Genomic DNA, 53,330 nt, shown 5'->3' with positions numbered 1-53,330 from the left:
GATCGGGAATTCGGTCTTGAAGAGATCGATCAGTCGACGGTCAGGCCACATGGTGTGTCTCTCGTTCTTGCCCTCTCCCCTTGTGGGAGAGGGTGGATCGCCGCGATAGCGGCGAGACGGGTGAGGGGTTTGCTTCCGCGGACGCAGACCTCTCAAATTTGACTTTTCTCTCCGCGGATAGAACCCCTCATCCGGCGCTACGCGCCACCTTCTCCCACAAGGGGAGAAGAGAAAGAAACACTGGAGTTGCGCCGGCCGGCCAGAAGCTGCTCGGCCTCGGACGCAATCCGTTCGACGATCTCGGCCGCCGGTGGAATATCATGGATCAGGCCGACGGCTTCTCCGGCAAAGACGGCCGCGATTTCGAAATCACCCGCCATTTTTGCCGCGGCATAGGCTTTGGCGACGTCGTCTGCGCGTTGCATCAGCTCGATCTCGCGGCCGGTCCAGCTCTTGATATGGTCGTTGACCAGCGTTCGTGCAGTGAACGGAGCCGGCCAGAACAGTTTTCGCGACCAGTCGGGAACGACGCCGCGCACAGTGCCATTGCCATCGGCCGTGCGAATGCGCTCCTTGGCCGCGGCGGCGCCATTGGCCTCGACGCTCGCATAGAACCGCGTGCCGATCAGCACGCCGGATGCGCCGAGCATCATCATGGCCGCGAGACCCCGGCCGTCGGCGATGCCGCCGGCCGCGACAACAGGCACCCGCCCGGCGGAAAGATCAACAATGGCTGGCACGATATCGACCGTGGTGCGCGACGCGCCGTGACCGCCCGCCTCAGTCCCCTGCGCGATCAAGATCTCCGCGCCGGCATCGAGCGCCTGTTTCGCCATGTCCTCGCTCTGCACCTGGCAGATCAGCCGCGCGCCGCTCGCTTTGATGCGCGGCGCGAACGGCGCGGGATCGCCGAACGACAGCATGACCGCCTGCGGCCGCGCATCGAGCGCGATGTCGAGAAGCTCGGGCTGTTTTGCCAGGCTCCAGGTGATGAAGCCGATCCCGAAAGGCGCAAAGCCGTTCAGCTCCGCAGCCTCGGCCTGCAGACGGGCACGGTCGCCATAGCCACCGCCCAAGATGCCAAATCCGCCGGCCTCGCTGACGGCGCGGGTCAGCCGGCTGCCGGCGATCGTGTCCATGGGTGCTGACAGGATCGGATGCCTGATCCGGAGAAGCTCCGTCAGCGGCGTGGTGATCGGCATGGGGTCTCCCGCTCTGGACAGGAACATTAGGCGCAACTAGCATTCTGGAAAAATGAATTGTTGCGAACGCTGCCATCACAAAAGCGAAACGACGCCATGGAACTGAGCGATATCCAGACCTTTGCCGCGGTCGCCCGCACCGGCGGCATCACCCGCGCTGCCGAAGAGCTCAACACGGTGCAATCCAACGTCACCCAGCGCATCAAGGCCCTGGAGGCCGAGATCGGCACACCCCTGTTCGAGCGTCACAGCCGCGGCATGGCGCTGACCGGCGCCGGCAAGCGCCTCCTGCCCTACGCACAGCGGATGGCCGCGCTGTCGCGCGAAGCCGTGCTCGCCGCGCGCGACGATGGCGAGCCGAAGGGTCCGCTTTCGATCGGCTCGATGGAGACCACGGCTGCGGTGCGGTTGCCGCCGCTGCTCGCCGATTTCCACCGCCGCTTCCCGGCCGTGCGCCTCAGCCTGCGCACGTCGCCGACCGCCGATCTCGTCGCCGGCGTGCTCGAAGGCACGCTCGATGGCGCCTTCGTCGCCGGCCCGATCGCGCATGCCGATCTCACCGCGACCAGCGCATTCCGCGAAGAGCTGGTGCTGGTCAGCGCGCGGCGCTGGGCCTCGCTCGCCGAGCTGCGCGCCGGTACGCCGGAGTCAGGCCCGACCGCGCTCGTCTTCCGCACCGGCTGCACCTATCGCCAGCGGCTCGAGCAGATTTTGGTCGAGTTCGGCTGGCCCTCGGCCACGCGCTTCGAGCTCGGGACGCTCGACGGCATGATCGGCTGCGTCGCCGCCGACATGGGCGTGACGCTGTTGCCGCGCACCGTGGTCGAGCGCAGCGCGATGACCGGCAGTGTGACGGTGCACGCGCTGAGCCCCTCACATGCCCGCGTCGAGACGCTGTTCATCCAGCGCCGCGCCGGCCATCAATCCAGCGCACTTCAAGGCTTCCTGTCCTGCCTGACCAGGGATGACGAAATCATCGCGGCCTGATCCACCACCGCCGCAGCGCAACGACGGCCCAGATCGCCTCGACAAGACCGAACGGCCAGGCCCCCTGCAGGAAGCCGTAGGCCGAGCCGAGCGCGCAGGAGGCGGCGAACAGCAGCACGAACCAGTGGCTGCGATCCTCAAGGGCATAGCAGACCAGCATCGCCGTCACGGCAAACAGGCCGAATAGTGTCAGTGCATCCATCGTTGAGGGTTCACTCCGCCGCGCGGCGCATGATATGCGCTAGTCCATGCCGGCTCTTATCCTGCCCCTCGTCGATGCTGCAACCCACTGGCCCGAACGCGGCGGGTTGATCGGCCTTGATCTCGGCACCAAGACCATCGGCGTTGCCGTGTCCAATCCTGACCGCCGGTTAGCGACCGGTGTCGAGACCATCCAGCGCAAGCAGTTCAAGCAGGACGCAGCCCGCCTGCTCGCCATCGCCACCGAGCGCAAGGTGGTCGGCTTCGTGCTCGGTCTTCCCATCAACATGGACGGCAGCGAGGGCCCGCGCGCGCAATCCACCCGGGCCTTCGCCCGCAATCTCGCCAACCTGACGACGCTCCCCATTGGCCTCTGGGACGAGCGGCTCTCGACCGCAGCGGTCGAACGCGAGCTGATCGGCATGGATGTCAGCCGTGCCAAGCGCGCCGAGGTTATCGACGAGCACGCTGCGATCTTCATCCTGCAAGGAGCGCTCGACCGCCTCGCAAATCTTCGCGCGACATCGGGGAACGGCTGATCCATGGCCGTGGTGATCGCGGCGCTGCTGCCGGTCTTCATCCTCATCGTGCTCGGCGTGGTGCTCCGGCACAGCCTGATGCGGCTCGACACGCAATGGCACGGGCTGGAGCGGCTGACCTATTTCGTGCTGTTTCCGATGCTGCTGATCCAGACGCTGGTGAAGGCGGACCTCTCAAAAGTGCCCGTCGCCGGCGTCGGCGGCGCGCTGCTGCTGTCGGCGCTGGCGATGTCGCTGCTCTGCCTTGCGCTCCGTCCGGCGCTGGCGCGGCTCGACATCGACGGCCCCGCCTTCACCTCGATCTTCCAGGGCGCGACGCGCTGGCAGACTTATGTCGCGCTCTCCGTCTCCGCCAATCTGTACGGCGATGTCGGGCTGGCGCTGGCCTCGGTCGCGATGGTCGCGATCATTCCGCTGGTCAACGTATTCAGCGTCGCCGTGCTCGCGCATTACGCTTCCCCGGAGAAGCAGTCCGCACGCGCGATCGCCATGACCGTGATCCGCAATCCCCTGATCTGGGCCTGCGTCATTGGTCTCGTCATCAACGTCATTCACCTGCCGCTGCCAAAGATCTGGCACGAGGTCGCCGACGCGCTCGGCCGCTCCTCGCTCGCCATTGGCCTGCTCGTCACCGGCGCCGGCCTCCAGCTCAAGGGCCTGCTCCGTCCGAGCGTGGGCGCGACGATCGGCGTGGCGTTCAAGCTGGCACTGATGCCGGTGCTCGCGCTGGCGCTCGCCACCTGGTTCGGGCTATCCGGCACCAACCTCGCGATCGTCGCGATCTGCGCGGCGGTGCCGACCTCGCCGAGCGCCTATGTGCTCGCGCGACAGATGGGGGGTGACGCGCCACTACTGGCACAGATCATCACGCTGCAAACGATTTTGGCGGCGATCACGATGCCGGTCGCCATCGCGCTGGTGGCGTGAGCGCTAGACGTAGCGCCCCAACGTAAAGGAGAGGAAGGTATTGCAGGCCGAATGAGCCACAATCGTTGTCCATGTGGACTTGCTCGTCCATCGAAGATGACCCAGCACAAGTCCGAAGGCGAAAATAATCGCGCGTCCAAACCAATCGTACTGCGTATGATTTAACGACCACACAGCCGACGTAAGGACGATGGCGCCGACCGGTCCGAGAAAAGACTCCGACCAGCCGCGAAACAGGAAGCCGCGAACCACAAGCTCTTCCATAAGAGGTCCGGCGATACAGGCACCAATGAGCCACACGAGCAATCCGCCGACGCCTCTTACGATGAGCGTGGGGTCGGATCGATATCCGCCCGCTCCCATCTTCGATAGCACGAATCCTTCTATCGACATGAAGATCGTCGTGATGGCGAGAGCTCGGACGATTTCGCCTCCGGCTGGCCAATTCAGAGCGAGATATTCACCGAACTCTCTCCCAGTCATCCGGATCGCAATCCAAAGCACTCCGATCGCCGCGGGCGTTCCCGAAACAAGGAAGACCCCATACCAACGTCCCTGTGACGCTAACGTCTGGAATTCTGCTGGAGTAAAAGCCTTCGGTCCCAGGCTCGCAGCCAGAATGAAATGAAACGCCATCCAGCCTGTCAGGACAAATGCACCGTACGCAAGCAGGGCGACCAGTGTCGTCTCCCAAAAATCCCAGGTTCTGAGCCGCGCGCCCGCCGCCGCACTTTGGAGGTCCGACATATAGGCTCCTCGCGACAGCTTCGCGGCGAATGCGGGCTAAATCTCTACCGAACATACGAAAGAATGATTTTCTCGGCAATCATCGTGGCCCGAAGTTTGAGGCGCACCGCCAACCAACGTCATTGTGAGGAGCTCTTGCGACGAAGCAATCCAGACTGCCTCGACGCAGGGATTCTGGATTGCTTCGCTGCGCTCCCAATGACGGAACGCGGGGTAACCGCCCCTGCGTCAGCCCCCCAACCACATCGTCAGCACCACCGCGGTCATGTTGTTCAGTGCATGCAACATGATGGTGAGCCACAGTGAGTTGGCGCGGTGACGCATGTAGCCGAACCACAGACCGATCGAGAAGACCTCGGCGAGAAAGTAAAAATCGTATTGCAGATGCACCGCCGTCCAAACCAGTGACGACAGGATGATCGCGCCGGGCACGCGCAGGAAGCTTGCCGACCAACCGCGGAACAGGAATCCGCGCGCGAGCACCTCTTCCGACATCGGCGCGGCCACGCTGAACGCGAACAACAGCATCAGCGCCGCGCCCTTGTCGCGGCCCGACTTCAAGAGGTCGGTCATGAAGCCCGGCGTCGCCTCGCGGCCGAGGGATCGCGACACCACCTCCCAGGCCATCACGACCAGGATGAGCCCGACAGCGCCCAGCAAGAACTGCCGCCAGGACGGCCAGCGCAGCGCAAGATAGTCGACAAAAGAGGCCTTCTTGATGCGGATGGCGAGCCACACAGCCACGAGCGTCGCCGGCAGGCCCATGATGACCGACAGCGCCAGCGCCTGCGGCTCGCGGCCGACCGACTGGATCGAAGCCATGTCGAGCGGCACCCCGCGCAGGACATTGAGCAGCAGGATCGCCCCGACCTGCCCGACGAACATCGCGACGAAGACGAGCAGGCCCCACAGCGCCGTGCCCCAGAACTTCCAGACGCGCGACGGCGCAGGTGTCACGATCAGCGGCGGATGGTCGGGATTGAGGGAATCCATCAGAAGGCCTTGGTTAGGAAAACACCGTCATTCCGGGGCGGCCGAAGGACCGAAGCCGGAATCTCGAGATTCCCAGGTGCGCGAGAGCGCACCGTGGCCCGCCCTTCGAGCGCCCCGGAATGACGGAGTAAAAACTCACGCCAGCACCCGCTCGAGCAGCGCGCGCACGTCGCCGCTCTCGAGCTCGACCGCACCGTACATGCTGGCATGATTGGCGGCGAGGCGCGTCGCTGCGAACAGTTCAGCGTTGTGAGGCGAGACGCCATTGAGTGCGGCGGCAGCGGCTAACAGCGCCAGCTTCTCGACCGCGAGCCGCGCGACGCGCTCGCCATCAGGGCGACGAAACGTCTTGCCGATGAAGGCGACCGCCTCGCCGGCCCCCGACAGACCCTTCGTCTCGGCCGCAAGCGATTGCAGCACCGTCATCGCGGCCTCCGGCTCGCGCGAGAGCGCGCGGAGCACGTCGAGGCACATCACGTTACCCGAGCCTTCCCAGATCGCATTGACCGGCGCCTCCCGGTAATGGCGCGCCAGGATGCCGTCCTCGACATAGCCATTGCCGCCGAGGCACTCCATTGCTTCATAGAGAAACGGCGGCGCGCTCTTGCAGGTCCAGTATTTGATCGCCGGCGTCAGCAGCCGCATATAGGCGGCCTCCGTCGCGTCGTGCGGCGTGTGGTCGAAGGCGCGGCAGAGCCGCATCACCAGTGCCGTGCTCGCCTCGACATGCAGCGCCATGTCCGACAGCACGGCCTGCATCAAGGGCTGATCGGCGAGATGCTTCTGGAATACGCTGCGGTGACGGGCATGATGCAGCGCATGCGCAAGCCCTGAGCGCATCAGGCCGACCGACGCAATCGCGCAATCCTGCCGCGTCAACTGCACCATCTGGATGATGGTGCGGATGCCCTTCCCCTCTTCGCCGGCGGCTTCCGCATAAGCGCCGACGAACTCGACTTCCGAGGAGGCATTGGAGCGGTTGCCGAGCTTGTCCTTCAGCCGCTGGAACTGGATCGCATTGACCGATCCGTCAGGCGCAAAGCGCGGCATGAAGAAGCAGGTCAACCCGCTATCTGCCTGCGCCAGGACGAGGAACGCATCGCACATCGGCGCCGACATGAACCATTTGTGGCCGGTGATGCGATAGGCATCTCCGTCGCGCACCGCGCGCGTCATGTTGGCGCGCACGTCGGTGCCGCCCTGCTTCTCGGTCATGCCCATGCCGAGCGTCATGCCGCGCTTGTCCCACCACGGCGTGAAGCTGGGATCATAGCTTCTGGTCGACAGCACCGGCATCACTTTGCCGAGCAGATCCGGCTGCGTCGCCAGCGCCGCGACGGAGGCGCGCGTCATCGTGATCGGACAGAGGTGCCCGGTCTCGACTTGCGCGGCCATGTAGAACTTTGCGGCACGAATGACCTCTGCGGCACCGCCCAGCGGTTTCCCATCCGCCGTCCACGTCGAATTGTGCACGCCGGCGTGCGCGCTATGCGCCATCAGTTCGTGATAGGCGGGATGAAATTCGACTTGGTCGCGGCGATTGCCCTTGGCATCGAAGGCGCGGAGCTTCGGCGAGTTCTCGTTCGCCGCGCGCCCGCGATCGGCCATCGCGGCCGAGCCCCAATGCTTGCCGAAGTCGGACAGCTCCCGCTCCGCCGCGGCGCCGCCATTGGCCTTCAAAGCGTCGACCAGCGGCCGATCCATGGCGAACAGGTCGACGTCTTCGAACGGTGGCGACTGGTTGAAGACCTCGTGGGTCGCGAAGCTCGGCTGGGTCATCTGTTCCTCGGCGCGGAATCAGTTCCGCCGCGGCTGGATCGGGAAATCATAGGCCGCTCCGCCCACCCCCGGCAGGGAAAAATGCCACCACTCCTTCGAATAGTTCACAAAGCCTTGCTTCGCCATCGTAGCCACCAGCCGCTTGCGCCAGGCGCGCTGATCCCCATTGATCGACGGTGCTGCGGTATGCCCTTTCACATCCGTGCAATCATAGCCGGTCCCCATGTCGACGCTACCCTCGGGCAGCCGCGCCCCGACCGGTGCCGTGCAGTCGGCATAGTTTCTTGAGGGGTCGATTCTGGCCGAATTGTCGGCCTTGAGATCGACCAGCGTGAGGTCGAGCGCAGCCCCCGTGGAATGCTGCGAGCGGCTTGCTATGTAGCCGAGGCGAAACAGCTCGGTCTTCGGGATCCTCGGATTGTAGCGCCGATCGGCTGACGTCTCGCGGCCGTCCTGCGACCACTTCACCATGTCGAGCGAGGCGCGCGCCGGCCGGTAGCAGTCAAACATTTTGAGCGACAAGTTCTGCGCCGTCAGCTCCTGCTGCACCGCCTTCAGCCGCATCCCCACATCGCGCTTCACCACGCATTCGCCTGCGTTGTAGCCGGCGAGCGGACGGCCAACGAAATTGTTCGCCGTGGCGTAGCGGATGTCCTGGATGATGGTTGGATCGATATCACGCAGATAGACGAAATCGCCGGGGAGCGACTGCGCGCGGGCGGATGAGATTGAGGCGATCGCGAGAAATGAAATCAAAAATGTCCGGACTAAGTGCATTCGTTCTCCCCTGTCATTCCGGGGCGATGCGAAGCGTCGAACCCGGAATCTCGAGATTCCGGGTCTGGCGCTCGCGCGCCATCCCGGAATGACCGTGCGGGAGACAGATCAGGGGATAACTCGCCTCCCGCCGATTGGCCCTTGCCCACCCCGCCATCCCCGCCTATAGCTCTGCTTTTAATGACATCCAAATCGACCTTCGTCCTCGGCCACCGGCATTTGCTGGGCATCGAGGGCCTTTCCGCGGCCGACATCACCGGCCTCCTCGACCTGTCCGAAGAATATGTCGAGCTCAACCGCCAGGTTGACAAGAAGCGCACCGTCCTGCGCGGACGGACGCAAGTAAACCTCTTCTTCGAAGCCTCGACCCGGACCCAGTCCTCGTTCGAGCTCGCCGGAAAGCGCCTTGGCGCCGACGTCATGAACATGTCGGTCGCCTCCTCGTCCATCAAGAAGGGCGAGACGCTGATCGACACCGCGATGACGCTGAACGCGATGCATCCGGACATCCTGGTGATGCGCCATCACGCCTCCGGCGCCGTGGAACTGCTGGCCCGCAAGGTCGACGGTTCCGTGATCAATGCCGGCGACGGCGCACATGAGCATCCGACGCAGGCGCTGCTCGACGCGCTCACCATCCGCCGCAACAAGGGTCGGATCGAGGGGCTGGTGGTCGCGATCTGCGGCGACGTGCTGCATTCGCGTGTCGCCCGCTCCAACATCATCCTGCTCAACACCATGGGCGCCCGCGTCCGCGTCGTCGGCCCCTCCACGCTGCTGCCGCCCGGCATCGAACGGATGGGCGTCGAGGTCGCGCGCGACATGCGCGAGGGGCTCAACGGCGCTGACATCGTCATGATGCTGCGGCTGCAGCGCGAGCGCATGAACGGCTCCTTCGTGCCGTCGACCTCCGAATATTTCCACTATTTCGGGCTCGACCAGAAGAAGCTAGGCTACGCCAAGCCCGACGCGCTGGTGATGCATCCAGGCCCCATGAACCGCGGCGTCGAGATCGACACCGCGGTCGCCGACGGCGCGCAGTCCCTGATCCGCGAACAGGTGGAGATGGGCGTGGCCGTGCGCATGGCGGTGCTGGAAGCGCTCGCCCGTAACCTGCCGAACGCGTGATGCCCATGCTGACCGACCGCCGCCCGATCCTGCTCGCCAACGCCCGCGTCGTCGATCCCTCCAGGGATTTCGACGGCCCCGGCGACGTCCTGATTGCCGATGGCGTCATCCGCGAGACCCGTCGCGGCATCGGTGCGGCCGGCGTCCCCGAAGGCACCGACGTCGTCAACTGCTCCGGCAAGATCGTGGCGCCCGGCCTGGTCGACATGCGCGCCTTTGTCGGCGAGCCCGGCTTCAGCCATCGCGAGACCTTTGCTTCGGCAAGCCAGGCGGCTGCGACCGGCGGCATCACCACCATCATTTGCCAGCCCGACACCTTGCCGGTGATCGACAATTCCGCGACCGTCGACTTCGTGATGCGCCGCGCCCGCGACACCGCCATCGTCAACATCCAGCCGATGGCGGCGCTCACCAAGGGCATGCACGGCGAGGAGATGACCGAGTTCGGCCTGCTCAAGGCCGCAGGCGCGATTGCATTCAGCGACGGCGACCGCAGCGTGACCAATTCGCAGGTGATGCGCCGCGCGCTGACCTACGCCCGCGATTTCGACGCGCTGATCGTGCACCACACCGAGGACCCCGATCTCGTCGGCGAAGGCGTGATGAACGAGGGCGAGTTCGCCTCGCGGCTCGGCTTGATGGGCATCCCGAAGGCCGCCGAGGCCGTGATCCTCGAACGCGACATGCGCCTCGTCGCGCTGACTGGCGGCCGTTATCACGCCGCCGCGCTGTCGTGTATCGAGTCGCTCGAAATCTTGAAGCGCGCCCGCGACGCAGGCCTCGCCGTCAGCGCCTCGGTCTCGATCAACCATCTGGCGCTGAACGAGAACGATATCGGGCCCTACCGCTCGTTCCTGAAGCTGTCACCGCCGCTCCGCACCGAGGACGATCGCCGCGCGATGGTCGCGGCCGTCGCCTCCGGCCTCGTCGACGTCATCATGTCCGACCACAACCCCCAAGACGTCGAGGTCAAGCGCCTGCCGTTCGCGGAGGCCGCTCCCGGCGCGATCGGCCTCGAGACCATGCTGCCGGCGGGCCTGCGACTGGTCCATAATGACGAGCTGGACCTCAAGACGCTGATCCGGGCGATGTCGACCCGCCCGGCGGAGATTCTGGGTCTGCCCGGCGGAACCCTGCGCAACGGAGCACCGGCCGACGTCATCGTCATCGACCCCGATGTGCCCTGGGTGGTCGATCCCGCCGATCTCAAATCGCCCTGCAAAAACACCCCGTTTGACGAGGCCCGCTTTACAGGTCGCGCTATCAGGACCATCGTCGGCGGACGAACGGTGTTCGAGCATGTCTGACATGCGGAGTTCTCAGCATGGGGCTTGATGCATTCCTGCCGGTGGCCTTCGTCATCGGCTATCTGCTCGGCTCGATTCCATTCGGGCTGGTGCTGACCAGGCTCGCCGGCACGCAGGATCTGCGCTCGATCGGCTCCGGCAATATCGGCGCCACCAACGTGCTGCGTACCGGGCGCAAGGGCCTCGCTGCGGCGACCCTGCTGCTCGACGCGCTCAAGGGCACCGCGGCCGTGGTGATCGCCGGCTATATGGCGGGTCCCCATGCCGCGATGCTGGCGGGTCTCGGCGCCTTCCTCGGCCACCTCTTTCCCGTCTGGCTCAAGTTCCGCGGCGGCAAGGGCGTTGCAGTCTATATCGGCATCATGCTCGGCCTGTTCTGGCCCAGCGCCGTGGTGTTCTGCCTGATCTGGTTGGCGACCGCCTTCACCACCCGCTATTCCTCGCTCTCGGCGCTGGTCGCGGCCTTCATCACGCCGCTGTTCCTGTGGTGGTTCGGCCAACTCGCGCTCGCAGCGCTGGGCGCGGTGCTGACCCTGCTGCTGTTCTACATGCATCGCGAGAACATCAAGCGGTTGCAATCGGGAAAAGAAGGCCGCATCGGTGAGAAGGCGTAAGTCCGGAAAAAGTACGGATATCGCCGCAGGGTTTCCGCATTATATGCCAATTCCTGTTCGCAACTCGGAAGCCCTTCGCGGCCAGTAGTAGCGAACGGGTTCCATGCCTGTCATCCTGACAGCGGACATGGCGTTACGCGGTAGCTCAGAATGAGCGGGAAGATTGACGGCACGCATGACGACGACGGCTCGCAGTGCACTGCGGCAAGTCGGTTGCTCTCTTCGACCAACATCTGGTCCGATTCACCCTCGCCGCCTCCCGCGCCGAAGCCTGTCCCCGCTCCCCCACCTGCTCCCGTATTGCAAGCTCCCGCAGCGGTCGAGCGCGTAACCATTGTTGCGCCCGCGCCGTCGCGTGCCGAACAATGGCCGCCGCGGAAGCTCTCGGTGGCGCTCCAGGGCGGCGGCAGCTTCGCCGCCTTCACCTGGGGCGTGCTGGAACGGCTGCTCGAAGAGCCATCCATTGAATTCGACACCATCAGCGGCGCCAGCGCCGGCGCCATCAACGCGCTGCTCTTGGCCGGCGGCTTGGCCGAAGGCGGCCGCGAAGGCGCACGCAGCCGGCTGAACCGGTTCTGGCTCCGGCTGATGCACGAGGCCTCGTTCCGCTCGCTGATGCTGATCGGCGGTTTCTCGCCGGCGGGAAGTTCGGTCGCGTTCGGGCCGACGCTGCGCTCCGGCCAATTCGATCCATTCGATCTCGATCCGCTGCGCCAGGCGCTATTGCGCGACATCAATTTTGCAGCGCTGCACGACGCGAAATGCCCGAAGCTGCTGATCGCGGCGACGCGGATCCGCGACGGCCAGCAGCAGATTTTTGGCAATGAGGCTCTCACCGCCGACGTCGCGCTGGCCTCGACCTGCCCGCCGCTGGTTCACTGCGCCGTCGAGATCGACGGCGAGGCCTATTGGGATGGCGGCTTTGGCGGCAATCCGCCGCTGATCAAGCTGGCGCAGCAATCGACAACCGCCGATCTGCTGCTGGTCCAGGTCACGCCCACGCGCGACAATTACGTACCGATCACGCTTGCCGCGATCGATCGCCGGCTCGATCAGATCGCCGCCAATGCCGCGCTCAGCGCCGAGATCGCAGCGATCGCGTGGGCGCAGGCCTCCGCGGCACCTTCGCTGCGGCTCTCCAGGATCGCGGCCGAGGACTCCGTTGACGGACTTGCGCAGCGCTCATCGACCGATCTCGGCCGCGGCTTCATTCGCACACTGCACCGGAGCGGCCGCGAGGCCGCCGCACGTTGGCTCGGGCAAGGCGCGAGCGCCGGCGCCTCGCAGCCGGTGCGCACGCTCTCGACCGAGCCCACGCTAGCCTGATTTCGCCAGCGCATTCTCCAGGAACCATGCGGCGGCGAGCGCGCCCGGATCGTTGCCGAAGCGCGCGATCACCTGCACGCCGATCGGCAGGCCACCGACCTTCATCACGGGCACGTTGACGCAAGGATTGCCCATCAGCGTCCACAGCCGGTTGTAGCGGGGCGAACCGGTCGAGGCGAGCTCCTTGGCCGGCGCGGTGCCCGGCGCCGAATAGGTCAGCAGCACGTCGATGCCCTCGAACAATTCGCCGAGTTCGCGACGGCCGCGGCGGGCGATCCGGCGTGCATCGTCGTATTCCTTCGGCGTCAGTCCGACGGTCTCATCGAGGCTGGCGCGCAGCATCGGCGCGATCTCGTCGTGATGCTGATCAAACTCCCAGGCGAGCGCACGATGCGCCTCAAAGTCCTGGATGATCGGATGGATACGCCACGCTTCCTTTACCGCCTCGGACAGATCGATGGTCTGCACGCTGGCACCGGCCTTCTCGGCCGCCTTGATCGCGGCTTGCAAGCCCTCCTCAGCCGCCGGCTCTGCGGCCTCGGCAAATTCCTGCCTGATCACGCCGATGCGCGGCGACTTCGCCGGCGCGATGCCGGAGAATTCAGTGCGGCCGGTCATCGCCAACAGCCCGCGCGCAAGATCCTCCGCACGCGATCCGAACAGGCCGACCGTGTCGAGCGCCCACGAATAGCACTTCACGCCGACTGTCGGCAGCATGCGGAACGACGGTTTGATCGCGGCACCGCCGCAATAAGCGGCCGGCCGGATCACCGAGCCGCCGGTCTGGGTGCCCAGCGCCAGCGGGATCATGCCGGCACCGACGGCTGCGGCCGAGCCCGAGGACGAGCCGCCCGGCGTATGACCGGGATTATGCGGATTGAGCGTCGCCGTCGGATCGCGCGAGGCGAACGCGGTGGTCGTGGTCTTGCCGATGATGGTAGCGCCGGCCCGCCTCAGCATCATCACGACAGGCGCGTCCGAGCGCGGCTGCCAGCCGCGATAGATCTCCGACCCCATCTCGGTCGGAAAATCGGCGGTATCGATGATGTCCTTGATGCCGACCGCGATGCCGCGCAGCGGCCCAGAAGCTTGCGCCTTTGCCGATTTGTCGTACCGGACGAAGGCGCGGACGTCCTTCTCCTTGGCCTCGATCGCCGCATGCGACTGCGCGAGGGCGGCATCAGGCGAAAGCTCCCCGCTCTCGATGCGGCGCTGGAGGTTGGCGAGTGAGATCATGGGAATTCCTACGTGAAGGTGCCGCGGTCGCTGAACGGCAGAGGCAAGCCGTGCTCATCCAGGACGGACTTGTAGTGATTGAGGTACGACCAAAGCCGGTTTCTGAGCTCGTTAGCATTCTCATACGCTTCCGACGAACGGTCGAGAGCCGAACAGGCATCATCTGCCATGCAACAGAGCGAGTGGAGAGTATCGCCCTGGATCAGCATGCCGGGAAAATGCCGTCCCGGGTGTCGCATCACCGCCGCGTTCGTGGTGTCGGCGAAAATCTCGACCAGTGCGACACGCATCCCAATGCCTCAAAAATCAATCCGATTGGTCACCATCCATTTATTCGGGTGTCGCAGCCGGGTCCACCCCTTCCATACGCCCTCAGGTTGTTCCATGCTGCGCCCATAAGGAGACGCCGTGGACGCCATCAATCCCAGTGTGGAGCTGACCGAGCCAGAGCGGATCGAGCGCCTGCGGCTGATCCGCTCCGACAATGTCGGGCCGCGCACTTTCCGCTCGCTGGTCGATCATTTCGGCACGGCACGCGCCGCGCTGGAGCGGCTGCCTGATCTGGCACGCCGTGGTGGTGCGGCGCGATCCGGCCGCATCTGCAGCGCGGACGAGGCGAAGGCCGAGCTCGCCGCGAGCCGCAGGTTCGGCATTGCCTGGCTTGCGCCCGGCGAGGACGGCTATCCGGCACGGCTGGCGATGATCGACGATGCCCCGCCGCTGCTCGCCGTGCGCGGTGACAACGCAACGCTGATGCGTCCGATGATCGCCATCGTCGGCTCGCGCAATGCCTCCGGCGCCGGCTTGAAGTTCGCCGGCCTGCTCGCACGCGAACTCGGCGAAGCCGGCTTCATCATCATCTCGGGGCTCGCCCGTGGCGTCGACCAGGCGGCGCATCGCACCAGCGTCGAAAGCGGCACGGTCGCGGTGCTCGCCGGCGGTCACGACTGCATCTATCCGCCCGAACACGGCGATTTGCTCGCCGCGATCCTCAATCACGCGGGCGCGGCGATCTCGGAGATGCCGCTCGGCCACGAGCCGCGCGCCCGCGACTTCCCTCGCCGCAACCGGCTGATCTCCGGCGCCGCGCTCGGCGTGGTCGTGGTGGAGGCCGCGCACCGCTCGGGATCGCTGATCACCGCACGCATGGCGGCCGAACAGGGCCGCGAGGTGTTCGCGGTCCCCGGCTCGCCGCTCGATCCGCGCGCGGCCGGCACCAACGACCTGATCAAGCAGGGCGCAACGCTCGTCACCGAAGCGTCCGACATCATCAATGCCGTCGCGCCGATCATGGAGCGGCCGCTGATGCATCCGATGAGCGAGCCCGACAGCGAGCCGTTCGAGAACGATCCGCAAGGGCATGATCGCGACCAGATCACGGGCCTGCTCGGCCCTGCTCCCATCTCGATCGACGATCTCGTGCGAATGTCCGGCGCCTCGCCTGCGATCGTGCGCACGGTGCTGCTGGAGCTCGAGCTTGCCGGAAAGCTCGAGCGTCACGGCGGCGGATTGGTGTCGCTGATCTAACCGTTTTGACGCGTTTTCTTGGCGCGAACCGGTCTCCACTTCGCTCGAAAGCGCTACGCATTACGCTGATCGAAGTGGGTGCGCGCCGCCTCGATCTGCACCAGATGCTCCTTCGCCCATTTGCCGAGCGCCTCGACCGGCTGCGACAACCCGCGCCCGAGATCGGTCAGCTCATAGTCCACGCGCGGCGGAATGGTCGGAAAGATCGTGCGCGTGACGAGACCGTCGCGCTCGAGGCCGCGTAGCGTCAGGGTCAGCATCCGCTGCGAGATGCCGTTGATCATGCGCTTCAGCTCATTGAAGCGCTTTGGCCCGTCGCTGAGCATCATGATGACGAACACGCTCCATTTGTCGCCGACGCGGGACAGCACGGATGCCACCCCGCGGCAGTCTGCATGATTGGGATCCGGCATCGGATCTGGCCCTTGGTTTGGCCTTTGATTCTGCCTTTGATTTTGCCTTGGCGCGGCAGGCAAATCGGTGTGCGCAGGTTTCAATAATGTGCTCATGGCTCAAAAAAGTGCGTTCTTGCGGGGCTTTCGACAGTCACTCATGTAGTGCGGGTTACAAATCTATACCATAGGTGACCCCAATGAAACTCCTCCATATCGACTCCAGCGTGCTCGGCCCCCACTCCGTCTCCAGGCAGGTTTCCGCTGCCATCGTCGCGCGCCTGCGCCAGGCGACCCCGTCGCTCGAGCTCGTCTATCGCGACCTGACCCAGACGCCGCTCGCCCATCTGTCCGGCTCGCACCTTGCGGCCGCCCAGGGTGCGCCGGCGCCTGCGGAACTCGCATCCGATCTCGCGGCGAGCGCAGCCGTGCTGAACGAGTTCCTCGAAGCCGACACCGTCGTGATTGGCGCGCCCATGTACAATTTCACGATCCCGAGCCAGCTCAAGGCCTGGATTGATCGCGTGATGGCGGCGGGGAAGACATTCAAATATGGCACGAACGGCCCGGAGGGCCTTGTTGGCGGCAAGCGCGTGATCTTCGCGATTTCGCGCGGCGGCTATTACGGCCCAGGCACGCCGGCCGCCTCGCTCGAACACCTCGAAACCTATTTGCGCGGCGTGTTCGCCTTCATGGGCATCACGAATCCGGAATTCATCGTCGCCGACGGCATTCAGGTCGGTCCGGAGCATCGCGAGAAGGCGCTCGCGGGCGCACTTCAGGCCGCCATCAGCCTGCGCGCAGCTTAAGGCTCGACGACAGCCGCTGCCGGATTCCGGCGGCGGCTGAAAGACCGACAAAGCTAAAACCAGGAGCCCTGGATGCCCAGGATCACGGCAACGAGCGACATGAGCAGGCCGATGCCGGAGAAGATGGCAACCCCGATGAACTCGGATATGTCGGAGTGCTTGGCGGGAACTGCGGAGCGTTCGGTGTAAATACGCGGTGCTGAAATCGGTGAAACAATGCGGGCTGCTTTCGGCATAACGGACTCCTTTTTGAAAACGAGTCTTTTGACCCCCTGCCCGTAGAAGTGTCTTTGCAACGCGCGCGAAGGTTCAACGCGCCACGCAAGGTTCGAGAAATACAGCTCGCAGGATGCGGGAACCGGTCGGCGCAACTGCTTCCTTCAGCGCCGGCCGATTCAATTTTCAGATCACTTGATCAACCGCGATAGATCGGCGCGCCACTCGGCGAGGCCACCGCGCCGCCGTCGACGAAGATCTCCTGTCCCTGGATGTGCCCGGCATCGTCGGAGGCGAGAAACAACACCGTCTTCGAAATGTGATCGGGTTCACCAATCCGGCCGAGCGGCGTCGACAGTCCGATGCGCTTCTCGAACGCCTTCTCCGCTTCGGGCGTCGCGATCGCAGCGCCCCAGATCGGCGTGCGGATCGCGCCGGGCGCGACCACGTTGACGCGGATGCCGCGCGGCGACAGTTCCGACGCCATGATCCGCGCCATCGCCCGCACGCCGGCCTTCGCCGCGCCATAAGCCGAGTAACCGGGAATGCCGAGCACGGAGATCACCGAGCCGTTGAGGATGATCGAGGAATTGTCGTTGAGATAAGGCAGCGCGGACTGCACGGTGAAGAACACGCCGGTGAGATTGGTGCTGATCACCTTCTCGAAGGTCTCAAGCGTTGCCGAGCCGAGCGGTGTGCTGCCGGGGATGCCGGCATTGGCAAAAACGATGTCGAGCTTGCCGAACTTCTCGGTGCCCTTCTTGATCGCAGCTTCCGTCGCGGCAATGTCGGTCGCGTCCGCGGCAAATGCGATCGCATTCGAACCAAGCTCCTTCGCGGCGGCCCCCAGCGTGTCCTTGTTGCGCCCGGTAATGATCACCTTCGCCCCCTCGGCCACGAACAGCTTTGCGGTCGCCAGTCCAATGCCGCTGTTGCCGCCGGTAATCAGCGCCGTCTTGCCTCGAAGCCTCATGCTCGTCTCCAGTGGTTGCATTATGAAACTATGTTGCCGTCTAGGGCATATGGTTTTATGATGCAACCACACAAGCGCGTGATCGGCGCCGAAACCGGGCGAACGCGACAGGACCAGGACGATGGTGAAACGAACGAGCTTTGAGGGCGACGGCTGCCCAATCGCGCGATCGCTGGAGGCGATCGGCGACTGGTGGTCGCTCCTGATCATCCGCGAAGCGCTGTTCGGCCTGCGCCGCTTCGGCGAGTTTCAGAGCAAGCTCGGCATGGCCAAGAACATCCTGTCCGTGCGGCTGCGCTCGATGGTCGACCACGGCATCCTGGCGCTGGCCCCCGCCTCCGACGGCAGCGCCTACCAGGAATATGTGCTGACGCCGAAGGGCCGCGGCGTCTACCCGATCCTGGTGGCGCTCCGGCAATGGAGCGAGGAGTTCGATGAGCACCCCGAGCAGATCGCGACCATCCTGGTGGATCGCGCGAAAGGCCGCCCGGTCAAGAAGCTCGAAATGCGTGCGGAAGACGGTCGCCTGCTTAGCCCGGCCGACACCATGCTGAAGCCGCGGCCAGCGTCGCGGCGGCGGTCGGCGTGACATGTGAGGGACTTGTAGAAAGTACAGACGGCGTCAAAGATGGCTCAACAACCAAAGTGTTGCCGCCATGCCGTTGCTCGCCATCGTCTATTTTTCGATCTCCGGCACCACCGAGAAGCTGGCCCATGCGGTCGCGCGCGGAGCGGATCGCATGGTGGAGGTCGCGCTCTGTCGCATTTTAGGCGACGACATCGTGTCAGGCCGATTCCAGAACGAGAGGTTATTGGAGACGATTGACCGCGCCGGCGCTGTTGCATTTGGGACCCCGACTTACATGGGCGGACCATCTGCTCAGTTCAAAGCCTTCGCAGACGCTTCAAGTGATCGATGGAGCCAGCAGCGATGGGCCAACAAGATCGCAGCGGGATTTACGACCGGCGCCTGCGCAGCTGGCGATCAGCTCCACACTTTGAGCTACCTTACGATCCTGGCTGCTCAGCACGGGATGCTCTGGTGCGGGTTGGATATTCCGGGTGGAGAGGATCCAAGTGGCCGCAATCGCCTGGGCAGCCAGCTTGGCTTGGCGACACATTTGGTCGACAGCGACTTGCCTCAGAGCGACGTCAGCACCGCAGAATATCTCGGCCAGCGATTGGCGAAGTTGGCTGGACGCAACGGCTAGCGCGCCTGTCATTACGGCGGCCCTATTCTCGCCCACCCCTCACGACAGCTTGCGCTTGCTGCGCAGCCGCAGGTGCTCGTCGGCTTCGAGCTTGGTCATTCCTAAGAGATAATGCAGCACATCGAGCTTGTGCCGCTCGGCAAGCTTGCGCAATGCGCCCGCCTGCTCGGCGATGAAGGCCACGGCTTCATCGACCCCGCCCTCCCCCGGTTCCTCGTTACGCGAGCCTCCCCGCACGCCTATTGCGGCGCGCGCCCGTTTCTTCCCTGGCTTTGCCACCAGCCCCACCCGAATCCATGCCCCGCGGAAACATTACGCCCACACCGGCCACAACTCCAAGGTGGTATTTCGCAACTTTCTCGATATGAAACTTTTCCCATTCCGCGGGCTTTCAACACCCTTCGATTTGACAGGACCCGCCTCACCACCCATGTTCGGGACGAAACGGTCGACCCGAATCTAGAAGAAATCGGCCCAAGATTTTCCCGTAAGTTACTGGAACTACATGAATATCGTCATTGTGGAGTCGCCGGCGAAAGCCAAGACGATCAACAAGTATTTGGGCTCGTCCTATGAGGTTCTGGCCTCGTTCGGCCATGTCCGCGACTTGCCGGCAAAGAACGGTTCCGTCGATCCCGAGGCCAATTTCAAGATGATCTGGGAGGTCGACCCCAAGGCGGCCGGTCGGCTCAACGATATCGCCAAATCCTTGAAGGGCGCCGACCGCCTGATTCTGGCGACCGACCCTGATCGCGAGGGCGAAGCCATCTCCTGGCACGTGCTGGAGGTGATGAAAGAGAAGCGCGCGCTGAAGGATCAGAAGATCGAGCGCGTGGTGTTCAACGCCATCACCAAGCAGGCCGTCACGGACGCGATGAAGCATCCGCGCGAGATCGACGGTGCGCTGGTCGACGCCTATATGGCGCGCCGTGCGCTGGACTATCTGGTCGGCTTCACCCTCTCCCCCGTGCTGTGGCGCAAGCTGCCGGGAGCGCGCTCGGCCGGCCGCGTGCAGTCAGTGGCCCTGCGTCTGGTCTGCGACCGCGAGCTCGAGATCGAGAAGTTTGTGCCGCGCGAATATTGGTCGCTGGTCGCGACGCTGCTGACGCCGCGCGGCGATGCCTTCGAGGCGCGCCTCGTCGGTGCCGACGGCAAGAAGATCCAGCGGCTCGACATCGGAACCGGCGCTGAGGCCGAAGACTTCAAGAAGGCCCTGGAGCTTGCGACCTACGCGGTCACGGCGGTCGATGCCAAGCCGGCGCGCCGCAATCCGCAGGCGCCCTTCACGACATCGACCTTGCAGCAGGAAGCCAGCCGCAAATACGGCTTTGCGCCGGCGCACACGATGCGGATCGCGCAGCGCCTCTATGAAGGCATCGACATCGGCGGCGAGACCACCGGACTCATTACTTATATGCGTACCGACGGTGTGCAGATCGCCCCCGAGGCGATCACCCAGGCGCGCAAGGTGATCGGCGAGGATTACGGCAACGCCTACGTGCCGGATGCCCCGCGCCAGTACCAGGCCAAGGCCAAGAACGCCCAGGAAGCGCACGAAGCCATCCGCCCGACCGACATGTCACGCCGCCCCGACAGCATGAGCCGCAAGCTCGATGCCGACCAGGCGCGGCTCTATGAGCTGATCTGGAAGCGCACCATCGCGAGCCAGATGGAATCGGCCGAGCTCGAGCGCACCACCGTCGACATTACGGCGAAGGCCGGCGGCCGCACGCTGGAGCTGCGCGCGACCGGCCAGGTCGTCAAGTTCGACGGTTTCCTGACCCTCTACCAGGAAGGTCGCGACGACGAGGAAGACGAGGATTCCCGCCGCCTGCCCGCGATGAGCCAGGGCGAGGCGATCAAGCGCGACTCGCTCTCCGTCACCCAGCATTTCACCGAGCCGCCGCCGCGCTTCTCGGAAGCCTCGCTCGTCAAGCGCATGGAAGAGCTCGGCATCGGCCGGCCCTCGACCTATGCCTCGATCCTCCAGGTGCTGAAGGACCGCGGCTACGTCAAGCTGGAGAAGAAGCGCCTTCACGGCGAGGACAAGGGCCGCGTCGTGGTCGCGTTCCTCGAAAGCTTCTTCAACCGCTACGTCGAATACGATTTCACGGCCAATCTGGAGGAGCAGCTCGACCGCATCTCCAACAACGAGATTTCCTGGCAGCAGGTGCTGAAGGATTTCTGGACCGGCTTCATCGGCGCCGTCGACGAGATCAAGGATCTGCGCGTCGCGCAGGTCCTGGACGTGCTCGACGAGATGCTGGGGCAGCACATCTATCCGCCGCGCGCGGATGGCGGCGACATCAGGCAGTGCCCGAGCTGCGGCAACGGCCGGCTGAATCTCAAGGCCGGCAAGTTCGGCGCCTTCGTCGGCTGCTCGAACTATCCGGAGTGCCGCTACACCCGTCAGCTCGCCGCCGACAGCGAGACCACCGGCGACCGTTCGCTCGGCCAGGATCCCGAGACCGGTCGCGATGTCTGGGTCAAGGCCGGCCGCTTCGGCCCCTATATCCAGCTCGGCGAGCAGAAAGACTATGAGGAAGGCGAGAAGCCGAAGCGCGCGGGCATCCCGAAGGGCACCTCACCCGGCGATATCGAGCTCGAGCTTGCGCTCAAGCTGCTGTCGCTGCCGCGCGAGATCGGCAAGCATCCGGAGACCGGCCAGCCGATCACCGCCGGCCTCGGCCGCTTCGGGCCGTTCGTGAAGCACGAGAAGACCTATGCCAGCCTGGAAGCCGGCGACGAGGTCTTCGACATCGGCCTCAACCGCGCCGTGACGCTGATTGCCGAGAAGGTTGCGAAGGGCCCGAGCCGCCGCTTCGGTGCCGATCCCGGCAAGGCGCTCGGCGATCATCCGACGCTCGGCACCGTCACCGTGAAGAGCGGCCGTTATGGTGCCTATGTCACCGCAGGCGGCGTCAATGCCACCATCCCGGCCGAGTTCGAGAAGGACTCGGTCACGATTGCACAGGCAATCGCGCTGATCGATGAGCGCGCGGCCAAGGGCGGCGGCAAGAAGCCGAAGAAGGCGGCGAAGCCGGCCAAGGCCAAGAAAACTGCAAAGGCCGCGGATGGCGACGACGCCGCGCCGAAGAAGAAGCCGGCCGCGAAGAAAGCGGCCAAGACCAAATCAGAATCCACCAGCAAGGCGCGCGCGGGCGTGGCGTCGACGGCCAAGACTTCAGCAGTCAAGACGTCGGCGACCAAGTCAGGTGGCGCAGCCAAAGCTCCGGCCAAGAAGAGTGCCGGCACCAATTAGAGGTTAAGTGAAACGCAAGAATGACCGTGGCTTTCCCGACAGGCAAGCCATCGTCGCCTTCATCAAGGCACATCCAGGAAAGGTCGGAACCCGCGACATCGCGCGCGAGTTCGGCCTGAAGAACGCCGACCGCATTGAGCTCAAGCGCCTCCTGCGCGAGCTCGCCGACGACGGCACCATCAAGAAGAAACGCCACACGGTCTCGGAGCCGGACAACCTGCCGCCGACGCTGGTCGCCGACATTACTGGCCGCGACGCCGATGGCGAGCTGATCGCCTCCCCCAGCGAATGGGACGAGGTCGAGAGCGGCGAGCCGCCAAAGATCCTCATCGAGATCCCGCGCCGGCCGAGGCCCGGCACCGCCGCCGGCGTCGGCGACCGCGCGCTGCTGCGGGTCGAGCGCTCGGAGGAGAGCGAAGGCCCGGCCTATCGCGGCCACATCATCAAGGTCTTCGACAAGACCAAGAGTCGCATCCTCGGCGTCTTCCGCAGCCTTCCCGAAGGCGGCGGACGGCTGGTCCCGGTCGACAAGAAATCCGCCGACCGCGAGCTGAACATCGCCGCGGCCGACACGAAGGGCGCGCAGGACGGCGATCTCGTCAGCGTCGACATCGTCCGCACCCGCAGCTTTGGGCTGGCGTCCGGCCGGGTCAAGGAGAAGCTCGGCTCGGTCAAGTCGGAGAAGGCGATCAGCCTGATCGCGATCTACGCGCACGACATCCCCCTGCAATTCTCCTCTGCCGCAGAGCGCGAGGCGGAAGCGGCGGAGCCGGCGAATCTGAAGGGACGTGAAGATTGGCGCGACGTGCCCCTCGTCACCATCGATCCGCCTGACGCCAAGGATCACGACGACGCGGTGCATGCGCAAGCCGATCCCGATCCCAACAACAGAGGCGGCTTCATCGTCGATGTCGCCATTGCGGATGTGAGTTTTTACGTCCGGCCGGGCACCGCGCTCGACCGCGCCGCGCTCGACCGCGGCAACTCGGTCTATTTCCCCGACCGCGTCGTGCCGATGCTGCCCGAGCGCATCTCCAACAATCTCTGCTCGCTGGTGCCGGGCGAACCGCGCGGCGCACTCGCAGTGCGGATGGTGCTCGGCCCCGACGGCCGCAAGCGCTCGCATACGTTCCATCGCATCCTGATGCGCTCGGCGGCCAAGCTCAGCTACGCGCAGGCGCAGGCCGCGATCGACGGACGGCCTGACGACACCACCGGTCCCCTGCTCGATCCGATCCTGAAGCCGCTCTACGCCGCCTATGCCTGCGCCAAGCGCGCGCGCGACGAGCGCGATCCGCTCAATCTCGATCTGCCCGAGCGCAAGATCCTCTTGAAGAGCGACGGCACGGTCGATCGCGTCGTCGTCCCTGAAAGGCTCGATGCGCACAAGCTGATCGAGGAGTTCATGATCCTCGCCAACGTCGCGGCCGCCGAGATGCTGGAGAAGAAATCGCTGCCGCTGATCTACCGCGTGCATGACGAGCCGACGCTGGAGAAGGTCCACGCGCTCTCGGAATTCCTGGAGACGCTCGACGTTCCCTTCACCAAGTCCGGCGCGCTGCGCCCCACCTTGTTCAACCGCGTGCTGGCCCAGCTCGAAGGCCACGACTATTACCCGCTGGTGAGCGAGGTGGTGCTGCGCGCCCAGGCGCAGGCCGAATATTCCTCGGAGAATTACGGTCATTTCGGCCTGAACCTGCGCCGCTACGCGCATTTCACCTCGCCGATCCGCCGTTATGCCGACCTCGTCGTGCACCGTGCACTGGTCCGCGCACTCGGGCTCGGCGAAGGCGCCCTGCCCGACAGCGAAACGCCGGAGACCCTTGGCGAAGTCGCCGCCCATATTTCGCTGACCGAGCGGCGCGCGATGAAGGCCGAGCGCGAGACCGTCGACCGCCTGATCGCTCATCACCTCGCCGACCGCATCGGCGCGAGCTTTCAGGGCCGCGTCTCCGGCGTCACCCGCGCGGGCCTGTTCGTCAAGCTCAGCGAGACCGGCGCCGATGGATTGATCCCGATCCGATCCCTCGGAACGGAATATTTCAACTATGACGAGAGCCGCCACGCTCTCGTCGGCACCCGCAGCCGCACCATGTACCAGCTCGGCGACGTCGTTGACGTCCGTCTGATCGAAGCGGCTCCGATCGCAGGCGCGTTGCGTTTCGAGCTGCTGTCGTCATCCAGCGAGACCGCGCCGCGCGACCGCAGGCAACCCGGTCCGCAGCGCCGCCCTTCGCTCAAGGCCCATCCCGGACGCAGCCCGGAGAGAAAACGCAAGCCGCCAAAGCAAAAGCCTGGCAAGGCGAAGAAGGGCAAAGGAAAAAACAAGGGCAAAGGCAAGAAGGGCAAGGCATGGTGACGATGAGCACGGCCCCAAAGATCTGGACGCGCGAGACAGGCCTCGTCGAGAAGCGCGACGTCTGGGCCGCGATGAAGCGCGGTTTTCGCGGCCGCTGCCCGCGCTGCGGCCAGGGCAAGCTGTTTCGCGCCTTCCTGAAGACGGCGGACAATTGCGCGGTCTGCGACCTCGACTTCACGCCGCATCGCGCCGACGATCTGCCCGCCTATCTCGTGATCGTCATCGTCGGCCACATCGTGGTCCCCTCGATCCTCTGGATCGAGACCAACTACACCACGCCGATCTGGCTCAGCTTCGCCGCCTACCTGCCCTTCACCTTCTTCGCGTCCCTCGGACTATTGCAGCCGGTAAAAGGAGCTGTGGTCGGCTTGCAATGGGCTCTGCGCATGCACGGGTTTGACGAGAACCCGCCGGATGGTATTCCGCCTGTGTAAGCACAATAAGCAAGAACAGTCTTGGTGAGGATATGAGCGATACGGCGCACACAGCCGAAAAGGCAAAAGTCCACGAGGAAAAGGAAGCCGATCACCATCCGTATTTTCGTCCGCGGGATGCGGCGACACTGATCCTGGTCGATCGCAGCGGCGCCGTTCCAAAAGTGCTGGTCGGCAAGCGCCACGACAAGGTGGTGTTCATGCCCGGCAAGTTCGTCTTTCCCGGCGGGCGCGTTGACAAGGACGATTATCGCGTGCCGGTCGCGGCCCCCATCACCGCGGAGCTAGAGGCCAATCTCGCCAAGGGCAGTCCGAAGACGCCGGCCTCGCGCGCCAAATCGCTGGCGATTGCCGCGATCCGCGAGGCCTGCGAGGAAACCGGCCTCTGCCTCGGATGCAAGAGTGAGGGCAAGGCGAAGCTCGAAGGCCCCTGGAAGCCGTTCGCGGATGCAGGCCTTTTGCCTGATCCCTCCAGCCTGTTCCTGATCGCGCGCGCGATCACCCCGCCAGGCCGCGTCAAGCGCTTCGACACGCGCTTCTTCACGGCAGATGCGTCAGCGATCACCCATCATGTCGAGGGCGTGATCCATGCCGATGCGGAGCTGGTCGAGCTGGTCTGGGTCGAGCTCGGCTCAAAGCCGCTCGCCGACCTGCATCCGATGACGCGCAACGTGCTCAACGAGCTCGACATGCGCCTTGCCACCGGCCCGCTTCGCCACGACGCGCCGGTGCCGTTCTTCCATTTCTACGGCGGCAAGATGCAGAAGGATATTTTGAGCTAGGCCGTCATTCCGGGGCGCGCCACTTGGCGCGAGCCCGGAATCCATGTTTCTGCAATCACCGTGGCACGATGGATTCGGCCTCGCCGCTTTCTGAAGAAGTGTCAGGTTCTGAATGTTGACCGGGCCTGATGCCGCGAGATCGCTGCTTCAATTGCTAACCCGTAGCGGAGACCGGTCAGAACTGTATTGGTCCAGACCATCGTCTTCGTCTAGGATGAGTAAGATGTCGAAGTGGGAAACAACGGTTGATGAGTTGATCGTTCTGTTCGGAGATTCGCTGCGAGCGCTAATTCCTGTCGCAGAGCGTGCGCGCATGGCTTGGAAAGAGCCGAACGCTTACGATGACTGGGACCACATTTGCGAGGCAATTTATCGATCAATTGTTATCAGCTCCGTAGAGCACGCCGACGGTTTGCGCGGATTTTTGCCCATGCTGGACTACGATCGACGAACTAGTAGTTATGAAATGAACAGCTTCATCGGCGAAACGAACTCAAAAGGGGAAGCCGCATTTGTTTGTTTTGAAACAGAGACATCGCCTTTTGATCGATGTGTATTCGCCGTTCTTGACGGCAATTTGAGTGTCATTAGCGAGAGGCGAGCGGCAACGGCCGGCACACGTTTTTCCCTTTATTGTCGTCAACCGAACATACGGGATCAAAAGTCCTTCGACAGAATAACGGTATCCATTTAACCCGTTTGTACTGTACCTGAATGTTCCGCTTATGGCTCTACTCGGAGCTCGCGCACTACCTGCTGCTGAATTGCTATTAGGGGCTGGCCAACCAGACATCATCGATTCACGGCGCACGCCTAGCGCGCGGCGTCCGGTGCATCCGCGTCCGGCTCGGTGCCGACATAGTCGCGCGCGGGAAGTTTCAGCGCTTGCCCGAGCTCGTTTGCGAGTTGGTTGGCATCTTCGCGCTTCGTGAAGCTCGACAGCGTGATCGGCTCGGTGCCCTTGCTGCCGCACAGATTGACGTCGTAGGTCGTCAGCTCGGGATCGTAATCGTCGGTGATGCTGATGAAGTGATAGTCGGCAAGATCGCGCTGCTTGCGAATGTTCAGCGGCCCGAACTGCCTGGTGATGACGATCTGGCGCAGCGTCTCGTTGAGCACGACGAAATAGCGGAAGGTGAGCAGGATCACGCCGGGGATACCGATGAGCAGCCCGAGGCCCGTGAATACCAGCACCGGCACGAGATCGTCGGCCAGCCTGCCGAAGCCGGAAAAATCCTGGCGCAGGCCGAGCGCGACATTCCACAACAGATAGCCGCTCGCCGCCAGCAGCGGCAGCGACAGCAGCCGGCCGACCCACGGCATCGGTCGGTCGATCCGGACGATGCCGCCGTCTACGGTCATTGCGCCTGCCATTGAAGTCTCCTCAGGAGGTCATGGCTTGGTCGGGCCTACCGGTGGATTGGTTCGATGGGGGCCCGCTCCCTCCACCGTCATTCCGGGGCGCGCCTCTTAGCGCGAGCCCGGAATCCATACTCACGATCGTGGTTATGGATTGCGGGCTCGCCGCTCCGCGTCGCACCGGAATAACGAGAACGTGCTGAGGACGCATCAAAAAACAAAAGATTCTTCCCGCCTCCACCAATGGCAGAGCTCCCCCGCGTCCCTATGTCTTCCCGAACGACATCAAGAACGGACCAGGGCGCGATGGCACAACGGCAACTCAAGCTTGGCGCATTCATGCGCCCGATCAGCATCCACACCGGCGCCTGGCGCTATCCCGGGGCCTGGCCTGACGCCAATTTCAACTTTGGCCACATCAAGCAGCTGATCCAGAAGCTCGAGGCCGGCAAGTTCGATGCCTTCTTCATGGCGGATCACCTCGCCGTGCTGAACATGCCGGTCAATGCGCTCAAGCGCAGCCACACCGTGACCTCGTTCGAGCCGTTCACGCTGCTGTCTGCCCTCTCCGCGGTCACCGAGCGCATCGGCCTGATCGCAACCGGCTCGACCACGTTCGACGAGCCCTATCACGTCGCCCGCCGCTTCGCCTCGCTCGACCATCTCAGCGGCGGCCGTGCGGGCTGGAACATCGTCACCACCTCGAACCCGGATGCGGCGCTGAATTTCGGTCTCGACGACCACATGGAGCACGCCGAGCGCTACAAGCGCGCCCGCGAATTCTACGACGTCGTCACCGGCCTGTGGGATTCCTTTGCCGACGACGCCTTCGTGCGCGACGTCGAGAGCGGCTTGTTCTTCGAGCCGTCGAAGATGCATGTGCTCGACCACAACGGCAAGTATCTGAGGGTGCGCGGCCCCCTCAACATCGCCCGTCCCGTGCAGGGCTGGCCGGTGATCGTGCAGGCCGGCGCGTCTGAAGACGGCAAGCAGCTCGCGGCCGAGACCGCGGAAGCCGTCTTCACCGGCGGCGGCAGCCTCGCCGATGGGCAAAAGCTCTACGCCGACATCAAGGGCCGCATGGAGAAGATCGGCCGCGATCCCGAACACCTCAAGATCCTCCCCGGTGCCTTCGTCGTGGTCGGCGACAGCGTCGACGAGGCCAAGGAGAAGCGCGCCCTGCTCGACAGCCGCGTGCATTACGACAGCGCCATCGCCTCGCTCTCGGTCATCCTCGGCACCGACGCCTCCGGCTTCGATCCGGACGGCCATCTGCCGGAGATTCCGGAGACCAACGCCAGCAAGAGCGGCCGGCAGCGCATGGTCGATCTTGCCAGGCGCGACAAGCTCACCGTGCGCCAGCTCGCCCAGCGCGTCGGCGGTTACGGCGGGCTGTCCTTCGTCGGCACCGCCAAGACCATCGCCGACCAGATGGAGGAATGGCTGGTCGGGCGCGGCTCGGACGGCTTCAACATCATGTTCCCGTTCCTGCCCGCAGGCCTCGACGATTTCGTCGACAAGGTCGTCCCGGAGCTGCAGCGGCGGGGGATTTTCCGGAAAGAGTATGAAGGGGCCACTTTGAGAGAGAATCTGGGCCTTCCCCGACCGAAAAACCGCTTCTTCGAGGTCTAATGGGCCCGATTTGAGTGGTTTTCCGCCCTAGAGCCCGGATCGGGGCTCTAGGTTATTGTTTTTGACGCGTTTTCTTGACGCGAACCGGTGCCCACTTCGCTCGAAAACGCTTCGAAACCTTGACATCAGGCGGTTTCTGGCTAGGTTGCCGGCCAACGCGGGCCGTTTGGCCGGCTCCAGATTCCCTTCATTCCTGAGGTTCTGAACATGGCCAAAGCGGTCACCATCAAGGTCAAGCTCGTGTCCTCGGCCGACACCGGCTTCTACTACGTCGCCAAGAAGAATTCGCGCACCATGACCGACAAGCTGGTCAAGAAGAAGTACGATCCGGTCGCGCGCAAGCACGTCGAATTCAAGGAAGCCAAGATCAAGTAAGATCGGCGAAGCGTTGAAGAGTTTTGCGGGGCCCTTTCGGGCCCCGTTTTCGTTTGAGTTGAGGCGCCATTCTCTCTCCACACCGTCATTGCGAGCGCAGCGAAACAATTCAGAATCCCACCGCGGCAACAGTCTGGATCGCTTCGCTGCGCTCGCAATGACGGAGTGCGGGTAGAGAGCACTGCCCCTCTCCCGGTCCGATACGCGCGGCAGCCTGGGCGATACGGAGCCATCAGCCTCGCGAAATCCTGGCGTGGTTAGACTGAATGGCCTCGCAGCCTGCAATTGCGGGGTGGATACGACTTTCACCGCTCTAACCATCCATGAATCGCAGAGAGCGCCGGGCCGCGGCGGCCAAACAATCCGGAAAGACCTCGCCGGCTGCGCTCTGCCAGGCGGGCTTTGCGCATTTTCAATCGGGACGAATTGCCGAGGCCGAGCTGTATTGCCGGCAGGCACTGACGCTGGATGAACAGCACCCGGATGCTCTTCACCTGTTGGGCGTGCTTTGCTTTCACGCGCAGCAGCCCGACGCCGCCGTGGAATGGATCGGCCGCGCCGTCCGGCTGGCACCGAAGGCCGAGTATCTCCTCAGCCTCGCCACGGTGCTGGAACGGCAGGGTCGACTTGGGGACGCACGACAACACTACAGCCACGCCTTGAGCCTCAGGCCTGAAGATGCCGGCCTCTGGAATCACCTCGGCAACCTGCTTTGGCAGCTCGGGCACAAGGACGAGGCTGCGCTGCACTTGCAGCAAGCCCTGACACTCAATCCGCACTATTGGGAGGCCGCGCAAAATTGCGGCATGCTGCTGCTCGAGCTCGGCCGGCATGCCGACGCCATAAATTGCTTCGATATCGCCGAGACGCTGAATCCTTCGGCTGCCCTGTATCAGATGCGCGCCGTTTGCCTCTCGGCCGTGAACCGCTTCGAGGACGCGCAGGCCGACTACGAAAAATCCATCGCGCTGGATCCGAGCCTTGCGGAGACGCACAACAATCTCGGCCTGCTGCATTGGCGGTTTGGCCGGCTGGAGCAGGCCTTTGCCTGCTTCGATCGGGCCCTGGCGCTGCGGCCGGATTTTCATGCCGTGCTCAACAACAAGGCCGTGGTCCTGTTGCATCTGCAATTGCTGGATGAAGCATTCGCCACGCTTCACAGGTCGCTCGCGGCCGTTCCCAACGATGCGCAGACGCTGTTCTATCTGGCGACGCTTCAGCTCCTGACCGGCGACTTCGAGCGCGGTTGGCTGGCGCGCGAGGCGCGTTGGCGACTACCATCCGTCGGTCTGGTCGATCGCAACTTTTCGCAAGCCCTTTGGCGTGGCGATCAGCCGCTTAACGGCAAGACCATCCTGCTCCACTCCGATGAGGGGCTGGGTGACGCGATCCAGTTCGCCCGCTACGCGCCCATGGTGGCCGGGCTCGGAGCCAAGGTCATCCTGGAGGTCGAGCCTCCGATCCAGCAGTTGCTGGGCGGCATCACCGGGGTCGCAGAGTGCGTCGGCCGATCGTCCACGCCGGCGTTCGACCTGCACTGCCCTCTCGGCACCCTGCCGTTAGCGTTCAGGACACAGCTCGATACTGTCCCGCTCGCGCAAGGCTACCTCCCCGCGCCGCCAGCGGGGCGCGTGACGGCGTGGGACGACCGGCTTGGTCCTCACGATCGCTTCCGTGTCGGCCTGGTCTGGGCCGGCAATCCCGATCACAAGAACGACCACAACCGCTCGATGGGGCTGAGCACGTTTGCGCCTCTGCTGGACCTCGATGTCCAGTTCGTCTCCTTGCAGAAAGGTGCCCGCGATCAGGACCGCGCCTTCCTCGGCGAACGCCGTGACATCGTCGACCTCACACAACATCTGACGGATTTCAGCGAGACGGCTGCGCTGATCTCATGTCTCGATCTCGTGATCTCGGTCGACACCAGCGCCGCCCACCTCGCCGGCGCGCTCGGCGCTCCGGTCTGGACGATGGTGCCCTTCAACCCGGACTGGCGCTGGCTGCTCAATCGCGGCGACAGTCCGTGGTATCGATCCATGCGGCTGTTCAGGCAACCCAAGCGAGGCGACTGGGCCAGCGTGGTGGTCGACGTTCGCGCCGAGCTTGAGCAGCAGCTCGCCGCGTGGCGGACGAGGCAGGATCAGGCTGCGTTCCTGCCCGTGCGCCGCATTCCTGCTGACCCATGCCTGCTTCCTTGAACGGAGGATCTGGCTGTTTGATCTCTGCAAACAGACAATTGACGAGGCTTGAGCAGCAATGCGCTCGGAGAAATAACGCACCTTTCTCCGAGCGCATCGGCGTCATTTCACAGCCGGGAGACCTGCCACGGCTGAAGGGGTCGGATTGTTGAGGCATTTGGGATGGCCGAAGCCGCCAGCGCTTTGGCCGACGCCGCCTTGACCATTCGGAGCCTGTCCGGTCCCGCCGGTGCCGTCGGCATTCGCCGTGATGTCGAAGATGATATTGTCAGGATGGCCCGCATCGGCGACTCCCTGAACCCCCTGAAACTCGTCGAACCCGAGTGCATTGCGAGTCCGCCACGCCACCATATGATCGGTACACGAGGTGTCGCCGCTGACACCCAGACCACCCACCCTCTGTCCGGCCTTGTAGAGTGCCAGGCCGCCGCCGAATACGTTCACACCACCAATTCGCTTGCCGACCATCGGATCAAGGTTGGTACCGAACGCCAGGCTGTTGACCGGTGCCGGACCGAAGCTTGCTGGCGTGACGCCCCCGAAGAACGATTGATTGCCATAGGCAACGCCAGTGTCCACCGGGTTGCTGTGCTGCAGTCCGTAGAGGCTGCCGCCAGGTTGAACGGCCGAGAACAGATTGGCCGTCGACAATGCAAGGCCGGCTGGGAACAGGCTGCCGCCGGGCGTGGCGTTATGGCCGAGGCTGAAATCATTCGCAGTATTTGCCTTCTGCGCGGAAATCACGCGGCTGCCAAGCCATTGAGCGGTGAATTGGCTGCCGGAGAATGCAACCGCACAAACCGTACCATCGCGGTCGACGATGGTGCCCCACATGTGAAAGCCAAGCCCGCCGTTCAGGCCATTTGCCGGTGTAATAGAACCGACCAGAGCGGTTCGAAGCTGCGATAGATTGGGTAGAGATCCACAGTCCGCCATGGCGGGACCGGCAAGCAGTGCAGCGAGGACAGTCACGGAACATGAAAGCAGGTGTCGCTGAATAAACATTGCCTACTCCTCTGCTAATGAGACGTGATTTGAAATTGCATGGTGGGAGCCCCCATCAATTTTCGTCTCGAAGCGAGAGCGCAGGTTCACGTCGCGTCGGGTGTTTTGTGTGTCAGCACCTCTTACATGTCATGCAATCATGACCTTCGCTTCATGCGAAGTCGAACCCGAATACAGCTTGCAGGGACGTCGTCGTCATTGCGATTGCCGATCGCTTTGACTTTGAATCGTCAGCGACCGGTCATCCTCGCACCTGCATGATCCCCGCCCCGGCTACGCCGTCCGCAGCACCGGCGCCGGCGGCTGTGCCGGCCGGATCAAGGCAAACGCGACCTGGATGATGCCGCCGGCGAGACCCAGCGCGACGCCGATGCGCCAGGCCATGTTGTAGGAGCCGAGCGCGTCATAGATCACCCCTCCACCGTAGGCGCCGAGGAAGCTGCCGATCTGGTGGCTCATGAAGGCGAGGCCCTGGATCATGGCCTGCCAGCGCAGGCCGAACATCTCGGCGACGGCGCCCGCGACCAGCGGGCCGACGCCCATCCAGAGAAAGCCCATGATGGCGCCGAACAAGAGCGTCGAGAACGGCGTTGCCGGCAGCGTGAAATACCAGGCGAGCGCGAGCGAGCGCAGGATGTAGATCGTGCCGAGCAGCGCCAGCTTGTTCCAGCGCTGGCCGGCCCAGCCGAAGAACAGCGAGCCCAGCACGTTGAAGCCGCCGATCATGCCGAGCGTCTGCGCGCTCAGCATCGGATCGAGGCCGCAGATGGCGAGATAGGACGGCAGATGCGTGGTGAGGAACACGAGCTGCATGCCGCAGACGAGATAAGCGCAGGTCATCACCACGAAGGCGGCGTTGCCGAACGCCGCCTTCGTCACCGACGCGGCCGTGGCATCGCCGATGTCATCGGCAGCCGGCTTCGGCAGCGGGATGGCGTCGACGCGGCCGGCATACCAGGCAGCGGGGATCATCAGCAATGACATCACGACGAAGCCGGCAAGCCCGATGCGCCAGCCAAAGCCCTCGTTCAGCATCTGCCCGATCGGTGCGGACAACAACGCACCGAGCGAGCCTGCGCCGGAGACGATGCCGAGCACGGTGGAGCGCACTGTCGCCGGGACCGCGCGCGCCGCCACCGACATCGCGATCGCCGCCGCGGTGCAGGCGAGCGAGGTGCCGATCAGCACGCCCGCGCCGATCATGATGCTGACGAGGCCGCCCGCCGTCGCCATCAGAATGAGACCGACGATATACATCAGCGCGCCGACAATCATGATGGGGCGGAAGCCGTAGCGCACCGTCATTGCGCCGGCGAGCGGCTGCAGGAACCCCCAGGCGAGGTTTTGCACGGCCAGCGCCAGCGTGAAATCCGAGATTGAGAGATGAATGTCATGCGTCAGTGGCTGCATGAAAATGCCGAGACTCTGCCGCAGCCCCATGCTCAGCGTCAGCATGATCGAGGCGCCGATCAGGATCGGCAAGGTCGGGCGCAGGACCTGCAACAGGGGCATTTTTGTTCTCCCTCATGGGCACTCGGCGCGCGCCGGCATCTGCAACATCGGTTGATTTTGGTTACACAGACCTGTGTACTTAGGCTATAGGTAGCGGGCGCTGTCAAGCGAAGAGGATGTTTGTCGCCGCATGGCTCCCCCGCCCGCCCCACAGACGATGAAAGAGCGGATCCTCGAGACCGCCGACAAGCTGTTCTATCTGCAAGGCATTCGCGCCATCGGCGTCGACACCATCGCGGCCGAGATCGGCATCTCCAAGCGCACGCTCTACAACCACTTCCCTTCGAAGGATGCGCTGATCGCGGCGTATCTGGAGCGCCGTTTCGTCCACGCCCGCCCCTCCGACAAGCCGCCGGCCGAGCAGATTCTCGGCACCTTCGATTCGCTGGAGCGGCGCTTTGCGGCCAAGGATTTTCGCGGCTGCCCGTTCGTGAATGCGGTGGCCGAGCTGGGGCCGACCGACCGCGCGGTGAAGAAGATCGCCATCGCCTTCAAGGAAAGCCGCCGCGTCTGGTTTCGCGAGCGGCTGACCGAGCTCGGCGTTGCCGACGCCGACGCGCTCGCAACGCAGCTCGTGCTCCTGGTCGACGGCTCGATCGCGCAGGACCTCGTACGTGACGATCCCGCGATGGCCCGCGCGGCGAAGGAAGCGGCAAAGGTGCTGTTGCGGAACGCGGGCGTGGATGTGGATGGTGGTGCAGCGAAGCCGGTGAAGGGCAAGCGCTCACCGCAATCATAACTGTTATCCCGGACAAGCGCAGCGAAGCGGAGCGCAGATCCGGGATCCATAGCCACAGGAAGTTGTTTGGCAAAGGCTCGGAGTGACCAGCTCGCTCCAAAACCCCTCCCTGGGGTTATGGGTCCCGGCCTTCGCCGGGATGACAGCTGAGTTGGTGGCTTGTAGCCGGGCCTCACGCCGCCTGCGACACCACCCGATTGCGCCCGTCGTGCTTGGCACGATACAGCGCCGTGTCGGCGCGCTTGAGGACGTCGGCCACTGCCTCGCCCTTCTGCTCCAGCGTGGTGAGCCCGATCGAGATCGTAACCTCGATGCGCTTGGTGCCCTTGTGGACGGCGAACGGTTCGCCTGCGATCGAGCGGCGCAGGCGTTCGGCGACCATGCCTGCGACATGCAGATCGGTCTCCGGCATCACGATCACGAACTCCTCGCCGCCGTAACGGCAGGCCAGATCGATGCCGCGGATCGACTTGCGCACGCGCACGGCGAACTCGCGCAAGACGTCGTCGCCGGCGTCGTGGCCGTAATTGTCGTTGATCGACTTGAAATAGTCGATGTCGAGGATCATCAGCGCGAGCGGCTTGCCGCGGGTCGAGGCCTGCTCGGCGAGCGTTGCCAGATGGCTCTCCATGTAGCGGCGATTGTGCAGGCCGGTGAGCGCGTCGGTGATCGCCATCTCGATCGAGTTCTGCACATTGTCGCGCAGATGGTCGGTGTAGCGGCGGCGGCGAATTTGCGTGCGGGCGCGCGCCAGCAGCTCGGTCTTGTCGATCGGGCGCAGCAGATAGTCGTTGACGCCGATCTCGAGGCCGCGCAGCAGCCGCGTGGAATTTTCGGCCTCCGCAATCGCCAGGATCGGCACGTGCCGGGTGCGCTCCAGCGAGCGCGCCTGGCTACAGAGCCGCAAGCCGTCGAAATTGTTCAGGTCGAGCGAGACGATCAGGAGATCGTAATTGCCCTCGGCGGCGTGAAACAGCGCTTCGGTCGGGTTGGGCTCGACGTCGACCGTGTGCTCGGCAGCGAGGATCGTCGCCAGCCGCTCATAGGAGGACTCGCGGTCGTCGACCAGGAGGATGCGGCCGCCCTTGCCGGTATCGGCCACCGCGGTCCGCTCCGGTGCCTGCATGCCGATCTCGAGCGAGGTGATGGCGCGCATGCGCAGCTCATCGGTCATCATCTTCAGCCGCGTCAGCGAGCGCACGCGCGCGATCAGCACGACGTCGGAGACCGGCTTTGTCAGGAAATCATCGGCACCGGCCTCCAGGCCACGGTTGCGGTCGGAGGGACTGTCGAGCGCGGTGACCATCACGACGGGAATGTGGTGCGTCGCCGGGTCGGTCTTCAGCCGGCGGCAGACTTCGAAACCGTCCATGTCGGGCATCATCACGTCGAGCAGGATTATGTCGCATTCGGCGCGGCGGGCCAGCGCCAGCGCCTCGGTGCCGTTCGAGGCGGTCATCACGTCGAAATATTCGGCGGAAAGGCGGGCCTCTAACAGCTTGACGTTGGCAGGAACGTCATCGACCACCAGGATACGCGCGGACACTTTGCACTCACTTCCTATCCGATAAAACGCCGGACCGTCTCAATGAATTTGCCGACCGAGATCGGCTTGGACAAATAGGCCTCGCAGCCGCCCTCGCGGATGCGCTCTTCGTCGCCCTTCATCGCGAACGCCGTGACCGCGACGACGGGAATGGCGCGCAGTTCCGGATCGTCCTTGATCCAGCGCGTCACCTCGAGGCCGGAGACCTGCGGCAATTGGATATCCATCAGCACCAGGTCGGGCCGCATCTTGCGCACGAGGTCGAGCGCCTCGTAGCCGTTGCTGGTGCCGGAGGTCTGGTAACCGTGCGCCTCCAACAGGTCGCGGAAGAGCTTCATGTTGAGCTCGTTGTCTTCCACGATCAGGACGGTCTTAGCCATCCCGCCCTCCTGTTTGGTCCTGAAGACCGGTGCATCTGACGCCTCAGGCGCCGCTTTCCGGCGCTTCGAAAACTGGATTCAAACTAGCCTCAGATTCGCTTGAGTTTCGTTAAGCCCGAGGGGCCACTTTCCGCGACGTGGTTTCCGGTTGCTTGCCTGGGGCCGCAAGACTCAACGCCGAGACTCAGTCCCAAGACTCACGCGCAAGACTCGGGCATAGTCCAAAGTAGACACCGAAAGTTAACGGAAAGGCAAACCGGGCCCGTGAAAAAGCCTGTTCACAACCCCCGCGAAGTCGCTGAAATCGTTGCGATTCAGGCGCTCTCCTTCGTGGCCGGCGAGCCCGAGCGGCTGGGCCTGTTCCTGGCTGAGACAGGGGTCGGCCCGGAGACGCTCCGGAACGCCGCCTCGGACCCCAATTTCCTGCTTAGCGTGCTCGATTTCGTGCTGCGCGATGACGACACCGTGAAGGCTTTTGCCAAGGCCTCGGACCTGCATCCGATCAACGTTGCCGCGGCGCGGCAGGTGCTGGGCGATGCGCTCGGCGACCGGACCTGGGAGCGCGACGTGCCGTGACCACCCCCGATCCGGCCGGGCCCCGCTGCTTCTGCCGGGATTGTCTGGCCGATCTGGACGTCAGCGTACAAGATTTGGGCGGGCGGCGCTGTTCCGCCTGCGGCTCCCCTCGCCTTGTCCGCCACCGTGCGCTCGCTGGGCTCACTATCGCCCATATCGACTGCGACGCTTTCTATGCGACGGTCGAGAAGCGCGACAATCCTGGGATCGCCGACAAGCCCGTCATCATCGGCGGCGGCAAGCGTGGCGTGGTCTCGGCCGCCTGCTACATCGCCCGCACCTATGGTGTCCGCTCGGCGATGCCGATGTATAGGGCGCTCGAAGCCTGCCCGCACGCGACCGTGATCCGGCCCGACATGGCGAAGTATGTCCGAGTCGGGCGCGAGGTGCGGCAGGCCATGCAGGCGCTGACGCCGCTGGTCGAGCCGCTCTCGATCGACGAGGCCTTTCTCGATCTCTCCGGCACCGAGCGTGTGCACCGCATGATCCCGGCAAAGGTGCTGGCGCGCTTTGCCCGCAACATCGAGCGCGACATCGGCATCACCGTGTCGGTCGGCCTGTCCTGCAACAAGTTTTTGGCGAAGATCGCCTCCGATCTCGACAAGCCGCGCGGCTTTGCGGTGCTCGACCAGGAGGAAGCGCGCACCATGCTGGCGGAAAAGCCGGTCGGCTTCATCTTCGGCGTCGGACCTGCGACACAAGAACGGCTGATGCAGCGCGGCTTCCGCCTCATCGCCGACCTGCAAAAGGCCGACGAGATCGAGTTGATGCGGCAGTTTCCGAGCGACGGCCGCCGGCTGTGGCGGCTGGCGCGCGGCATCGACGACCGCCGCGTCGAGGCCGACCGCGGCGCCAAGACGATTTCGAGCGAAACCACCTTCGAGACCGACATCCGCGATTTCGCATCGCTGGAGAAGATCCTGTGGCGGCTCTGCGAGAAGACCTCGTCGCGGCTCAAGAGCAGCGAGCTCGCGGGCTCGACCGTCACGCTGAAGCTGAAGACCGCCGATTTCCGCCAGCGCACCCGCTCGCAGTCGATCGCAGCCCCGACCCAGCTTGCCGCCAAAATCTTCTCGATCTGCCGCGAGATGCTGGCCAAGGAGATCGACGGCACCGCCTTCCGCCTGATGGGCGCCGGCGTCAGCGCGCTGCGCGACGGCTCCCCCGCCGACGACACCGACATGCTCGACCGCCGCGCCGCGCATGCCGAGCGCGCGGTCGACAGCCTGCGCAAGAAATTCGGCAATGCCGCGGTGATCCGCGGCATCGCGTATGACGGGCCGGAGAAGGCGCAGGAGTGATGGCGGCCTGCCCAAGTCAGTCGCGTTCGAAGATCCGCGCTCCCGGGTAGGCGCGCCTGGCATACTGAACGACCAACTGCCGATCCTGTGTCTCCAGAAACGGAGTCCGGATCTGACAAGACCCGACGACGAGGTGCCACAAGCCGTTGAGCTTTCGAATGACGACGTTCATGTGAGCTTCCTCGCAGTGACCCGAGTGGACTCAACTTGTCAGAATCTCCCGCCGCCGCTCAATTGTACTGGCGTAAAGCTCAGCGCATGAAAAGGATTAGCGGGGATATACAAAGGTATGGCTTCGCAGAGGCTCAAGCGATCTTACCGATCTGGAGGCTGGCACCGTGACAGGCGAACGCGATCTCGACGCGCTTCTGAGCAACATGAAGCCGGAGCTCCAGCCCGGCACTTTCGTATTCTGCACGATCCCGCCGAACGCCCCCATTTCCGCAGCACTCAATCCGCTGCTGACGTTCCGCGAGCAGGAAGGGATGGCGCTGGTGATCCGGCGTGAAGACGCCGAAGCGGCAGGATTGTCTTACGCATTCCCCTCCCGCCTGATCACCCTGACCGTCCACTCCGCGCTCGATGCCGTGGGATTTCTAGCGGCGATCACCGCGCGCCTGGCCAAGGCCGGCATCAGCGTGAACGCGGTTTCGGCGTTCCATCACGACCATCTCTTTGTGCCCGTAGATCGAGCCGATGAAGCGATGACCATTCTGCGGGAAATATCAGAGGCGAAGCACCCATAGCTGAGTAGGATGGGTTGAGCCCTTGCGAAACCCATCTCTTCCCGATCACCGCTCTCCGCCAGATTGACGGTGAAGAAGAAGCATCCACCCGGAACGACGTTGCGACGGTACGCGGTCATGGTGCGACGTTATCACGAAAACAAGTGCGATGGGTTTCGCAAGAGCTCAACCCATCCTACGCGCTGGACGACTTTCAAAGGTGATCGAGGCACCAAGTCAAAGCCGGTGCCAGGGCCGCATCAATTCGTAAACGGTACCGAGCTACATTCCGCCTTACGCGAACAAGGAGGATCAGATGTGGTGGATGATTGCTGCGGGCGTGGTCGCTTTTCTAATCATCCTTTATGTAATCGGAAAGCGGGACATTGCTCGTGAGGAGGCTATTGAAGCCAAGGAACAAGGAGCAAGGGACGGGGTGTCAACGCCCAACCTTGCCGCAGAGAAACCCCTTGTAAGCTATCCATCAGATGAATGGACCGAAGAGCAAGAAGTCGTCTTTTATGCCAATACTTTCCACGGTTACTTCACAAATGGTGGCCTCGATACGCTGCTCAGTGTCATAGGGATGAGAGACCTGAGCCTGAACACGATGTGCGAGGCTCTAACGGCCGTCGGCGCACAGCCGATTGTACCATTCTTGAAGCAGGCCAGTCTGGAAAGCGCGCCTCGCGGCGATACTGACGCGTATCTTGGGCGAATGCGCGAGTTAGGAGCAGCAATCGACAAACTGGAACTCAACGTTGGCCAGCTAAGCCAAGCCTACGCCCGGCGCCATGGCATAGACTGGTATGACGCGCATCTCGCTTATCGCCGTGACGGCCATGAGTAGCCCGGCGATGTTTCGGGTATTACGGTGACACCCATTAGCCGGCCGGAAATTACGGTGACAGTGGAAATTACGAAATTACGGTGACAGTGCACTAAATTGACACTCGCCGCTTTCACGGTCATGATGCGGCATGGCTCGTCTTGCTCGTGTCGTCATTCCCGGCCACCCCCACCATGTCACCCAGCGCGGCAACGGTCGCGCCCGCACGTTCTTCGAGGACGGCGACTACGCGCTGTATCGCGACATGCTCGCGGCAAATTGCAAAGCCGCCGGCGTCGAGGTGTGGGCCTGGTGCCTGATGCCCAACCACGTGCACCTCATTCTGGTGCCGTCCGACCCCGACGGGCTGCGTCACGCGCTTGCGCGCGTTCATCGCAGCTATGCCGGCACCATCCAGGCGCGACGCAAGCGTACCGGACATTTCTGGCAGGGCCGCTTCGGTGCCGTCGTGATGGATGAACGGCATCTGGCGGCGGTATTACGGTGACAGTGCACTAAATTGACACTCGCCGCTTTCACGGTCATGATGCGACATGGCTCGTCTTGCTCGTGTCGTCATTCCCGGCCACCCCCACCATGTCACCCAGCGCGGCAACGGTCGCGCCCGCACGTTCTTCGAGGACGGCGACTACGCGCTGTATCGCGACCTGCTCGCGGCAAATTGCAAAGCCGCCGGCGTCGAGGTGTGGGCCTGGTGCCTGATGCCCAACCACGTGCACCTCATTCTGGTGCCGTCCGACCCCGACGGGCTGCGTCACGCGCTTGCGCGCGTTCATCGCAGCTATGCCGGCACCATCCAGGCGCGACGCAAGCGTACCGGACATTTCTGGCAGGGCCGCTTCGGTGCCGTCGTGATGGATGAACGGCATCTGGCGGCGGCGCTGCGCTACGTGTCGCTCAACCCGGTGCGGGCGCGCCTGGTGCAGCGGGCCCAGGATTGGCGCTGGTCGAGCACGCGCGCGCATTTGCGCGGCAAGGATGACGGCGTGACGGCGCTGGCGCCGATCCGCAATCGTTTCCCCGAGTTTTCCGACCTGCTCGCAACCGAACCCGAAGCCGATCTGTTCGACGCACTGCGCTCCGCAGAGAGCATCGGCCGGCCGCTTGGCGACAACCGCTTTCTCGCCCGCATCGAACGCCAGACCGGTCGTGTCTTCAAGCCAGCCAAGCGCGGGCCCAAGCCGTCGGTGGACGAGATGGGTAATTAGTGCACTGTCACCGTAATAACCGCCTCTGGTAAAACGATTTACGCAAATCCTGAAACTGGGTTGCAGGTTGTTTATGACAACGCAGGGAATTATTTTCGGGTCGAGAATACGAACGTTACGGGGGCACTTCGATACACAGATCAATATGGCAATGCGATACCGGCGAACGTCCCGCTTGTGAAACCATCGGGTTCGACGCAGACTGGTGTGCCACCAGAGGTACGGCGCGCGCTAACTCACTTCAACAATACAGATTGATAGACTATGCATCCCTCCTATTTTCAATTGTTGAATTGCGAGGCAGACGCCCCCAAGGGAAGCTTGTCACTTCGTGCTGAGACTTCGGAATGGCTATTCCATATAAAATTCTGGGACGCTATCAATGTCGAACTGGGAAGCAATTTTGGGCAATATGAAGATGATACCTTGTCATTGAGCGATGCGCCTGTCGTTTTGAGAGAGCTTGATAAGCTCAGAGATAATTACCTTAGAGATCCAACGTACTCTCAAAAGGTAGTTTATGGTTGGACCCCAGATGGACGGGATCTAGAGTTTTCCATATCGGGCCCAGAATTGAGAAAAAGCATCGAAGAGTTGAGATCGTTTGTACTTTGGGCAATCGAGCAAAAATCTGACGTATTTTGCCAGCTTTGATCCCGTCGGGACGAGGCTTGGCAGCAACAATTGAGTGCACTGGACTGCACCCCTGAAGTGAGACACGACAATTGCGGTGACGGTACCGGACTATCGCTTCAATTGGCCTGCAATCACGAAGTATCTGGTTCAGCATGAAAATGAGGATCGCTCGTTCGTCAGATTCCGAAAGCCGAGACGTCGTGCGTCGTGGCGACTGGCTGTTGCCGCTGTCGTCGAGGGCCACGATGGCATAGTGCCACTGTTTTGCCCGACGCGTCAAATTGAATTCGCTAAATACGAAACTTGGGTTAGACCTGAATCCGCGATTCCCGCGCAATTTCCGCGCGTTGCCCAATGGGCATCGTCTGCCATCGTTTTTCGAAGACCGCCCCTCGCCTCAGAGGCCGCGCTCCCTGCCCGTCTCAAGCTGGTTTGCTCGACACCGCAATGGCTTGATCGGACGGGCATCGTGTCCTTCCACACCACCGCTTCTACTGTGCATGGGGTTGTTTTTCACTCTTTGCGAGACCATGCGCCGGCGCGGTTCAGAAAGGAGGGCGCGCAGCCCCGCCTATCGCTCCGCTCTTCCTCAGCCTGAGACCGCCCGGGCAGTGCACTCAATCCGCCACCGCAATCGCCTCGATCTCGATCAGCCATTCCGGCGCGGCGAGCGCGGAGACGCCGACGAGGGTCGAGGCCGGCGGCTCCATGCCTTCGAAGAAGACCGAACGGGCTTTGCCGATGATCGGGCGCAGCTCCGGCTTATAGCCGACGACGAAGGTCGTGATCTTGACGATGTTGGCGTAGGTGGCGCCGGCCGCCTTCAGCGCATGGCCGAGGTTCTGCATCACCTGCGTGGTCTGCGCGGCGATATCGCCCTCGCCGACGATCCGCCCCTCCTCGTCCACCGACACCTGGCCGGAGATGTAGATGGTGCGCGCGCCGGAGGCGGTGACGACGTGGGAATAAGCGGGATTGTGATGCAGGCCGCTGGGGCGGAGATGATCGAGCTTGGGCATGAGGCTGGCTCCCGGAGTTTTATGGTTGGGAGGGAGCGTAGCCGGAGACTGTGTCGAGAGCTAGCCTCGCCCCTCAATTGCAGGGCTTGCTGTCCTTGACGTCGAACTTGCCCATCGCACCGGAAATGACGAAGTCGTTGTAGTCGAGCACGAGCTGGCGGGAGACGCCGTTCTCGTAGAGCTCGAACGACATGGCGTAGACCGGCGTCTGCTCGCCTTCCTTCTGCTGGGCCTCGCGATCGAAATAGCTGACGGTGACCGGCCAGCGCTTTTGCGATTTCATGTGCTCGTCCGATGTCGACGGATCGGGCGCAGCGGCGCGGTCGGCCGCGATCGGCTGACCGATCACGGTCAGCGTATTGTAGACCTTCTGGCCGTCGTCGGAGCCGTCATAGACGGAGAGCTCGAGCAGCGACTTGCCGTCCTTGGCGGCCGCAATGATGCGCTGGATCTGCTCGGTCGGGAACACGATCTTGCCGTCCAGGGTGAAATTCTTCGGCGCCGGCAATTTCAGCTTGACGTTGATGTGGTCGCCATCGCGCTCCGCCGAGCCGTCGACGAGGCCGGCCTCGGTCTCGTTCATCCGCGTCTCGATCTTGAAGCGGTAGCTTTTGCCGGTGGCGTCCTCCCAGGAATTGGAGCGGAGGTCACTGAGCGTGATCTTGCCCTCGCCGCTGTCGAGCTCGGAGACCTGGCGGAATTCGGAGGTGTAGCCTTCGCAAGCGCTGCCGGCGAAATTGTAGAGGATGCGGCCGCGCGCGCTGTTGATGGAGTTGGAGCGCGATTTGACCAGGCTCAGATCGTAAAGCGCCTGATGCGGGAGGAACGGACCATTCGCGGCATGGGCACCGGCGCCGAGCGTGGCCGCGGCGAGCGCCATCACACCGAGTGAAGTCCGGAAAAGGTGCACCATGTCTGTTCCCTGGGGACGCGCAGATTCGACACTTTAATGACCGTTCCATTGCGTCGCAACTGCGGCGGTTTCACGTAAAGTTGCGCCTCTCCGTTGAACCTCCTGACCTGCCTTGGGAAAATGCAGTCTGCCGCAGCGTTCGTCCGCCCGATCGGCTTGCTTGCATGTGGCGGCTTGATGGGCGAAACAGGGCGCGCCCGGCGGTCACGAGACGCGCCGGAGCGGATGAGTTTTCAGACATCGAGGTCAGGACATGGCGGGCACGGTCGAGCAGAAACTGGCGGAACAGGGCATCAAGCTGCACGAGGCCCCCACCCCCGTGGCCAATTACGTGCCGTTCGTGCGCACCGGCAATCTGCTGTTCGTCTCGGGCCAGGTCTGCTTCGATCCCGCCGGCAAGCTGATCGCCAAGGGCAAGCTCGGCGCCGGCGTCTCGATCGAGGACGGTGCTGCGGCCGCGCGCGGCTGCGCCGTCAACCTGCTCGCGCAGGTCAAGGCCGCGCTCGGCGACCTCGACAAGGTCGTGCGCGTGGTGCGCCTCGGCGGCTTCATCAACTCGGCGCCCGACTTCCTGGACGGGCCGAAGGTGCTCAACGGCGCCTCCGACCTGATGGTCGCGGCCTTCGGCGACAAGGGCCGCCATGCCCGCACCACCGTCGGCGTCGCCTCGCTGCCCGCGGATGCGGCCGTCGAAGTCGAAGGCGTGTTCGAGGTCGCCTGAGGTCAGCATCGTGCGTGCTCCGGATTGGCTGACAGCGCGGCCGGTCGCCCATCGCGGCCTGCATGACATTTCGCGTGGCATCGTTGAGAACATGCCGGGCGCGGTGCAAGCCGCGATTGCCGGCAATTTCTCGATCGAGGTCGACATCCAGCTCTCGGCTGACGGCGAAGCCATGGTGCACCACGACCACGCCCTCGGCCGCCTCACCGACGCCACCGGCCCGGTGGTCGCGAAGACCGCGGCCGAGCTGAAGGCCATCACGTTCAGGGATACGCCCGAGCGGATGATGTCGCTCGGCGACCTCTGCGCCATGGTCGCCGGCCGCGTGCCGCTGGTGATTGAGGTAAAGAGCCATTTCGACGGCGACCGCAAGCTGGTGAAGCGGATGGCCGAGGTGCTGGCGTCTTATCAGGGACAAGCGGTCGGCATGTCCTTCGATCCCGACCAGGTGCTGGCGCTGCGCGAGCTGCTGCCGTCCCGTCCGCGCGGCATCGTCGCGCAGCGGAGCTATGAGGACGAGTACTGGGCCTACCTGACGCAAGCCCAGCGCGACAGCATGCTGTACCTCCGCCACGGCTTCCAGACCCAGCCGCATTTCATCGCCTTCAAGGTCGATCACCTGCCGGCCCCCGCCCCCTGGATCGCCCGCAACGTGTTTGGCTGCGTCCTGCTCGGCTGGACCGTGCGCACGGGCGAGCAGCGGACGCGAGTCGGGCAATATGCCGACCAGATGATCTTCGAAGGCTTCGTGCCGTAAGCTTGATGTTCCCCGCCCTTGAAGTCGCTGCTGCAATGCACGATCTTGGGAGCAATGGCATCATCCGAAATCACGCTGGAGGCGGTACCGTCCATTGGCGAAGTCTCGCCGGAGGATTGGGACGCTTGCGCCAATCCAGGCAAGATCTGCAACGGGCATGGCTTGGGAACCTCGTCCGGGGTCCCAGACGATTCCCTCGGCTTCTTAAAGCCCGCCTATAACCCCTTCGTCTCGCATGCGTTTCTTTCCGCTGCTGAGAAATCGGGTTCGGCTACGATCCGCACCGGCTGGGGTCCGCGGCATCTCGTCGCCAAGATTGGCGGACGCGTCGTCGGCGTCGTGCCCTGCTATCTGAAATCACACAGCCAGGGCGAATACGTTTTCGACCGCGGTTGGGCGGACGCCTATGAGCGCGCGGGCGGGCGCTATTACCCGAAGCTGCAGGTCTCTGTTCCCTTCACGCCGGCGACGGGGCCGCGGCTCCTGGTCCGTGACGGCGTCGACCGCGAGCGGATCACCGAGGCGTTAGCCAGCGGCCTGATTGCGCTGTGCGGCGTCAGCAAGGCCTCCTCGGTGCACGTCACCTTCGCCCGCGAGGCGGAGTGGCAGCTGCTTGCCCAGCATGGTTTCCTCCAGCGCACCGACCAGCAGTTTCACTGGCGCAATGAGGGCTTTGCGAGTTTCGACGATTTCCTGGCGACGCTGAACTCACGCCACCGCAAGTCTATCAAGCGCGAACGACGCGATGCGGTGGCCTCTGGTATCACCATCCACTGGCTCACGGGCAAGGACATCACCGAGGACGCCTGGGACGCGTTCTTCATGTTCTACATGGAGACCGGCTCTCGCAAATGGGGCCGTCCATACCTCACGCGCGAGTTCTTCTCGCTGATCGGCGAGACCATGAGCGAGGACGTGCTGCTGGTGATGGCCCGCCGCAACGGCCGCTGGGTCGCGGGCGCGATCAACTTCATCGGCTCGGACACGCTGTTCGGCCGCAACTGGGGCGCGGTCGAGCATCATCCCTTCCTGCATTTCGAGGTCTGCTACTACCAGGCAATCGATTTCGCCATCAAACGCGGTTTGAAGAATGTCGAAGCCGGCGCGCAAGGCGAGCACAAGATCGCGCGCGGCTACCTGCCGCGGACGACCCATTCCGCCCATTTCATCGCCGATCCCGGCCTGCGCCGCGCCATCGACGATTACCTCAAGCGCGAGCGCGCCTATGTTGCGGAGGCCGGCCGCGAGCTCGCCGAGCTTGGCCCGTTCCGGAAAGGCATCGACGAGGCGCCTTGACGGTTTGCCGTCGGTGGTGACAGTAAGCGCGAAATTCTAAGCGCAATGTTCTTGAAAGCTCTTGGGAGCCGCCGCCATGACCGCCTACGACACCAACAACATCTTCGCAAAGATCCTGCGCGGCGAGCTGCCCTGTCACAAGGTCTATGAGGACGAGCACGTGTTCGCCTTCCTCGACATCATGCCGCGGGTGCCCGGCCACACGCTGGTGATCCCGAAGGCTCCTGCCCGCAACATCCTCGACATCGCACCGGACGATTACGCCCACGTCGCCCGGGGCGCGAAGAAGATCGCAATCGCCGCAATGAAGGCGTTCAAGGCAGATGGCATCACCGTGCAGCAATTCAACGAGCCCGCCGGCGGACAGGTGGTGTTTCATCTCCACATGCACGTGATGCCCCGCCACGACGGCGTCGCGATGCTGCCGCCTGCGAGCCGCAAGGAAGACGTCAAGGTGCTGGAAGAGAACGCGACCAAGCTGATCGCGGCGCTGAAGAGCTGATCGTCATTCCGGGGTGCGCATCCTGGCGCGAACCCGGAATCCATCATGCGTCAGAGATGGTGGCGGAATGGATTCCGGGCTCGCGACTTCGTCGCGCCCCGGAATGACGGACTACTCCGTCTGAAAATCCCCTGCTTGCGGCGCCGCTAATGGCGTGAACTCGCAGCGGTCCGGCTTGATGTCGATCAGCGGCGTGTTGTCGAGGCAGTCGAGGCCGCGCACGAGGATCGAGCTGCCCTCGATGCCGACCAGCTTCACGATCGAGGTGCCGATCGGATTGGGTCGCACCGGCGAACGCAGCGAAAACGTACCGCGGGTCTTCTCGTTGTTCTTTGGGCTTTGCAGGACGATGTCGCGGCGGGACTTGTCGAGCCAATAAAGCACTTCGAGATTGCTGTAGAAATCGACGCCCTTGATCGCGGGTACGAAGGGCTCGAAGATCTCGAGCCTGCACACCGGGCCGTCGGCGCGACCCTGCCGCGGCGTCTCGAGCCGCGAGGTCCAGGGCGTGCGGATACGACCGATGAAGACGAGGCCGGCATCCTCCGCAGGCGGCAGCTCGATGGCGACCTCTCCCTCACGGAGTTCGTTTTCGCGAACCATATTTCCACTTCCTTGGCTGTTCGCAAGGGTTTTAGCCCAACCACCATTTGCCGGCCAGCATGAAGACTTCACCGGCGACAACCCCCGCAAAGATCGAGCGGCGCGTCAGCAGGAACATGACGAGGCCGGCGCCGACAGCGCCGTAGCGCAGGCCATCAGGCACGCTGGCCAATGCGCCCGGCGGCTGGACCACGATCTGGGCGATGACGCCGGCCAGAATGGCAGTGGCAACCGCCCTCACCCAGACCAGCAGCTCGGAACCTTCGTCGATGCCGCCGCCGAACCACAGGCCGAGCATGCGCCATATCTGGTTGGGAACGACGCCGGCGACGAACAGCACCAACAGCGCGTGCCAGTCGCCGATGAGTTGCGCGGCGCTCATGCGCCCACCTCCCGCCACCAGTGCACGCCGTAGGCGATCGTGCCGGCGGCAACACCGCTGACGAGAATGTCGAGGCCGGAGTTCATCTTCGCGGCCAGCGGATAGAGCAAAATTCCGAGCGTCAGCGCAACCACGTCGGCGACCTCGCGGCTGTTGCGAGCGGTCGAGAACAGAAACGATAGCGGCGTCAGCAGCAGGATCGCGGCGCCCAGCGTGTGCGTCAGGTTGGCGGCGAGAAAATAGCCGACCGTGTTGGCGGTGAGGCACACCGAAACCAGACCAAAGCCAAGTCCGTTGACGAAGGCGATGCGCCGCTCGCGCGGTACCTGCGGCAGGAAGCGATGGCATTCGACCCATAGCGTCACGGCCGTCAGATGGGCGGCGAAGAACAATTCACGCCGCCTGGTCGTCGGCGTACGCATCAGCGGCAGCACTGAGACCACCATCGGAAACAGCCGGATCGCGCTGACGGTGACCGCGATCGCCGACTGGATGATGGTCGCGCCCGAGCCGAGCGTGGTGATCAGGATAATCTGCGCCGGCCCGGCCCCCACGAATAGCGTCGAAGCCAGCGCCCAGACCAGGCTGAAATGGCTGTCATGGGCGAGCGCGCCGATGCCGAGATAGGTTGCGAACAGAACGAGCGTGAGGATCGTCTGCGTGATCGAGTGCAGCCCCCAGGCAAAGGCGCGCCAGGGACTTTGCCATTGAGGTGAATCGAGCGGAGGAAGCGCCACGGGATCTCGGGCCGGCGGGTGAGGAATCGTGCCTGAATAACGGGCAATGCGGACGGCCACGTCAAGGAAGCTCGCGGCGGGGCTGGCATGCGCACGGCACCCCCTACCCGCTCACACCCCTGTTCTTCAGCACAAAACACGCCCCACCCACCTTCCGGATGCGGTTGCAGAGATCATCCGCCTCAGGGCGCGTGTCGGCGCCGATGCGCACCTGATAGAAGGCGTGCGATCCGCGGCTGCGTACCACTGAGCTCAGCAGGCTGGGATCGCGGTCGCCGATGACGGCGCTGAGGCGCGTGACGGCGCGCGAATACATCGCCAGCGCTTTGTTGCGGTCGAAGCCAGCGGCGAGCTGAACGCCCCAGATCTTGGCGGCGGCGAGCTCGACATGCTGCTCGAGCTCGGCCACGAACGGGTTCGGCGCGCGCTTGAGCAGCGCCATCAGGTCGCGGCAACTCGTCGGCGGCGAGCTCGGCGGGCCCTTGCCGGTGCTGCCGGCTTTGGCCCATGTGTCAACGCTCGCACCGGTGATGGCGTAGACATAGTTGCGCGTCTGCTCCGGCATGCCACCGGTGCCCGCGAGCCATTCCTGCACCCGTCGCGGACCGGCATTGTAGGCGGCCGCGGCGAGGCCGAGATTGCCGAACTGACTACGCAGCTCGTTCAGGAATTCGGCCGATTTCGGCAGCGCCTGAACCGGATTGAACGGATTGAGCAGCCCCCGCTCGCTGGCGGTGCCCGGCATGAACTGCGCAATCCCCTGCGCGTGCTCGCCACTGCGCGTCGTCGGACCCACCGCATCGGCCTGGAAGCGGCTCTCCTGCCAAATGACGCGGGCGAAGAATTCGAGCGGCAGATTGGCATCGCGCGCGGCGGCCTCCACGATCAGGCAGATCGACTCCCGCGTGTCGCTCTCGCGGCCATCCGCCGGCTTCTCCGGCGGCGCCTCGACGCTGGGGACTGCAGTATCGGTCTTTGCGGGTGAGCTGTCCTCCGCCGCCCCCGCTGTCATCAAGATCAGCAATGCTGGGACGACGAGTGATGCAATTCGCGCCAACCGTGCCCAAGCATCGCGGTGGCGGGCGCCTGCGCGGCATGCAACAAGGTGATCTGCCATATCGTGGCGCTGTGCCATGGTTCGACGAGTTGCAATCGATGTTGCCTGACCTGCTTCTCCCAATGCGTTCCCCCGCCAGACGGATCCATACCATCCTCGCCCTCGCCGCGCTTCTCTTCAGCGCCGTGCCGGCCATGGCGCAAGTCACGCCCCAAGTCGCCTCCCAACTTACCTCCCAAGTTACCTCTCAAGTTACTTGGCAGATGACCACCGAATATCCGGAGAACAACATATCCGGGATCGGGCTCACCACCTTCGCCGATCGCGTCGCAGCGCGCACAAACGGTTTCGTGAGCGTGACCAACGCCTTCGACAATCAATTGAAGATCACCTCGGGCGAGATGCCGCGCGCGTCACTGGATGGCCGGATCGCCGGCGGCGACGCTTTTGCGGGCGCGCTCTCGGGCCTCGACCCTGTGCTGGGCTTCTCGACCCTGCCCTTCGTGGTGCAATCGGTCGACATCGCCCGCGCGGCAAATTTGCGCGCACGGCCCCTCTACGAGAAAGCTCTCGCAGCACGCGGCCTCAAGCTGCTCTATCTGACGATCTGGCCGGCCACGGGCCTGTGGTCAGACCGCGCGCTCGCAGGCGCCGACGACCTGCCGAAACTCGACCTGCGTGCTTACGATGCCAACTCCAGCGAGGTGATGACGGCGGCCGGCGCGAACGCGCAGGTCTTGCCGATGGATGCGGCGCTTGCCGGGCTCCGGGAGCACCGGCTGAATGCGTTCCTCACCTCCGGCGACGGCGGCGCGGGACGCAAGCTGTGGGACTTCCTGCCCTATTTCACGGCCATCAACTACGCGATGCCGGTCTCGATCGCCTTCGTCCGTAACGAGGCGTTTGCCGCACTGCCCGAGCCTACGCAGCGCGAGGTGCTGACCGCAGCAGCCGAGACCGAACAGAGCCAGCTCGCATTGCTGGCCCATCGTACGGCCGAGAATTACGCACGCATGCGCGAGAACGGCGTCCACATCGCCGAGCCGGCACCGCCATCCCTCGTCGCGGCGCTGCGAATAGCCGCAACAGGCGCGATCGCCGCATGGGAGGCGCAGGCCGGCGCAGATGCCGCCGCGATCGTCGAATGGACGAAGCAGCAATGACGCGACGGCTCTTGACTTGAAGCCCGATCCGACTAGCAACGGACCGGCAGTTTCAACGCGGGCCGGTTCCTGATGACGACAATCTTCTTCGATCTCGACGGCACGCTGACCAACCCGAAACCGGGGATCACCCGTTCGATCCAGTATGCCCTGGAGCGGCTAAGCCTCGCAGTGCCGGGCGAGGATGAGCTGACCTGGTGCATCGGGCCGCCCCTGCATGCAAGCCTGAAAAAACTCACCGGAACCGACGCGCTGGCGGACCAGGCACTGCTGCTCTACCGCGAGCGGTTCAGCGATATCGGCCTGTTCGAGAACGAGGCCTATGCCGGCATCGTGGACACGCTGGCGACGCTGGCCGCCACGACACCGCGCATGTTCGTCGCGACCAGCAAGCCCGCGGTCTACGCCACTCGTATCGTCGATCATTTTGGCCTGAAACCCTATTTCGAGCGCGTGTTCGGCTCCGAGCTCGACGGCACGCGCGTCGACAAGCGCGACCTGCTCCGATACGCGCTCGACGAGACCAGGGTCGAAGCGGACGGTGCAATCATGATCGGCGACCGCAGCCATGACGTGGTCGGCGCCCGAACCAACGGCATGACGGCGATCGGCGTGCTCTATGGCTATGGCAGTGAGGCCGAGCTGAGGGACGCCGGCGCGCACCACATCTGCGCCGCGCATCCGGAGCTGCTCGGCCACTGCGTCGCCTAAGCGCCGACCGTCTCCACGGCCGCAAGCATCCCGGTCTTCGCGTGGCAGTTCAGATATTCGAAGAACTGCTCGTCGGCGGCCGCCACCGTGACCTCGTGGTAGAGTCGCAGCTTTGCCGACGGCCCTAGTGTCGAGAGGTATTTCATCGCCGCACCAAAGATCTTGACGTGGGTCGGGTGCGATTCCGCCCAACGCTCCAGCGCGGCGAGACTTTTCCACCAGCTTTGGCCGTAGGATTTTTCGCTTGCCTTGCCATCGGCCGAAAGCACCTGCATGTAGCGGTTGGCGTAGCAGCCGATCGCAAGCCCGTCGTCGCGCAGGAAATCCATGCCCTCGCGCAATACCGGCTCGACATCGTCGAGATAGAGTTTTCGCTCCGACGCCTCGGTATCGCTCCAGTCCTGGCCTGAGCGGATCAGGCAAAGATTGTCGTTCGCTTTCACGCGCAGCCGCACGCTATCGCGGACCAACTCGGGAGCACCGTTAGGCGACATCGGATCGGTCTGCGACAGCGGAATGCGATCGCGCATGCCGCCCCAATAAGCATGCTCCTGCACCTCGCCACTCATGCCTTCTGCGATGACAGCGACACCCTCGGGCCTGCCGAGCGAGGAGAACAACGTCTCGTGTCGCGCCACAGTGGGGCGCAGCACCTCGATAAAGGTGCCGATCCCTTCGCGGCGCTTTCCGGTCCAGGCCTCGCGCGCCGACGCAAACCAGGCGTCGAAACGCACGATATCGTCCCAATAAGCCACCGAGACAATGTTCGTGTGGCCGGTCTGATCGACATGATGCGCGCGGTCCCAATGCGAGGGACCACCCTCGCCAGCGAAGAGCCCGGCGATTTCAGCCAGCGCTTCCGCCGCAGCCGACGGCGCCGTGCCGCGATACTGTATGCCAAAATAGGCCATCACGACGCGGCTCACGGCGGGTTTGTAACGCGCCACAAAGGACGGATATGGCGGCTGGTAATCGTCCGGCACGCGCTTGTGACGCGTGCGCGGGCTTTCGAGATGTTGAGGAATTGCGGATTCCATCATCGTACCCTCCTCGCGATTTCGCTGATCAACTCGCCGCCGCCGCAATGTCAGCGGGTTCGACAGTGTCGACCGGCAACGCGAATTGCTCGACACGTTTGTACGGCTTCTTGTTGAGCAGCAGCCGCGTGACGTCGGGCCGCGAATAGTGCCCGGCGGGATCGGCGGCATTCTTGGCGACGCCGATGGCGCCGAGATCGATCTCGGCCATCAGCAACCCCTCCTGGTCCGGTGCGAGCTTATCGCCGATCTGGCTGCCATCGGGGCCGTAGATCGCGGCAAAACCGCCGCCGACATGCAGCAGCGCGTTCTTGTCCGGCCGATCGCAGAGCTCGTCGATCATCGCCTGCGACACGGTCGCGCAAGGCGCGAGCACGAAGCAGGAGCCCTCCACCGCATAGACGCGCGAGGCGGCGTTGTTGACCTCGGCGCCGAGGGCCGGCGCGAACGGATCGTACAACGAGAAGCTCGGCCAGGCCGCGACATGGACCTGCTCGTTCTGGGCGTACATGGCGTATTTCGACAGCGGCTGGAGATGCTCCCAGCAACACAGCGCGCCGATGCGGCCGATGTCGGGGCGCGCGTGGACCGCAAGGTCGCTACCGTCGCCCTCGCCATAGACGGTACGCTCGGCATGGGTCGGGCGCAATTTGCGGCGCTTG

General features: G+C 64.0%; 59 protein-coding genes (2 of these 59 cut by a window edge). 32 read left to right on the top strand and 27 right to left on the bottom strand.

What is annotated here, in order from left to right:
* Together ACWAT4_RS17870 and ACWAT4_RS17865 are read right to left on the bottom strand one after the other, a co-directional pair.
* Nucleotides 1-51, bottom strand: partial view of an NAD(P)H-dependent flavin oxidoreductase gene (locus tag ACWAT4_RS17870; protein WP_449731029.1) — the beginning only. 1,026 nt of this gene lie to the left of the window's left edge; only the first 51 of its 1,077 coding nucleotides appear in the window; its start codon is at nt 49-51; the stop codon falls past the left edge of the window.
* Nucleotides 52-197: 146 nt separating this feature from the next.
* Nucleotides 198-1,202, bottom strand: a complete 1,005-nt coding sequence (locus ACWAT4_RS17865; protein ID WP_449731028.1) for an NAD(P)H-dependent flavin oxidoreductase — start codon at nt 1,200-1,202, stop codon at nt 198-200.
* Between the two features lie 96 nt (nt 1,203-1,298).
* Here ACWAT4_RS17865 and ACWAT4_RS17860 point away from each other — a divergent pair, with 96 nt between their 5' ends.
* Nucleotides 1,299-2,189, top strand: coding sequence for a LysR family transcriptional regulator (locus tag ACWAT4_RS17860; RefSeq protein ID WP_212301073.1), 891 nt, complete (start codon nt 1,299-1,301; stop codon nt 2,187-2,189).
* Here the strand turns inward: ACWAT4_RS17860 and ACWAT4_RS17855 are convergent.
* Nucleotides 2,176-2,391, bottom strand: a complete 216-nt coding sequence (locus tag ACWAT4_RS17855) for a hypothetical protein (RefSeq protein WP_212301074.1) — start codon at nt 2,389-2,391, stop codon at nt 2,176-2,178. The two genes, ACWAT4_RS17860 and ACWAT4_RS17855, sit on opposite strands and share 14 nt — an antisense overlap.
* 46 nt (nt 2,392-2,437) lie before the next feature.
* Here ACWAT4_RS17855 and ruvX point away from each other — a divergent pair, with 46 nt between their 5' ends.
* Together ruvX and ACWAT4_RS17845 are read left to right on the top strand one after the other, a co-directional pair.
* Entirely contained in the window at nt 2,438-2,929 is a 492-nt protein-coding gene (ruvX, locus tag ACWAT4_RS17850) for a Holliday junction resolvase RuvX (RefSeq protein WP_188101863.1), read from the top strand.
* Between the two features lie 3 nt (nt 2,930-2,932).
* Nucleotides 2,933-3,856, top strand: coding sequence for an AEC family transporter (locus ACWAT4_RS17845; RefSeq protein WP_212301075.1), 924 nt, complete (start codon nt 2,933-2,935; stop codon nt 3,854-3,856).
* 3 nt (nt 3,857-3,859) lie between these two features.
* Here ACWAT4_RS17845 and ACWAT4_RS17840 read toward each other — a convergent pair whose 3' ends face one another.
* The 4 genes from ACWAT4_RS17840 to ACWAT4_RS17825 all read right to left on the bottom strand — a co-directional run bounded on the left by ACWAT4_RS17840 (nt 3,860) and on the right by ACWAT4_RS17825 (nt 8,152).
* Nucleotides 3,860-4,603, bottom strand: a complete 744-nt coding sequence (locus tag ACWAT4_RS17840; RefSeq protein WP_449731027.1) for a CPBP family intramembrane glutamic endopeptidase — start codon at nt 4,601-4,603, stop codon at nt 3,860-3,862.
* A 228-nt stretch (nt 4,604-4,831) separates the two neighbouring features.
* Complete coding sequence (locus ACWAT4_RS17835) at nt 4,832-5,596, bottom strand: CPBP family intramembrane glutamic endopeptidase (protein WP_449731026.1); 765 nt, start codon at nt 5,594-5,596, stop codon at nt 4,832-4,834.
* A 135-nt stretch (nt 5,597-5,731) separates the two neighbouring features.
* Nucleotides 5,732-7,375: an acyl-CoA dehydrogenase family protein gene (locus ACWAT4_RS17830; RefSeq protein WP_449731025.1), complete on the bottom strand. Its 1,644-nt coding sequence runs from the start codon at nt 7,373-7,375 to the stop codon at nt 5,732-5,734.
* A gap of 18 nt (nt 7,376-7,393) precedes the next feature.
* Nucleotides 7,394-8,152 carry a M15 family metallopeptidase gene (locus ACWAT4_RS17825; RefSeq protein WP_449731024.1) on the bottom strand — a complete coding sequence of 253 codons (759 nt, stop codon included), beginning with the start codon at nt 8,150-8,152 and terminating at the stop codon, nt 7,394-7,396.
* Between the two features lie 180 nt (nt 8,153-8,332).
* Between ACWAT4_RS17825 and ACWAT4_RS17820 the strand changes: the two genes are divergently transcribed.
* The 4 genes from ACWAT4_RS17820 (at nt 8,333) to ACWAT4_RS17805 (ending at nt 12,527) form a co-directional block, all read left to right on the top strand.
* Nucleotides 8,333-9,280: an aspartate carbamoyltransferase catalytic subunit gene (locus ACWAT4_RS17820; protein WP_212301079.1), complete on the top strand. Its 948-nt coding sequence runs from the start codon at nt 8,333-8,335 to the stop codon at nt 9,278-9,280.
* A gap of 5 nt (nt 9,281-9,285) precedes the next feature.
* Complete coding sequence (locus ACWAT4_RS17815) at nt 9,286-10,587, top strand: dihydroorotase (protein ID WP_449731225.1); 1,302 nt, start codon at nt 9,286-9,288, stop codon at nt 10,585-10,587.
* Between the two features lie 17 nt (nt 10,588-10,604).
* Nucleotides 10,605-11,201 (top strand): glycerol-3-phosphate 1-O-acyltransferase PlsY, encoded by a 597-nt coding sequence (gene plsY / locus ACWAT4_RS17810; protein ID WP_212301080.1) that lies wholly within the window; start codon nt 10,605-10,607, stop codon nt 11,199-11,201.
* A gap of 150 nt (nt 11,202-11,351) precedes the next feature.
* On the top strand, nt 11,352-12,527 hold the full coding sequence (locus ACWAT4_RS17805; protein WP_449731023.1) for a patatin-like phospholipase family protein: 1,176 nt from the start codon (nt 11,352-11,354) through the stop codon (nt 12,525-12,527).
* Here ACWAT4_RS17805 and ACWAT4_RS17800 read toward each other — a convergent pair.
* A complete protein-coding gene (locus ACWAT4_RS17800; RefSeq protein ID WP_449731022.1) occupies nt 12,519-13,763 on the bottom strand; it encodes an amidase in 1,245 nt (414 codons plus the stop codon). The genes ACWAT4_RS17805 and ACWAT4_RS17800 overlap by 9 nt on opposite strands.
* A gap of 8 nt (nt 13,764-13,771) precedes the next feature.
* Entirely contained in the window at nt 13,772-14,053 is a 282-nt protein-coding gene (locus ACWAT4_RS17795; protein WP_449731021.1) for a DUF6959 family protein, read from the bottom strand.
* 118 nt (nt 14,054-14,171) lie between these two features.
* Here ACWAT4_RS17795 and dprA point away from each other — a divergent pair, with 118 nt between their 5' ends.
* Complete coding sequence (gene dprA / locus ACWAT4_RS17790) at nt 14,172-15,290, top strand: DNA-processing protein DprA (RefSeq protein WP_449731020.1); 1,119 nt, start codon at nt 14,172-14,174, stop codon at nt 15,288-15,290.
* Nucleotides 15,291-15,343: 53 nt separating this feature from the next.
* On the opposite strand, the gene ACWAT4_RS17785 is transcribed toward dprA, so the two are convergent.
* Nucleotides 15,344-15,799 (bottom strand): winged helix-turn-helix transcriptional regulator, encoded by a 456-nt coding sequence (locus ACWAT4_RS17785; protein ID WP_212301084.1) that lies wholly within the window; start codon nt 15,797-15,799, stop codon nt 15,344-15,346.
* Between the two features lie 83 nt (nt 15,800-15,882).
* On the opposite strand from ACWAT4_RS17785, the gene ACWAT4_RS17780 reads away from it, so the two are divergent.
* A complete protein-coding gene (locus ACWAT4_RS17780; protein ID WP_449731019.1) occupies nt 15,883-16,491 on the top strand; it encodes an FMN-dependent NADH-azoreductase in 609 nt (202 codons plus the stop codon).
* A gap of 53 nt (nt 16,492-16,544) precedes the next feature.
* On the opposite strand, the gene ACWAT4_RS17775 is transcribed toward ACWAT4_RS17780, so the two are convergent.
* On the bottom strand, nt 16,545-16,727 hold the full coding sequence (locus ACWAT4_RS17775; RefSeq protein WP_212301086.1) for a hypothetical protein: 183 nt from the start codon (nt 16,725-16,727) through the stop codon (nt 16,545-16,547).
* 179 nt (nt 16,728-16,906) lie between these two features.
* On the bottom strand, nt 16,907-17,680 hold the full coding sequence (locus tag ACWAT4_RS17770; protein WP_449731018.1) for an SDR family NAD(P)-dependent oxidoreductase: 774 nt from the start codon (nt 17,678-17,680) through the stop codon (nt 16,907-16,909).
* A gap of 121 nt (nt 17,681-17,801) precedes the next feature.
* On the opposite strand from ACWAT4_RS17770, the gene ACWAT4_RS17765 reads away from it, so the two are divergent.
* Both ACWAT4_RS17765 and ACWAT4_RS17760 read left to right on the top strand, forming a co-directional pair.
* The gene (locus ACWAT4_RS17765; protein WP_212301088.1) at nt 17,802-18,269 is read left to right on the top strand and encodes a winged helix-turn-helix transcriptional regulator; all 468 of its coding nucleotides are present in this window, start codon (nt 17,802-17,804) and stop codon (nt 18,267-18,269) included.
* 67 nt (nt 18,270-18,336) lie between these two features.
* Entirely contained in the window at nt 18,337-18,891 is a 555-nt protein-coding gene (locus ACWAT4_RS17760) for a flavodoxin family protein (protein WP_212301089.1), read from the top strand.
* Nucleotides 18,892-18,930: 39 nt separating this feature from the next.
* On the opposite strand, the gene ACWAT4_RS17755 is transcribed toward ACWAT4_RS17760, so the two are convergent.
* Complete coding sequence (locus ACWAT4_RS17755; protein WP_249154206.1) at nt 18,931-19,074, bottom strand: hypothetical protein; 144 nt, start codon at nt 19,072-19,074, stop codon at nt 18,931-18,933.
* Nucleotides 19,075-19,396: 322 nt separating this feature from the next.
* Here ACWAT4_RS17755 and topA point away from each other — a divergent pair, with 322 nt between their 5' ends.
* From topA to ACWAT4_RS17730, 5 genes are all read left to right on the top strand, one after another.
* Nucleotides 19,397-22,153: a type I DNA topoisomerase gene (gene topA, locus ACWAT4_RS17750; protein WP_449731017.1), complete on the top strand. Its 2,757-nt coding sequence runs from the start codon at nt 19,397-19,399 to the stop codon at nt 22,151-22,153.
* Nucleotides 22,154-22,160: 7 nt separating this feature from the next.
* Nucleotides 22,161-24,512: a ribonuclease R gene (gene rnr, locus ACWAT4_RS17745; RefSeq protein WP_212301091.1), complete on the top strand. Its 2,352-nt coding sequence runs from the start codon at nt 22,161-22,163 to the stop codon at nt 24,510-24,512.
* The gene (locus tag ACWAT4_RS17740) at nt 24,506-24,946 is read left to right on the top strand and encodes a DUF983 domain-containing protein (RefSeq protein WP_212301092.1); all 441 of its coding nucleotides are present in this window, start codon (nt 24,506-24,508) and stop codon (nt 24,944-24,946) included. Before rnr ends, ACWAT4_RS17740 begins: the two co-directional genes overlap by 7 nt.
* 32 nt (nt 24,947-24,978) lie before the next feature.
* Nucleotides 24,979-25,728 (top strand): NUDIX hydrolase, encoded by a 750-nt coding sequence (locus ACWAT4_RS17735; RefSeq protein WP_449731016.1) that lies wholly within the window; start codon nt 24,979-24,981, stop codon nt 25,726-25,728.
* A gap of 223 nt (nt 25,729-25,951) precedes the next feature.
* A complete protein-coding gene (locus ACWAT4_RS17730) occupies nt 25,952-26,422 on the top strand; it encodes a hypothetical protein (RefSeq protein ID WP_449731015.1) in 471 nt (156 codons plus the stop codon).
* 119 nt (nt 26,423-26,541) lie between these two features.
* Here ACWAT4_RS17730 and ACWAT4_RS17725 read toward each other — a convergent pair whose 3' ends face one another.
* Nucleotides 26,542-27,102 carry a hypothetical protein gene (locus ACWAT4_RS17725; protein WP_449731014.1) on the bottom strand — a complete coding sequence of 187 codons (561 nt, stop codon included), beginning with the start codon at nt 27,100-27,102 and terminating at the stop codon, nt 26,542-26,544.
* A 291-nt stretch (nt 27,103-27,393) separates the two neighbouring features.
* Between ACWAT4_RS17725 and ACWAT4_RS17720 the strand changes: the two genes are divergently transcribed.
* The 3 genes from ACWAT4_RS17720 (at nt 27,394) to ACWAT4_RS17710 (ending at nt 31,292) form a co-directional block, all read left to right on the top strand.
* Nucleotides 27,394-28,719, top strand: coding sequence for an LLM class flavin-dependent oxidoreductase (locus ACWAT4_RS17720; RefSeq protein WP_212301096.1), 1,326 nt, complete (start codon nt 27,394-27,396; stop codon nt 28,717-28,719).
* A 207-nt stretch (nt 28,720-28,926) separates the two neighbouring features.
* Nucleotides 28,927-29,094, top strand: coding sequence for a 50S ribosomal protein L33 (rpmG, locus tag ACWAT4_RS17715; RefSeq protein WP_057756569.1), 168 nt, complete (start codon nt 28,927-28,929; stop codon nt 29,092-29,094).
* 323 nt (nt 29,095-29,417) lie between these two features.
* Nucleotides 29,418-31,292: a tetratricopeptide repeat protein gene (locus tag ACWAT4_RS17710; RefSeq protein ID WP_449731013.1), complete on the top strand. Its 1,875-nt coding sequence runs from the start codon at nt 29,418-29,420 to the stop codon at nt 31,290-31,292.
* Nucleotides 31,293-31,394: 102 nt separating this feature from the next.
* On the opposite strand, the gene ACWAT4_RS17705 is transcribed toward ACWAT4_RS17710, so the two are convergent.
* Together ACWAT4_RS17705 and ACWAT4_RS17700 are read right to left on the bottom strand one after the other, a co-directional pair.
* Complete coding sequence (locus ACWAT4_RS17705; protein ID WP_249209930.1) at nt 31,395-32,297, bottom strand: GlcG/HbpS family heme-binding protein; 903 nt, start codon at nt 32,295-32,297, stop codon at nt 31,395-31,397.
* Nucleotides 32,298-32,570: 273 nt separating this feature from the next.
* The gene (locus ACWAT4_RS17700) at nt 32,571-33,809 is read right to left on the bottom strand and encodes an MFS transporter (protein WP_212301098.1); all 1,239 of its coding nucleotides are present in this window, start codon (nt 33,807-33,809) and stop codon (nt 32,571-32,573) included.
* A gap of 130 nt (nt 33,810-33,939) precedes the next feature.
* On the opposite strand from ACWAT4_RS17700, the gene ACWAT4_RS17695 reads away from it, so the two are divergent.
* Nucleotides 33,940-34,548, top strand: a complete 609-nt coding sequence (locus ACWAT4_RS17695; RefSeq protein ID WP_449731012.1) for a TetR/AcrR family transcriptional regulator — start codon at nt 33,940-33,942, stop codon at nt 34,546-34,548.
* Between the two features lie 172 nt (nt 34,549-34,720).
* Here the strand turns inward: ACWAT4_RS17695 and ACWAT4_RS17690 are convergent, their stop codons facing one another.
* Complete coding sequence (locus ACWAT4_RS17690) at nt 34,721-36,094, bottom strand: PleD family two-component system response regulator (protein ID WP_212301100.1); 1,374 nt, start codon at nt 36,092-36,094, stop codon at nt 34,721-34,723.
* 14 nt (nt 36,095-36,108) lie between these two features.
* The gene (locus tag ACWAT4_RS17685; RefSeq protein ID WP_008566616.1) at nt 36,109-36,474 is read right to left on the bottom strand and encodes a response regulator; all 366 of its coding nucleotides are present in this window, start codon (nt 36,472-36,474) and stop codon (nt 36,109-36,111) included.
* Between the two features lie 264 nt (nt 36,475-36,738).
* On the opposite strand from ACWAT4_RS17685, the gene ACWAT4_RS17680 reads away from it, so the two are divergent.
* Nucleotides 36,739-37,050, top strand: coding sequence for a DUF3572 domain-containing protein (locus ACWAT4_RS17680; RefSeq protein WP_449731011.1), 312 nt, complete (start codon nt 36,739-36,741; stop codon nt 37,048-37,050).
* Entirely contained in the window at nt 37,047-38,351 is a 1,305-nt protein-coding gene (locus tag ACWAT4_RS17675; protein ID WP_449731010.1) for a DNA polymerase IV, read from the top strand. The genes ACWAT4_RS17680 and ACWAT4_RS17675 overlap by 4 nt, the downstream gene beginning before the upstream one ends.
* Before the next feature lie 16 nt (nt 38,352-38,367).
* Here ACWAT4_RS17675 and ACWAT4_RS17670 read toward each other — a convergent pair whose 3' ends face one another.
* Nucleotides 38,368-38,523, bottom strand: a complete 156-nt coding sequence (locus ACWAT4_RS17670) for a hypothetical protein (RefSeq protein ID WP_212424437.1) — start codon at nt 38,521-38,523, stop codon at nt 38,368-38,370.
* A 166-nt stretch (nt 38,524-38,689) separates the two neighbouring features.
* On the opposite strand from ACWAT4_RS17670, the gene ACWAT4_RS17665 reads away from it, so the two are divergent.
* The 4 genes from ACWAT4_RS17665 to ACWAT4_RS17650 all read left to right on the top strand — a co-directional run bounded on the left by ACWAT4_RS17665 (nt 38,690) and on the right by ACWAT4_RS17650 (nt 41,134).
* Nucleotides 38,690-39,097 carry an ACT domain-containing protein gene (locus tag ACWAT4_RS17665; protein WP_449731009.1) on the top strand — a complete coding sequence of 136 codons (408 nt, stop codon included), beginning with the start codon at nt 38,690-38,692 and terminating at the stop codon, nt 39,095-39,097.
* Nucleotides 39,098-39,392: 295 nt separating this feature from the next.
* Complete coding sequence (locus tag ACWAT4_RS17660) at nt 39,393-39,926, top strand: DMP19 family protein (RefSeq protein ID WP_212447675.1); 534 nt, start codon at nt 39,393-39,395, stop codon at nt 39,924-39,926.
* 130 nt (nt 39,927-40,056) lie between these two features.
* Entirely contained in the window at nt 40,057-40,413 is a 357-nt protein-coding gene (locus ACWAT4_RS17655) for a transposase (RefSeq protein WP_449731008.1), read from the top strand.
* Nucleotides 40,414-40,459: 46 nt separating this feature from the next.
* Nucleotides 40,460-41,134: a transposase gene (locus tag ACWAT4_RS17650; protein ID WP_449731007.1), complete on the top strand. Its 675-nt coding sequence runs from the start codon at nt 40,460-40,462 to the stop codon at nt 41,132-41,134.
* Nucleotides 41,135-42,387: 1,253 nt separating this feature from the next.
* On the opposite strand, the gene ACWAT4_RS17645 is transcribed toward ACWAT4_RS17650, so the two are convergent.
* Nucleotides 42,388-42,789: a RidA family protein gene (locus ACWAT4_RS17645; protein WP_194482396.1), complete on the bottom strand. Its 402-nt coding sequence runs from the start codon at nt 42,787-42,789 to the stop codon at nt 42,388-42,390.
* A gap of 73 nt (nt 42,790-42,862) precedes the next feature.
* Nucleotides 42,863-43,702: a cell envelope integrity EipB family protein gene (locus ACWAT4_RS17640; RefSeq protein WP_212303884.1), complete on the bottom strand. Its 840-nt coding sequence runs from the start codon at nt 43,700-43,702 to the stop codon at nt 42,863-42,865.
* Nucleotides 43,703-43,955: 253 nt separating this feature from the next.
* On the opposite strand from ACWAT4_RS17640, the gene ACWAT4_RS17635 reads away from it, so the two are divergent.
* The 4 genes from ACWAT4_RS17635 to ACWAT4_RS17620 all read left to right on the top strand — a co-directional run bounded on the left by ACWAT4_RS17635 (nt 43,956) and on the right by ACWAT4_RS17620 (nt 46,978).
* Nucleotides 43,956-44,423, top strand: a complete 468-nt coding sequence (locus tag ACWAT4_RS17635) for a RidA family protein (protein ID WP_014494672.1) — start codon at nt 43,956-43,958, stop codon at nt 44,421-44,423.
* 10 nt (nt 44,424-44,433) lie between these two features.
* Complete coding sequence (locus tag ACWAT4_RS17630; protein ID WP_449731006.1) at nt 44,434-45,180, top strand: glycerophosphodiester phosphodiesterase; 747 nt, start codon at nt 44,434-44,436, stop codon at nt 45,178-45,180.
* Between the two features lie 54 nt (nt 45,181-45,234).
* Nucleotides 45,235-46,476 (top strand): GNAT family N-acetyltransferase, encoded by a 1,242-nt coding sequence (locus ACWAT4_RS17625; protein ID WP_449731005.1) that lies wholly within the window; start codon nt 45,235-45,237, stop codon nt 46,474-46,476.
* A gap of 76 nt (nt 46,477-46,552) precedes the next feature.
* Nucleotides 46,553-46,978 carry an HIT family protein gene (locus ACWAT4_RS17620; RefSeq protein ID WP_212303887.1) on the top strand — a complete coding sequence of 142 codons (426 nt, stop codon included), beginning with the start codon at nt 46,553-46,555 and terminating at the stop codon, nt 46,976-46,978.
* 111 nt (nt 46,979-47,089) lie between these two features.
* Here ACWAT4_RS17620 and tsaA read toward each other — a convergent pair whose 3' ends face one another.
* The 4 genes from tsaA to ACWAT4_RS17600 all read right to left on the bottom strand — a co-directional run bounded on the left by tsaA (nt 47,090) and on the right by ACWAT4_RS17600 (nt 49,712).
* Nucleotides 47,090-47,581, bottom strand: coding sequence for a tRNA (N6-threonylcarbamoyladenosine(37)-N6)-methyltransferase TrmO (tsaA, locus tag ACWAT4_RS17615; RefSeq protein WP_212303888.1), 492 nt, complete (start codon nt 47,579-47,581; stop codon nt 47,090-47,092).
* A gap of 31 nt (nt 47,582-47,612) precedes the next feature.
* Nucleotides 47,613-47,963, bottom strand: coding sequence for an AzlD domain-containing protein (locus ACWAT4_RS17610; protein ID WP_212303889.1), 351 nt, complete (start codon nt 47,961-47,963; stop codon nt 47,613-47,615).
* The gene (locus ACWAT4_RS17605) at nt 47,960-48,700 is read right to left on the bottom strand and encodes an AzlC family ABC transporter permease (protein ID WP_449731004.1); all 741 of its coding nucleotides are present in this window, start codon (nt 48,698-48,700) and stop codon (nt 47,960-47,962) included. The genes ACWAT4_RS17610 and ACWAT4_RS17605 overlap by 4 nt, the downstream gene beginning before the upstream one ends.
* Nucleotides 48,701-48,803: 103 nt before the next feature.
* Nucleotides 48,804-49,712, bottom strand: a complete 909-nt coding sequence (locus ACWAT4_RS17600; protein WP_249210139.1) for a lytic transglycosylase domain-containing protein — start codon at nt 49,710-49,712, stop codon at nt 48,804-48,806.
* 308 nt (nt 49,713-50,020) lie between these two features.
* Here ACWAT4_RS17600 and ACWAT4_RS17595 point away from each other — a divergent pair, with 308 nt between their 5' ends.
* The gene (locus ACWAT4_RS17595) at nt 50,021-50,920 is read left to right on the top strand and encodes a TRAP transporter substrate-binding protein (protein WP_449731003.1); all 900 of its coding nucleotides are present in this window, start codon (nt 50,021-50,023) and stop codon (nt 50,918-50,920) included.
* A 72-nt stretch (nt 50,921-50,992) separates the two neighbouring features.
* Entirely contained in the window at nt 50,993-51,631 is a 639-nt protein-coding gene (locus ACWAT4_RS17590; protein WP_449731002.1) for an HAD family hydrolase, read from the top strand.
* Here ACWAT4_RS17590 and ACWAT4_RS17585 read toward each other — a convergent pair.
* Together ACWAT4_RS17585 and ACWAT4_RS17580 are read right to left on the bottom strand one after the other, a co-directional pair.
* Nucleotides 51,628-52,668 carry a phenylacetaldoxime dehydratase family protein gene (locus ACWAT4_RS17585; RefSeq protein WP_212303913.1) on the bottom strand — a complete coding sequence of 347 codons (1,041 nt, stop codon included), beginning with the start codon at nt 52,666-52,668 and terminating at the stop codon, nt 51,628-51,630. The two genes, ACWAT4_RS17590 and ACWAT4_RS17585, sit on opposite strands and share 4 nt — an antisense overlap.
* A gap of 28 nt (nt 52,669-52,696) precedes the next feature.
* On the bottom strand, nt 52,697-53,330 hold the 3' portion of the coding sequence (locus tag ACWAT4_RS17580) for a carbon-nitrogen hydrolase family protein (protein ID WP_449731001.1). 383 nt of this gene lie beyond the right edge of the window; 634 of the gene's 1,017 nt are visible here — the last part of the coding sequence; its start codon lies off the right edge, out of view; it ends in the stop codon at nt 52,697-52,699.

The organism is Bradyrhizobium sp. T-1 (assembly GCF_053592855.1).
This window is presented reverse-complemented; position numbering and strand designations above follow the sequence as displayed.

What these genes read in the sequence shown, in the direction of transcription:
- ACWAT4_RS17735 (WP_449731016.1), top strand. Translation starts at nt 24,979, where the DNA reads ATGAGCGATACGGCGCACACAGCCGAAAAGGCAAAAGTCCACGAGGAA.
- ACWAT4_RS17825 (WP_449731024.1), bottom strand. Translation starts at nt 8,152, where the DNA reads ATGCACTTAGTCCGGACATTTTTGATTTCATTTCTCGCGATCGCCTCA.
- ACWAT4_RS17625 (WP_449731005.1), top strand. Translation starts at nt 45,235, where the DNA reads ATGGCATCATCCGAAATCACGCTGGAGGCGGTACCGTCCATTGGCGAA.
- ACWAT4_RS17775 (WP_212301086.1), bottom strand. Translation starts at nt 16,727, where the DNA reads ATGCCGAAAGCAGCCCGCATTGTTTCACCGATTTCAGCACCGCGTATT.
- ACWAT4_RS17835 (WP_449731026.1), bottom strand. Translation starts at nt 5,596, where the DNA reads ATGGATTCCCTCAATCCCGACCATCCGCCGCTGATCGTGACACCTGCG.
- ACWAT4_RS17610 (WP_212303889.1), bottom strand. Translation starts at nt 47,963, where the DNA reads ATGAGCGCCGCGCAACTCATCGGCGACTGGCACGCGCTGTTGGTGCTG.
- ruvX (WP_188101863.1), top strand. Translation starts at nt 2,438, where the DNA reads ATGCCGGCTCTTATCCTGCCCCTCGTCGATGCTGCAACCCACTGGCCC.
- ACWAT4_RS17600 (WP_249210139.1), bottom strand. Translation starts at nt 49,712, where the DNA reads ATGACAGCGGGGGCGGCGGAGGACAGCTCACCCGCAAAGACCGATACT.
- ACWAT4_RS17695 (WP_449731012.1), top strand. Translation starts at nt 33,940, where the DNA reads ATGGCTCCCCCGCCCGCCCCACAGACGATGAAAGAGCGGATCCTCGAG.
- ACWAT4_RS17645 (WP_194482396.1), bottom strand. Translation starts at nt 42,789, where the DNA reads ATGCCCAAGCTCGATCATCTCCGCCCCAGCGGCCTGCATCACAATCCC.
- topA (WP_449731017.1), top strand. Translation starts at nt 19,397, where the DNA reads ATGAATATCGTCATTGTGGAGTCGCCGGCGAAAGCCAAGACGATCAAC.
- ACWAT4_RS17685 (WP_008566616.1), bottom strand. Translation starts at nt 36,474, where the DNA reads ATGGCTAAGACCGTCCTGATCGTGGAAGACAACGAGCTCAACATGAAG.
- ACWAT4_RS17635 (WP_014494672.1), top strand. Translation starts at nt 43,956, where the DNA reads ATGGCGGGCACGGTCGAGCAGAAACTGGCGGAACAGGGCATCAAGCTG.
- ACWAT4_RS17830 (WP_449731025.1), bottom strand. Translation starts at nt 7,375, where the DNA reads ATGACCCAGCCGAGCTTCGCGACCCACGAGGTCTTCAACCAGTCGCCA.
- ACWAT4_RS17860 (WP_212301073.1), top strand. Translation starts at nt 1,299, where the DNA reads ATGGAACTGAGCGATATCCAGACCTTTGCCGCGGTCGCCCGCACCGGC.
- ACWAT4_RS17640 (WP_212303884.1), bottom strand. Translation starts at nt 43,702, where the DNA reads ATGGTGCACCTTTTCCGGACTTCACTCGGTGTGATGGCGCTCGCCGCG.
- ACWAT4_RS17820 (WP_212301079.1), top strand. Translation starts at nt 8,333, where the DNA reads ATGACATCCAAATCGACCTTCGTCCTCGGCCACCGGCATTTGCTGGGC.
- ACWAT4_RS17780 (WP_449731019.1), top strand. Translation starts at nt 15,883, where the DNA reads ATGAAACTCCTCCATATCGACTCCAGCGTGCTCGGCCCCCACTCCGTC.
- ACWAT4_RS17700 (WP_212301098.1), bottom strand. Translation starts at nt 33,809, where the DNA reads ATGCCCCTGTTGCAGGTCCTGCGCCCGACCTTGCCGATCCTGATCGGC.
- ACWAT4_RS17660 (WP_212447675.1), top strand. Translation starts at nt 39,393, where the DNA reads ATGTGGTGGATGATTGCTGCGGGCGTGGTCGCTTTTCTAATCATCCTT.
- ACWAT4_RS17845 (WP_212301075.1), top strand. Translation starts at nt 2,933, where the DNA reads ATGGCCGTGGTGATCGCGGCGCTGCTGCCGGTCTTCATCCTCATCGTG.
- ACWAT4_RS17760 (WP_212301089.1), top strand. Translation starts at nt 18,337, where the DNA reads ATGCCGTTGCTCGCCATCGTCTATTTTTCGATCTCCGGCACCACCGAG.
- ACWAT4_RS17585 (WP_212303913.1), bottom strand. Translation starts at nt 52,668, where the DNA reads ATGGAATCCGCAATTCCTCAACATCTCGAAAGCCCGCGCACGCGTCAC.
- ACWAT4_RS17785 (WP_212301084.1), bottom strand. Translation starts at nt 15,799, where the DNA reads ATGAGCACATTATTGAAACCTGCGCACACCGATTTGCCTGCCGCGCCA.
- tsaA (WP_212303888.1), bottom strand. Translation starts at nt 47,581, where the DNA reads ATGGTTCGCGAAAACGAACTCCGTGAGGGAGAGGTCGCCATCGAGCTG.
- ACWAT4_RS17800 (WP_449731022.1), bottom strand. Translation starts at nt 13,763, where the DNA reads ATGATCTCACTCGCCAACCTCCAGCGCCGCATCGAGAGCGGGGAGCTT.
- ACWAT4_RS17865 (WP_449731028.1), bottom strand. Translation starts at nt 1,202, where the DNA reads ATGCCGATCACCACGCCGCTGACGGAGCTTCTCCGGATCAGGCATCCG.
- rpmG (WP_057756569.1), top strand. Translation starts at nt 28,927, where the DNA reads ATGGCCAAAGCGGTCACCATCAAGGTCAAGCTCGTGTCCTCGGCCGAC.
- ACWAT4_RS17740 (WP_212301092.1), top strand. Translation starts at nt 24,506, where the DNA reads ATGGTGACGATGAGCACGGCCCCAAAGATCTGGACGCGCGAGACAGGC.
- ACWAT4_RS17815 (WP_449731225.1), top strand. Translation starts at nt 9,286, where the DNA reads ATGCTGACCGACCGCCGCCCGATCCTGCTCGCCAACGCCCGCGTCGTC.
- ACWAT4_RS17770 (WP_449731018.1), bottom strand. Translation starts at nt 17,680, where the DNA reads ATGAGGCTTCGAGGCAAGACGGCGCTGATTACCGGCGGCAACAGCGGC.
- ACWAT4_RS17840 (WP_449731027.1), bottom strand. Translation starts at nt 4,603, where the DNA reads ATGTCGGACCTCCAAAGTGCGGCGGCGGGCGCGCGGCTCAGAACCTGG.
- ACWAT4_RS17730 (WP_449731015.1), top strand. Translation starts at nt 25,952, where the DNA reads ATGTCGAAGTGGGAAACAACGGTTGATGAGTTGATCGTTCTGTTCGGA.
- ACWAT4_RS17710 (WP_449731013.1), top strand. Translation starts at nt 29,418, where the DNA reads ATGAATCGCAGAGAGCGCCGGGCCGCGGCGGCCAAACAATCCGGAAAG.
- ACWAT4_RS17720 (WP_212301096.1), top strand. Translation starts at nt 27,394, where the DNA reads ATGGCACAACGGCAACTCAAGCTTGGCGCATTCATGCGCCCGATCAGC.
- ACWAT4_RS17620 (WP_212303887.1), top strand. Translation starts at nt 46,553, where the DNA reads ATGACCGCCTACGACACCAACAACATCTTCGCAAAGATCCTGCGCGGC.
- ACWAT4_RS17590 (WP_449731002.1), top strand. Translation starts at nt 50,993, where the DNA reads ATGACGACAATCTTCTTCGATCTCGACGGCACGCTGACCAACCCGAAA.
- ACWAT4_RS17650 (WP_449731007.1), top strand. Translation starts at nt 40,460, where the DNA reads ATGGCTCGTCTTGCTCGTGTCGTCATTCCCGGCCACCCCCACCATGTC.
- ACWAT4_RS17795 (WP_449731021.1), bottom strand. Translation starts at nt 14,053, where the DNA reads ATGCGTGTCGCACTGGTCGAGATTTTCGCCGACACCACGAACGCGGCG.
- ACWAT4_RS17595 (WP_449731003.1), top strand. Translation starts at nt 50,021, where the DNA reads ATGACCACCGAATATCCGGAGAACAACATATCCGGGATCGGGCTCACC.
- ACWAT4_RS17725 (WP_449731014.1), bottom strand. Translation starts at nt 27,102, where the DNA reads ATGGCAGGCGCAATGACCGTAGACGGCGGCATCGTCCGGATCGACCGA.
- ACWAT4_RS17670 (WP_212424437.1), bottom strand. Translation starts at nt 38,523, where the DNA reads ATGAACGTCGTCATTCGAAAGCTCAACGGCTTGTGGCACCTCGTCGTC.
- ACWAT4_RS17655 (WP_449731008.1), top strand. Translation starts at nt 40,057, where the DNA reads ATGGCTCGTCTTGCTCGTGTCGTCATTCCCGGCCACCCCCACCATGTC.
- ACWAT4_RS17705 (WP_249209930.1), bottom strand. Translation starts at nt 32,297, where the DNA reads ATGTTTATTCAGCGACACCTGCTTTCATGTTCCGTGACTGTCCTCGCT.
- ACWAT4_RS17805 (WP_449731023.1), top strand. Translation starts at nt 11,352, where the DNA reads ATGAGCGGGAAGATTGACGGCACGCATGACGACGACGGCTCGCAGTGC.
- ACWAT4_RS17855 (WP_212301074.1), bottom strand. Translation starts at nt 2,391, where the DNA reads ATGGATGCACTGACACTATTCGGCCTGTTTGCCGTGACGGCGATGCTG.
- plsY (WP_212301080.1), top strand. Translation starts at nt 10,605, where the DNA reads ATGGGGCTTGATGCATTCCTGCCGGTGGCCTTCGTCATCGGCTATCTG.
- ACWAT4_RS17765 (WP_212301088.1), top strand. Translation starts at nt 17,802, where the DNA reads ATGGTGAAACGAACGAGCTTTGAGGGCGACGGCTGCCCAATCGCGCGA.